Source organism: Scandinavium manionii (genome assembly GCF_024764775.1).
Taxonomy (GTDB): domain Bacteria; phylum Pseudomonadota; class Gammaproteobacteria; order Enterobacterales; family Enterobacteriaceae; genus Scandinavium; species Scandinavium manionii.
Genome location: NZ_JALIGC010000035.1, coordinates 57,496 through 115,166, shown reverse-complemented (window position 1 = coordinate 115,166; position 57,671 = coordinate 57,496). Strand labels below are relative to the sequence as shown.

The following is a 57,671-nucleotide window of genomic DNA, read 5'->3' as shown; positions in this document are numbered from 1 at the left end:
CATCGCCATTGCCAGCGCGCTGTCGGTGCCCTGTTTTGGCGCCAGCCACTGGTCGCTGAGTTTGGCCACTTCCGAGAAATCTGGGGTGATGGCGATGGTTTTGGTGCCTTTGTAGCGCACTTCGGTAAAGAAGTGCGCATCCGGCGTGCGCGTCTGCGGCACGTTTGAGCCCCAGGCGATGATGTACGAGGAGTTATACCAGTCGGCGGATTCCGGCACGTCGGTTTGTTCGCCCCAGGTCATCGGCGAGGCGGGCGGCAAATCGCAATACCAGTCGTAAAAGCTGAGGCAGGTGCCGCCAAGCAGCGACAGATAGCGCGTGCCTGCGGCGTAAGAGACCATCGACATCGCCGGAATGGGCGAGAAACCTGCAACCCGGTCAGGCCCATACTCTTTAATGGTCCAGACGTTGGCTGCCGCAATCAGGGTATTCAGTTCGTTCCAGTTGGAGCGCACAAACCCGCCGTGGCCGCGAGCCTGTTTGTACCTCAGGCATTTGGCCGGGTCCTGCATTATCGAATTCCAGGCGTGAACCGGGTCAGCGTGCTGTTCCAGCGCCTCACGCCACAGGGAGATCAGGCTTTTGCGGATCAGCGGATATTTCAGGCGGTTAGCGCTGTAAAGGTACCAGGAATAGCTGGCTCCGCGTGGGCAGCCGCGCGGTTCGTGGTTGGGTAAATCGGGGCGGGTGCGCGGATAATCGGTTTGCTGAGTTTCCCAGGTCACCAGCCCGTTTTTTACGTAGATCTTCCAGCTACAGGAACCGGTGCAGTTCACACCGTGCGTTGAGCGCACGATTTTGTCGAACTGCCAGCGCTGGCGATAACTGTCTTCCCAGTCGCGGTTGGTGTTGTACACCTGGCCGTGACCGTTCGCGAAGGTTTCCTCTTTTTGCTTAAAGTAGCGAAACCTGTCCAGTAGCTTACTCATGACATTTCTCCTGACGGGGCCAGGGCTGGCCCGTGGTTAGGGGGCTCACATTGTTATGATTATTTAGCGGAAGGCTGGCGGCGACCGTAGACCAGCCACGTCACCACCACGCAAACGATGTAGAACACCAAAAAGATTTTCATCGCGCCGACCGGAGAACCGGTCATCGCCAGTGACGTACCAAAGGCTTTCGGGATGAAGAATCCACCGACCGCACCGATGGCGGAGATAAAGCCCAGCGCGGCGGCGGTATCGGTTACCGCTTCCTGCTGCGCCTGTTCGTCGCTGCCGCCTTTGGCTTTCACACGGTCGATGGTAATTTTGCGGAAAATCACCGCAATCATCTGGAAGGTTGAGCCGCTCCCGAGTCCGGCGGTCAGGAACAGGCCCATGAACACGAGGTAAAAGGTGAGGAAGTTGCCGGGAGAGCTGCCACCTGGCAGAGTGAGGAAAATCAGGGCGCTGAAGATAGCCATGAAAATGAAATTAATCAGCGTCACGCGCACGCCGCCGAGTTTGTCGGAAATGACCCCGCCAAAGGAACGCGCCAGCGCGCCGAGGAACGGCCCGAAGAACGCCAGTTTAAGGATGTTCACATCGGGAAACTGCGTTTTCGCAAGCATAGCGAAACCAGCCGAAAAACCGATAAACGAGCCGAACGTTGCCAGATACAGCAGGGCGAGGATCCAGGTGTGCAGCCGTCCCAGTACCGGCAGTTGTTCGGCGATCGACGCTTTAGAACTGGCGATATCGTTCATCCCGAACCAGGCGGCGAGTGTGGCAATCAGCAGTAGCGGAGCCCAAATCCAGGCGGCGTTAGTCAGCCACATCGTTGAACCGTCTTCTTGCGTTACGCCGTGCACGCCGAGGAAGGTGAACATCGGCAGGAAAATCACCAGCGGCGCGGCGAGTTGCATCACGCTGACGCCGAGATTGCCCAGTCCACCGTTAATGCCGAGCGCGCTGCCTTGCCGGGCTTTCGGGAAGAAGAAACTGATATTTCCCATGCTCGAGGCGAAATTCGCACCAGCAAATCCACACAGTAAGGCAATAACAATAAATACCCAATATGGAGTGGCGATGTTTTGAATGGCAATTCCGAGCCAGACGCAGGGAATAATCAGAATAACGGTGCTTAATACCGTCCAGTATCGACCACCAAATAGAGGTACCATAAAGGAGTAGGGGACGCGTAATATTGCTCCGGAAAGGGATGGCAGGGCGGTTAATAAAAATAACTGGTCGGTAGTGAAATTAAATCCGACTTTATTAAGATTGACGCTGACGGCACTGAATAACATCCATACGCAGAAGGCCAATAGCAGACAGGCCACGGAAATCCAGAGGTTCCGTCGGGCGATACCTTTACCTTTGTTCTCCCAAAACAGCGGATTTTCAGGCTTCCAGTTTTTTAAAAGGTAATGATTATTCTTCTCATCTTGTTGTGACATATCGCCCTCGTCTGCACCAGTACGTTATGAAAAATAAGCAAAAAGAGACCGACGGAACGTAATGTTCCGCGAAAAGTAAGGATTTTTAGGGTTATGTGAAAGAAGGATAGATAAAAAAGCGCAACCCCGCGAATGGGCCTGGAATATAGCTGCGCTTAAGTGTTACTAATTGTAAATAAAACTAGGCTAATTCGAGTTCAAGGGCACGGTGTAAATGACGATTAAATGCGGCATCGTCGACGTCCGGCATCCCCAATACATATATGCCGTCGAGCCCGCAGACTAATGAAATTAAACGCCAGGCAATGTCTTTGGCATTGTCATGCAGGGTAAATTCACCGGCTTTTTCACCGGCCACGATCAGCCTGACGGCCTCTTCGTGCCACATCGACATGGTCAGCAGATACGCCGCTTTAATGTCTGGGTCGCTATCTGCCAACAGCTGCGCCTGGCGCCACAGGCGAATATACGGCTCCAGTCGTCGATCTTCACTGCCAAGTAGCGCAAACAGGCGTTCGCGCCAGCTGGCATTTTCCTCGACCAGCGGGAGTTCCATCATTTCGCGGATCACCCGTACAAAGGCCTGCGATTTTAGTTCGCCCGATGACGTGAAGTGATGGTGGACCTGGCCCGCAGCAATCCCCGCGCGGCTGGCGATGTTACGGACGGTCATGGCAGTGAAACCTTCTTCCAGCGCCACGCGAATGGCGGCCTGCATGATGGATTCCCGACGGTCTTCCCGATTCAAATAGCTCATAGTTTCAGTCCCTGGCGGCAGTATGGTCATGATAACAAAAAGCTGGACAAGCGTTCAACTCTCAAGCAGGATCGCAATCTGGACAAGTGTCCAGTTTGTTTTTGAAGAGGGAAAGATTATGTTTCGTCAATGGTTAACGTTGGTTGCTATCGTACTGGTGTATATCCCGGTAGCGATTGATGCCACGGTATTGCACGTCGCCGCGCCGACGCTGAGCGTTTCGCTCGGTGCCAGCGGCAACGAGCTGCTGTGGATCATTGATATCTACTCGCTGGTAATGGCGGGTATGGTGCTGCCGATGGGCGCGCTGGGCGACCGCATCGGCTTTAAACGACTGCTGCTTATCGGCAGCGGACTGTTTGGTCTGGCGTCGCTGTGTGCGGCGTTTGCGACCACCGCAGAATGGCTAATTGCCGCGCGTGCGGTGCTGGCCATCGGTGCGGCGATGATCGTTCCGGCGACGCTCGCTGGGATCCGCAACACCTTCAGCGAAGCCCGCCACCGTAATATGGCGCTGGGTATGTGGGCCGCGGTGGGATCGGGCGGCGCGGCGTTTGGGCCGCTGATCGGCGGTATCGTGCTCGAGCACTTCTGGTGGGGCGCAGTATTCCTGATCAACGTCCCGATCGTACTGTTTGTGATGGCGCTGAGCGCACGCGTGGTTCCACGTCAGGCCGGACGCCGTGAGCAGCCGCTGAATTTCAGCCACGCACTGATGCTGATTGTCGCTATTCTGCTGCTGGTGTGGAGTGCGAAAACGGCAATGAAAGGCGTGATGGCGCTGTGGGTTGTCGGCCTTGTGCTGCTGTTTGGTGCAACTCTGCTCACCGCCTTCGTGCGTATTCAGCTCAATGCCCGCACGCCGATGATCGATATGCGCCTGTTCACGCACCGCATTATTCTCAGCGGCGTCATGATGGCGGTCACGGCGATGATCACGCTGGTGGGGTTCGAACTGCTGATGGCGCAAGAACTGCAATTTGTGCACGGTAAAACGCCGTTTGAAGCCGGACTGTTTATGCTGCCGTTAATGCTGGCCAGCGGCTTTAGCGGCCCGCTTGCCGGGGTTATGGTGTCGCGTCTGGGGCTGCGTCAGGTGGCAACCGGTGGTATGGCGCTGAGCGCATTCAGCTTCCTCGGCTTGTCGATGACCGACTTCAGCACTCAGCAATGGCAGGCGTGGGGCCTGATGACGCTGTTAGGTTTTAGCGCCGCCAGCGCCTTACTGGCCTCGACGGCTGCGATTATGGCGGCAGCACCGAAGGAAAAAGCGGCCGCAGCCGGGGCTATCGAAACCATGGCCTACGAGCTGGGTGCCGGTCTGGGGATTGCGCTGTTTGGCCTGATTCTGACCCGGAGCTATACGTCGTCGATTATCCTGCCGGAAGGGCTGAATGCTGACGCTGCCAGCCGGGCGGGGTCGTCGATCGGGGAAGCGATGCAGCTGGCTCAGACGCTGACGCCGACGCTGGAGGATTCGGTTGCCGAGGCGGCGAAAAGCGCCTTTATTACCTCGCACAGCGTGGCGTTGTTCAGTGCAGGCAGCATGATGCTGATTCTGGCGGTCGGGATTTGGTTTGGCCTGGCGAAAGCGCGCCAGACCGTGTAACTAGTTTCGCGTTGCGTACCAGCACAACAAGGAGCCTGCACACACCATGCAGGCTCCTTGCCAGAAGGCCCAGGAGAGCGGGGCGCTGAGCAGAACGGACGCCAGCGCAGAAGAAAGTACCGGGGTAAAATAAGAGCCAACCGCCAGCAAACTGACACTGCCGTGCAAAATCCCGATATTCCACGCCGCATAGGCAAATCCTAACGACAGCGCACACAGAATGAGCTTAATCACTACTGGCCAGCTGAAAATCATTTCAGGCTGAGGGCTGGAAAAATACTGTGCCCACAGACTAAACGCGGTCAGTAAAACAAAAAGCGTAATCCCATTTTTGCCTTTGGCGTATTTGGCGGTAACGGTGCAGTAGGTCGCCCAGATAAACGCCCCACAAAACGCCAGAATATAGCTGAGTGGACTGCTGGCAATATTGTGCTTTATTTCTACCAGGTTCAGACCGTTCTCACCACCTAATACCCAGCTAACACCGAGCAGTGAAATCAGAAGCCCTGGAACAACCCACCATCGGGCTTTCTGTCCGTTGAACAAAATGGCAAACGCGATAGTCAGACTTGGCCATAGGTAGTTGACCATCCCGACTTCAATCGCCTGCTGGCGTGTGGCGGCATAGCCCAGAGAGAGCGCGAGGCAGATTTCATAGGTGACAAACAGCACGCAGCCCGCCACCAGATAGCGAAAGGAAAAGGTTTTGAGTTGAGGAAAACCCACGGTAAGGAGTAACAGCAGCCCACTGCAGCTGTAAATCGCCGCCGCGCCGCCGACCGGGCCTAAGCCTTCACTGACGCCGCGAATCAGACCCACCATTGTGCTCCACAGCAGAATAGCCAGCAGCCCGATGAGCGTGGCTTTTTGTTTTGTCATGAGCGTAATCTTGTTCATCCTGAAAACGACCAAGATTACGGTATTACGACCGCAAAAGGCAAAAAATCCGGCGCAAATGTTAAGACTATGCGGTAATGTCCCCTTGACCTAATCAGAAATGTCACCCACCGTATTTGGGGAGGATATTTCATGGCAAAAGAGACAATTAGCATGAGTCACAAAGAGCTCAATCGGCTCCAGATTATTCGGTAGTCGGTCAGCCGCCACATCACTCAGGACCAGGCTGCGGAGCGAATAGGTAGTGAGTAAAAAATGGGATTTTAGTAATCATTTGATTCGCATTCTTCCAAACGAAACAGAGGGTTTTAATATGGGGCCATATCGCACTTATCTAATCACAGGTGCAACAAGAGGGATAGGAAGAGCTCTCAGTGATAAATTATCAAAACAGGGTCATCTGGTTGTCGGTATTGCTCGGAATGTCGATGCCAGCTTCCCTGGTACTTTATATACGGCCGATCTGAGTAGCTCTGCTGAAACAAATTTAATTCTAATGAAAATTGCCGAAAATCACGAAGTCCACGGCATAGTGAATAATATTGGTGTAGCCTTACCTCAACAACTTGGAGGTATTGATATTCAAACTTTCCAACATGTCATGGATATAAACGTACGCGTGGCAGTTCAAATAACACAAGCACTCATTGGCAACATGAAGAGCAGAGGCTGGGGAAGAATTGTTAATGTATGTAGCCGCGCCATTTACGGTGCGATTGACCGAACTGCTTACTCAGCAGCAAAAAGTGCTCTGGTAGGTTGTACACGGACCTGGGCATTAGAGCTTGCTCAATTCGGGATCACCTCAAACGCGATTGCTCCTGGGCCAATAGAGACAGCGCTTTTTCATAAAACACGACCCGTTGGAAGTGAAGCAGAACAACGTGTTTTATCGACAATCCCTATGGGCAGACTTGGTTCTCCTGCTGAAGTGGCTTCAGCAATAGCCTTTCTTTTATCACCAGAAGCGAGTTTTATTACTGGCGTGGTGCTGCCTGTTGATGGTGGAGGAAGCTTGGGAGGACGTTAGAAACGTTAAGAAACCCTGTGGAAATAGATAACGCCTATCCAGGGCTGGAATTTGATATTGTCGCAGTTAGTCAGATATTTTTAACCTGTCTAACCCAATAAATACACTGATGAATTTAAGCGAGATCTATGAGTGTAAAGCCGCATACAATGGTTTTAATTCCCGGGTTTATGCTGAATGAAATGCTGTGGCATGAATTTGAAACGTACCTGCCGTCAAACTGTATTGTTCATCATGCATCTGTAACTGAAGGACGAACCATTCATGATGTAGTGCAGCATCTGATTACTCTTCTGCCTGAAAAGTTTTCTTTGATAGGTTTTTCGATGGGAGGGTATATTGCCCGACAACTGGCAGCACAATTCCCTGAACGTGTTGAGTCCTTAGTGCTTATTGCCAGTTCCTTACGGGAAGATACGCCGTTAGAGGCTGAAGCAAAGCGGAAAAACGCGCAGTCATTGTCCCCCACAACGTTTAAGGGGCTGAGCAGCCATGCTATTGCCCGGTCACTCCACCCTCTAAAAACATCAAATCAGGATATGATTTCAGCTATCCAGAAAATGGGATGTTCTCTGGGATTTGAAGCCTTCATCACGCAATCATCCTTATCCAGGCAAGGTATACCTTCTGCAACGATATGTTGTCCAACGCTGGTTATCGCCAGTGAAGATGATGCCATCCGTTCGATGAAGGAGGCAGAAGAGTTGGTAGAAGCCATACCTTATGCATCCTTAAGAATCATTCGGGATTGCGGTCATATGATTCCGCTCGAGCAGCCCGGGGAGTTGGCAAGAACAATTGTTGAATGGATCCCGTTGAACTCACAGCACAAAGCGGACTCGTATCACCACTCTAACGGCTGGCATTCCTGACTTCCTGTGTGACTTACTATATGCATACGGCAATGCAATACTTGTAATGACATTTGTATTTACAAGAGGTGTGAGACATGGGGAGCATTAACCTGCGTATCGACGATGATCTTAAAGCTCGTTCTTTCGCTGCACTGGAAAAAATAGGGGTAACGCCTTCGGAAGCGCTTCGCCTCATGCTTGAATATATCGCTGACAATGAACGTTTGCCGTTCAAACAGACACTCCTGAGTGATGAAGATGCCGAACTCGTGGAGATAGTGAAAGAGCGCCTTCGTAATCCTAAGCCTGTTCGCGTGACTTTGGACGACCTCTGATGGCGTATTTTGCGTTGACAAAAATCCGGCGCAAAGGCCGGATTACGGAAATGTTTAGAATCGCGGAGAATCTACACGAATTTAGCCAGCGGGTCGGCGGCGGCAAAGGCCACGTCACGATCGGCTTCTGGCGGATAGATAAGCTCGTTAGTAATGGCGATTTTCAGCTTTTTAGCGTCTTCACGAACCAGTTTCAGCTGCTGATCCCAGCCTTCGGTGTATACCGCGCCCCACGCACCGAGATCAAGACAGGTCACATAATTCACCTGGCGATACGGTAAACCTTCCACGCCAAGCAGGCTGGCTGCGGCGTTATGACCGGCGAACTTACCGAGCTGAATGGCGTGCTGACAGGTCATCAGCGCGGTGTTGCCTATATCATCTGATTTCGCATGAGCCATATCGCCGGTTGCGAAAATATTACGGTATGACGGGATTTGCAGTTCTTCGTTCACAACAAAACGGCCCAGCGCATCGCGGTCTGCGGTGAGGTTTTCACCCAGCGGGCTGGCTTTCACCCCGGCAGTCCAGACCACAGTTGCGGCGTCGATCCGGCTGCCATCCTGCAAGGTGACACCGGTGGCATCGACCACTTCCACGCCTGCGTTCAGACGCCACTCGATCCCCAGTTCGTCAGAGGCGTTTCGGATAACTTCGCGCAGCGCCTCACTCCAGCGGCCACCAATCTCTGAACCTCTTTCTACTACGACAATTCTGGTCTGCGTATTTTCGCCGAACAGGGCTTTCAAACGAGAAGGGAGCTCCGTTGCCAATTCAATCCCGGTGAAGCCACCGCCGCACACGACGACGGTATTGCGGGCAGGGCTTTCCGGCTGGTTTGCCAGAGCGTGAAGATGATCTTCCAGACGCTGAGCGGAATCCAGCTGATCGACATCGAAGCCATGCTCAGAGATGCCTTTGATACCAAAGTGGTGCAGGTGGCTGCCGCTGGCAATAATCAGGCGATCATAGGAGATAAAGGTCGACTGCGACTCGGGTGTTTTGTACCAAACGCTATTCTCTGCGGCGTCGATACGCTCGGCGTGACCTGCAATGAAACGGATATTCAGCTCGGCAAACAGCGGCTGTAAATCAGCGGTCAGCGTCGATACATTGGCTTCATAAAAACGCGGTCTGACGCGCAGTTCAGGCTGTGGCGCCAGCACGGCGATTTCCAAAGAATCGTTGCCCTGCAGATGCGCCAGACGTGCCGCACTGACTGCAGACCACATACCTGCAAAACCGCTACCGATGATAAGAATACGTTGTTTCATGTTTTGTCCTTCTGCATTTTTAGGCCGTTTGGCTCCAATAACTGCCACTATACTTGTCGGAGTTAACTCCGACAAGATCTTTCTGAGTATCTGAGTTATCATCACCGTGAATAAACCGAAGAGGATTATAAAATGGCGTTTTACAGTTCTGGCGTGGAGTACGGGATCCACAGCCTGATGAGCATGGTGGATGCGAATGGCGATGCGCGTGAAATGAGCGTGCGAGAGCTGGCCGAGCTGCAGAACGTGCCTTATGACTATCTGGCAAAAATCTTTACCCGTCTTTCCCGCGCCGGGCTGGTGGTGAGCACAGAAGGTAAGGGCGGTGGGTTCCGTCTGGCGAGGGCCAGTGAACTCATCAGCGTGCTGGATATAGTGCAGGCCATTGACGGTGACAAATCAATGTTCGAGTGCCGAGAGATCCGCCAGCGTCTGGCCTTATTTGACGAAGCGCCCCCATCCTGGGTTTGCGATGGTCCGTGCGGCGTGCGTTCGGTGATGGACAGCGCTCAGCAGCGGATGGAAGAAGAACTTGCTCGCCATACCGTGCTCGACCTGGCCCGTAAAATGTTCCGTAAAGCGCCGGACACCTTCACCATTGAAGTGAAACAGTGGATTAACGATCGTCGGAGCAAAGCGTGAATATGCCGTTCATCCTTCAAGCTACATCTTTGTTGGCTACGTTCACTTGCCCGAATCACTTAGCTTACTAAGCTCATCGAGACCCATTCTCTTGCCGCCGCGATGCAACTCAAATTATTTTGGGTATATAGCGGTCTAAAAACGGCGCCTTTTGGCGCCGTTTGTCGTTTAAGGCCGGATTAATGACGCAGGTCGATAACCATACGGCCGCGAATCTGCCCTTGTTCCATTTCTTTGAAAATGGCGTTGATGTCGCCAATCGGACGCATTGTCACTTTTGGCACCACTTTGCCTTCGGCGGCAAACTGGAACGCTTCAATCAGGTCCTGACGCGTACCCACCAGCGAACCGACTACCTGAATACCGTCCAGCACCAGGCGCGGAATATCAAGGCTCATGGATTCTGGCGGCAGGCCAACGGCAACCACACGGCCACCGGCACGAACCGCATCGACCGCGGAATTAAACGCTGCTTTTGCTACGGCAGTAACGACGGCCGCGTGCGCGCCGCCGGTTTTTTCCTGCACGATTTTCGCCGCGTCTTCACTCCGGGAGTTGATAATCAAATCAGCGCCCATTTCTTCCGCCAGTTTCAGCTGCGCGTCGTTGACGTCCAGGGCGATAACTTTGGCATTGAACACGTTTTTCGCGTACTGCAGCGCGAGGTTACCCAAACCGCCAAGACCGTAGATGGCAATCCACTGGCCCGGTTTGATTCCGGACATTTTGACCGCTTTATAGGTGGTGACGCCCGCACAGGTGATGCTGCTGGCCGCCGCGGATTCCAGACCGTCCGGCACTTTTACGGAATAATCGGCGGTGACGATGCACTCTTCGGCCATACCGCCGTCGACGCTGTAACCGGCATTTTTCACCGAGCGGCAGAGCGTTTCGTTGCCGCTGTTACAGTATTCACAGTGGCCGCAGCCTTCAAAGAACCACGCCACGCTTGCGCGATCGCCGGGTTTCAAAGAGGTCACGCCTGGGCCGACTTCTTTCACAACCCCAATACCTTCGTGACCCAGAATGACGCCCGTTTTATCGCCGAAATCGCCATTCTTCACGTGGAGGTCGGTGTGGCAAACGCCGCAGCATTCCATCTTCAGCAGCGCTTCGCCATGCTTCAACGGACGAAGCGTTTTTTCAGTCACATTGACCTGATGGTCTTGAGTTACAACAGCAGCCTTCATGTATGTCTCCTTTTTGGATGAAAATCTGCAATGCAGGTACGGCGCCAGTGAAGCACGTCGTTACTCCTTTAGAGTTAAAGCATTCCGTTGTTTTAGCAAGCCCATCGCAACATAACGTAATAATTTTACGATAATTAGTAGTGTTTAAAATCACAAAAACTATAAATTAAGGTTATGAATCTCTGTGTGTTAAGACAAAAAACAGGCACCCGAAGGTGCCTGGGAAGGGAATTACAGCGATTCCAGACGCGCAGTAAGCACCTCAATTTCACGCTGCCATTGGGCCTGAAGCTGAGGTTTCTGATGCTTCGGTTTACGTGCCAGGTCGTCAGCCAGCTGCGTTTCGAGAGCGAGCAGGGTTTCCAGCAAATCGTCTACGGCGTCTGATGTCGTTTCCGGTGCGACAGCGGGCTTCGAATCTGGCGCAGCCGGGAGCGGTTCGCGCAACCGTTCCCACGCCGCATCGGCATCGTGCCACTCCTCCAGCACGCCATTTTCAATCAGCCAAAAACGATTACAGCTCCGTTGCATCAGTTGCCTGTCGTGGCTCACCAGCAGCACACCTCCGGCGAAGGTTTGCAGCGTTTCCGCCAGCGCCTCTTTGCCTTCCATATCGAGATGATTAGTAGGCTCATCGAGCATCAGCAGGCTATAACGCGCCAGAGTCAGGCCGACAAACAACAGCCGGGAACGCTCGCCGCCGCTCAGTGAATCGACGCGCTGGCCATGTCTCGCCCATGCAAAACCCGCGCTGATTAACGCCATTTTTCGTGTTTCCGGTGCGGGCGCGAACGGCTCCAGCGCGTCAAACAGCGTGGCGCTATCCGCTAACTGGTGTAGCGTTTGATCGTAATAACCCAGCGCCACACGCGGGTGGATAGATAATCCCTCCGCCATTACGCTGGCCTGATATTGCTGCCAGATAAGTCGCAGCAGCGACGATTTTCCGCAGCCGTTACGGCCAAATACGGCCACCCGATCACCGCTTTTCAACCGGGCAATCGGTACACTAAACAGCGGCGCGACTCCGGCCGCCGGTGAAACGGACAGCTTTTCCAGCTCCAGCAGACGGTCAGCCCGCAGCAGGTCGCCATGCAACTGTAATCGCCACTGACTGCCTGCGGTAACGTCGGTCTGGCTTGCCTTCAGCCGTTCAACCTGTTTCTCCATTTGCTTGGCTTTTCGCGACAAATCTTCGTTGTCATACACGTGGCCCCAGACAGCCAGCCGTTTGGCACTGGCTGCCACCCGGTTGATCTCTTTCTGTTCAGCTTTGAAGCGCAGGGCATCGCTTTCATCCTGTTCCATCAACGCCTGACGGGCGGCACTACAAGGCAGGGAAAAGCTGTGCAGTCGATGATCACGCAGGATCCAGCTGGTGTTGGTCACGTTATCCAGCAGCTGTTGGTCATGGGAAACGACGATAAAACTGCCGTTCCAGCCGTTGAGGAAACGCTCCAGCCACAGCAGCGTCGGCAGGTCGAGGTGATTACCCGGTTCGTCCAGTAGCAGCAGATCCGGAGAGGTTATCAATGCCCGTGCCAGCAGCAGGCGAGTATGCTGCCCACCGCTAAGTGTGGCGGCCGTTAATGCCTGGTCTTCGCTACTGAAACCCATTTCCGCCAATAACGCTTCGGCACGCCAGCGTTGGATTTCCCGCTCAGCGTGAGGAATGTTATCCAGCACCGCATCAAGCATCGTCAGCGGCCCGAGGGATTCAGGTAAATGTTGCTCCACGCGTGCCAGCAGGCAGTGGTTGGCAATGGAAACGTAGCCGGATGATGGCGCTTGTGAACCATCCAACAGTTTTAGCAGGGTACTTTTACCGCAGCCGTTATAGCCAATCAGCCCGACGCGATCGCCTTTTTTCAGCGTAAAGGAGAGGTCAGTGAACAGGGGGCCGAAGGCCGTTTCGCTGCACAGCGAGTGGGTACTTAATAATGTGGTCATAGAACTTACTCAAGTGTTACTGGCGTAAGAACGCCTCGTCAGTTAACGCCGACGATAACCCGGTAAGCCGAGGAAGGAATTCAGTCTTGGTTTTCTTCGCTCAAGCAGAAGTTATCGCAGCACGATACGGATAACGCTTGAGCAGGTGCGATCGCCAAAAGTACGTGAAAAAGTAAACTTTTCACAATACAGCATGGGATCCTCCTTTTATATTTTCAGCAGATTAATGGGTGGAAAGAGTGTAGCGGGGATTGTTGATTGGCGCTACGTCTGCAAGACCTACGATTTCTTGTAGGCGCAGCGCCACAGGCACAAATGTTAAATCGAGGTACGACGGTAGCTGCGGTATTCCGGCTGCCAGAAGTTGTCATCAATCGCCTGTTGCAGGGCTTCGGCCGACGTTTTCACCGCGACGCCTTGCTGCTGGGCCATTTTGCCAATCGCAAACGCAATCGCCCGCGAGACGGTATGAATATCCTTCAGCTCTGGCAACACCATGCCTTCACCGTTGTTTGCCAGCGGCGAATGCCTGGCCAGCGTTTCGCTCGCTGACATCAGCATTTCGTCGGTGATGCGCGACGCGCCGGAGGCAATCACGCCCAGACCAATGCCCGGGAAGATGTACGAGTTGTTGCACTGGGCAATCGGATACGTTTTATCTTTCCACGTGACCGGTGCGAATGGGCTGCCGGTGGCCACCAGCGCACAGCCTTCGGTCCAGGTGATGATGTCCTGCGGCGTCGCTTCTACGCGAGAGGTCGGGTTAGACAGCGGCATCACGATTGGGCGCGGGCAGTGCTTGTGCATTTCACGAATGATTTCTTCGGTGAATAGCCCGGTCTGGCCGGAGACGCCAATCAGAATGTCAGGCTTCACGTTGCGCACCACGTCCAGCAGGGAGAGCACGTCTTCTGCGGTGTCCCACTCTTTCAGATTGTCGCGCTTTTGCACCAGCTTGTTCTGGAACGCCAGCAGGTTTGGCATCTGATCGGTCAGCAGGCCGAAGCGGTCAACCATAAACACGCGGGCGCGTGCCTGTTCTTCGGTCAGGCCTTCGCGCTGGATCTGGGCGATAATTTGTTCGGCAATCCCGCAACCGGCAGAGCCTGCGCCGAGGAAGACGATTTTTTGCTCGCTGAGCTGGCTGCCCGCAGCGTGGCTGGCGGCAATCAGCGTGCCGACGGTAACCGATGCGGTGCCCTGAATGTCATCATTGAATGAGCAAATCTCGTCACGATAGCGGTTCAGCAAGGGCATGGCATTCTTCTGCGCGAAATCTTCGAACTGCAGCAGCACGTTCGGCCAGCGCTGTTTCACCGCCTGAATGAAATCATCCACAAACTGATAATACTCGTCGTCGGTGATACGCGGCTGGCGCGACCCCATGTACAGCGGATCATTCAGCAACTGCTGATTATTGGTACCGACATCAAGCACCACCGGCAGAGTGTACGCCGGGCTTATCCCGCCACAGGCGGTGTACAGCGACAGTTTGCCGATAGGAATACCCATTCCGCCAATGCCCTGATCGCCGAGGCCGAGAATGCGCTCGCCGTCGGTGACCACAATCACTTTGATGTTGTGGTTTGGCACGTTTTGTAGAATGTCATCCATGTTGTGACGGTTTTCGTAAGAGATGAACACGCCGCGGGAACGACGATAAATCTCGGAGAAACGCTCACAGGCGGCGCCGACGGTCGGGGTGTAGATAACCGGCATCATCTCGTCGAGGTGGTTTTCGACCAGGCGGTAGAAGAGGGTTTCGTTCGTGTCCTGGATATTGCGCAGGTAAATATGTTTGTCGATTTCGGTCTTGAAGCCCTGGTACTGGATCCAGGCGCGTTCGGCCTGTTCTTCGATGGTTTCCACGACTGCGGGCAACAGGCCTAAGAGGTTAAAGTTGCGACGCTCCTCCTGGCTAAACGCGCTGCCTTTGTTGAGGAGTGGAAACTCCAGTAATACGGGGCCTGCATAGGGGATATAAAGAGAACGGTTGTTTTTATGGTTGCTTAACATCTTACTGATCCTTTGTCATCACGGCCGGCCCAGTCAGGCGAATCGAGAGGGCTGGCGGGTACTTCGGCGCGGCAAAGTATAAAGCAAGTGTTAATAAAAAGGGTAAACGCTGCGGTTCAGAAACTAAAAAAAACACCATCTTATGTAAACGATGGTGCCGGTCTTTATCGATGAAAGGGCTGAAAAAGCCGTGGTATTAGTCGGTGCGACGTTTACGGCCGGTGGCATGAGTGTGGTTTTGCTGGGTTTCCGCATCGCCTTCGATAAGGACTTTTTTCTGGTTTGAAAGCTTGTAGTTCAAGCCGAGGATATGACGTGCCTGACGGTTCGATTTCATGCTGACTCCTTAATCCTGTGAATGGTTTCAAGGTCAATCCCGGAGGTGCCGGGCGAAATTTACCCTTAAGCGCAGACAATGTATTTGCCTGCGAGATTGATAGTTGACCATTCTGCTCGAAATAGCAACACCAGCTGGCGCTTTCAGGAACTCTCTGAGATTTAACCCTTTGTGCGACGGGCGTCACACTGTCATATACCTGAACTATGCTTTTTGATTCGCGCTGAGATTTCCCCATTTTGTTCATCGTGAGGTCATTCCATGAAAGTTTTAGGATATGCAGCACAAAATCCCACCACGCCGCTGGCTCCGTTCTCCTTTGACCGCCGCGAACCGCGCCCGGACGATGTGACCATTGAGGTTTTGTACTGCGGCGTTTGCCACTCAGACTTACACCAGGCCCGCAACGACTGGGGGTTCAGCACCTATCCCATTGTTCCTGGACATGAAATTGTTGGCCGGGTGACGGCTATCGGTGACAGCGTCACTAAATTTAAACCCGGTGACCTGGCAGCCATCGGTTGTATGGTCGATTCCTGTCGCCGCTGTTCACCTTGTAAAGACGGACTGGAGCAGTATTGCGAAGAAGGCAATACACAGACCTACAACGGACAGGATCGTCACGATCACCAGACCACCTACGGCGGCTATTCACAGACCATCCTTGCGAGTCAGGATTTCGTCCTGCGAATTCCCGATGGGCTGGATTTGAAAGGGGCCGCGCCGCTGCTCTGCGCCGGGATCACCACCTGGTCGCCGCTGCGTCACTGGAAGATTGATGCCAACAGCAAAGTGGCGGTGATTGGTCTTGGCGGGCTCGGGCATATGGGCCTGAAACTGGCGCACGCGCTGGGCGCGGAAGTGACGCTGTTTACCCGTTCGCCGGGGAAAGAGGCGGATGCGCGTCGTCTGGGCGCGAGCCATGTGGTGCTCTCTACCGACCCGGAACAATTGAACGCAGTGAAAAATCAGTTTGATCTGATTATCGATACCGTCCCGTACACGCATGATGTAAATGCGTATATGCCAACGCTGACCCTCGACGGCACATTGGTGTTTGTCGGTCTGCTCGGCGATTTGCCGGAAGTGAACACCATTCCGATGCTGATTAACCGTCGCTCGGTGGCGGGTTCGGCGATTGGTGGCATTGCAGAAACGCAGGAGATGCTCGATTTCTGCGCGGAAAAAGGTATCGCGGCAGACGTTGAGGTCATCAGAATTCAGGATATCAATGAGGCCTACGAGCGCCTGCTGAAAAGCGACGTGAAGTACCGTTTCGTGATTGATATGGCATCTCTTAACGCCTACGGCTAACGGCCAGAAAGGCGTGTTCTATACTTAGTCCCCCTAACGGATAAAAGGAGTGAACGATGACGATCCACAAGAAAGGCCAGGCACACTGGGAAGGCGATCTGAAACGTGGCAAAGGCACCGTCTCGACCGAGAGCGGCGTTCTGAACCAGCAACCGTACGGGTTTAACACCCGCTTTGAAGGTGCGAAGGGCACCAACCCTGAGGAACTGATTGCGGCTGCACATGCCTCCTGTTTCTCGATGGCACTTTCGCTGATGCTGAGCGAAGCCGGGTTTACGGCGACCTCAATTGATACCGAAGCGACGGTCTCACTGGATCAGGTCAGCGGCGGATTCTCGATAACCAAAGTGGCGCTGCAAAGTAAAATCGCGGTACCGGATATCGATGCCAGCACCTTCGATGGCATCATCCAGAAAGCAAAAGCTGGCTGCCCGGTGTCCCAGGTTCTTAAAGCTGAAATCACCCTCGATTATCAGCTCAACTAACGAGAAAATGCCCGGCGGCGCGAGCGCCATCGAGCGAGATAGCCCGCTGATTGCGGGCTTTTGTTTTCAACAATCATAAATGAGCGCTATGAGTGAGATTAAAACCCTGAGTTCGCAGGAAATTTATTGCAATCAATGGATGCGTCTGAAAGAAGACAGAATTGAACGTGCCGACGGTTCGCACGGTGTGTATTCGGTGATTGAGAAGCCCGATTTCGCGGTGATTGTCCCGGTATCGCACGGTTTTATCTGGGTGGTGGAGCAGTATCGCTATCCGCTTGGCGTGCGCACGATTGAATTGCCGCAGGGATCGTGGGAGCTGGACCCGAATGCCGATCCGATCGCCGTCGCCCGGGGTGAACTAGCGGAAGAGACCGGCCTGCTGGCGCAAAAAATGGAGCAGATTGGGTATCAGAAACTGGCCCAGGGCTATTCCAGTCAGGGCTATCACATCTGGCTGGCGACGGATTTTGTCTCCAGCACCCAACAGCTCGATGCCGAAGAAGTGGGGCTGACCTGCCGCCAGATGCCGGTCACTGAGTTTGAAACTCTGATTGCAGAGGGCAAAATCAGCGATGCGACCTCGGTGACGGCATTTTTACTGGCTAAGCTAAAAGGCGTCGTGTGACGTTGTCACTTATACCTGCGCTTTTTGAGGCTGTTTACGGCGCAGGCGGCTCAAACTGAATGCAATGGCCAGCCCGGATGTGGCAACCGCCACCCATAAACTCATCTTCACCGCCTGTGCTTCCAGCACGAGTTGTGAACTCGAAGCCATCACCGCCAGCAGCACGCCCACTAACGCCGCGCCGAGACATTGCCCGAAGGTGCGCATTATCGCCAGCACGCCTGAGGCGTATCCGCTGTATTCCCGCGCCACGTTAGACAACATTTCACGATTGTTCGGACTCTGAAAACAGCCAAATCCCATCCCGCACACCAGGCTACGCAGCCCGATATCCCACGCTGCGGCGTGATCGGGCAACGTCGCCAGTAGCGCTAAACCGAGAACAAACCCCAGCAAACCCATGGTCGAGATTATCGACGGCGAGTATTTATCCGCCAGGCGTCCGGCATGGGGTGCAACCAGCACAATGCCCACCGGCCACGGCGTAAACAGCAGCGCAGAAGTCAATGCGCTGTAGCCATACACGCTCTGGAACAGGAATGGCAGGGCAACAAAGGTAATGCCCTGGCTGATAAACGAAGCCAGTGAGGTCAGCGCCGCCAGTGAAAAACGCACGGAGGTAAAGATAACCGGCGGCAGCAACGGTTTTGCCGCCCGGCGAATATGCCAGACAAACGCCGTCCCGCTGACCAGCGCCAGCATACTCCAGCCCATCACGGTGTTGCTGAGCGAGTGATCGCCAGCATGCAGGTCGGCAAAACCGTTGGCCGCCATGATCAATGCTCCGAGCATCGTCGCAGACAGAACGGCCCCCATTACATCAAACCGCTGATCGCTTATTGCCGGTTTACGTGGAATGGCTTTGATAGCCAGCAACATCGCCACCATGCCGGGCAGCACGTTGATGGCAAACAGCCACTGCCAGCTCAGCGCACCCAGCAGCGTGCCGCCTAATACTGGGGCGACGGCGGTGCTGGCGGCAATTAACAGTGCATTCAGCCCCAGAATGCGCCCGAGCAACCGGCCAGGAAACACCGAGCGTAATATTGCGGGGGCAATACTGAGCGTGGCCGCGCCGCCGACGCCCTGAAGGACGCGCATTACGATAAGCATCTCTGCCGAGTCAGACATCGCACAGCCGAGCGATGTGAGGGTGAACAGGCTCAAACCAAAGATAAAGATCGGGCGAAAACCAAAGCGGGTGGCGAGCGCGGCAAAGATGGCGAGCGTCATGGCGGCGGAGAGCAAATAGCCATTGGCGAACCATACCGCAAGCGGGGCGGCCACCTGTAAAGATTGCGCCATCTGCGGTAAGGCGATATTCACCATCGAACCGTCAAACACGGCCATCAGGGTTGAGGTCATGACCGCCGCCATCGCAAACGCCCGTTCGCGGCCTGGCAGGCCTTCATCGCCGGGTTGATCAGAAAAGAGTTCCATCACACTATTCTCATGGGTAAGTTTTTTGATGAGGAAAGTCTATGCCCTGGCTAAAGAAGGCGGAAGACACAGCATTGGTACTGTATAGTTGCATCAAGCGCCTTATCTAAAGTCGAAGGAATATTTTGATGACCGATCCAGATTTTAATCTGCTGATTGCACTGGATGCGCTGCTGACCGAAGCGAGCGTGGCTGGGGCGGCCCGGCGTCTGAATTTGAGCACCTCAGCCATGAGTCGAACGCTCAGCCGTTTGCGTGACGTCACTGGTGACCCGTTGCTGGTGCGTGCAGGGCGAAATATGGTGCTGACGCCTTACGCCGAGGCCAGCCGCGATCGGGCGCGTAACGCCGTGCTCGAGGCCAGGGCGGTGCTGCAACCGTCTACCTCGGAGCTGAATATCGCGCAGCTGGAGCGCGTGTTTACATTGCGCGTGAACGACGGTTTTATCGAAGCCTTTGGTCCGCCACTGATTGCGGCGGTGGCAGCCATGGCGCCAGACGTATGCCTGCGTTTTTCACCGAAACCCGAGAAAAATTCACGCTTTTTGCGCGAAGGACTGGTGGACCTGGAAATTGGCGTGCTGAGTAATATGGGCCCGGAAATACGCGTGCAGGCGCTGTATCGGGACCGTTTCGTTGGCGTCGTTCGTCATGGACATCCGCTGGCCGGGAAAGCGCAGGTGGGTGTGGAGGAGTACATTGCGTGGGGACATGTGGTTGCCTCTCGGCGGGGGCTGCCGTCAGGCCCGGTCGATGAAGCGCTGGCAGAGTTGGGGCTGGCGCGCAAAATTGTCAGCGTGGTGCCGGGTTTCCCGTCGGCGCTGGCGGTGGCGAAGGCGTCAGATTTGATTGCGCTGGTTCCGGCTTCTTTTTTATCTCTGACGGAAAATCAGTCCCGGTTACAGGCTTTCGAACTGCCGTTTAAAACGCGGACGATCACCATTTCGCAGCTGTGGCATCCCAGAATGGAAGCTGATCCGGCGCATCGCTGGCTGAGACAAGCAGTTCTGGCGGTGTGTCAGAAGCAATGTCCTGACCAACGTGGGGGAATTTCAGGTTAAGACGACGCAACGTGATTTATGCGAGGTGCCGCAGGGGATTCAATGAGCCTGATTCGCAAAGTAATTAACGTTGTGCCAGACTTTTCCTCATCATGGGCGCAGCGCTCTGTTTAACACATCCAGGAACAGTAAATGCTCGAGTTTATTGCACATATGCTGGTCGGTACGCCGATATGGGTGTACGTGCTGTTTGTGTTTCTGGTGATTCGTGGAGTTAAAGCCCGTCAACCCGCCACGGTGACGCTGGAGCGCTTGTCCATTATTCCGCTGATATTTTTGGTATGGGATCTGTATGATCTTGTTCTTTATCGGGATCTGTCATTGGGCGTAATGATGCTGTGGATTGCGGTGCTGATTATCGGCGCAGCACTGGGTTTCTGGCTGATTAAGCCTGAAAGGTTGAGTCACGGGAGTGCTCCGCGCACGATTAACCGTCCGGCGGATTATTCTGCATTGCCGCTAATGATGGCGGCATTCGCCATTAAATATGTGTTCGGCGTGATGGCGGCGGTGTCGCCGCAGACCATGCAACAACCGGGGATGAGCGCGGCGGCCGTGGTGGTCGGCGGGCTGTTTGCGGGCAGTTTTATCGGCAAATTTATCCGTTATCTGCAATGTTACTTTGGCCCAACGCAAAAGACGAATTAAGACGATCCTGTGTTAAAAAAAATAGGTTTTATCAGCCGGGACGTCTACATTAATGGGTTGATAAATTTACGCTTTCTCTGGTCATTTGTGCTGCATTTTTGCCACGAATGAAGGCCAACAGCACGTTCAGGAATGAAAATGACACTAAACCGCAACGCCGCGGCTGCGCTTAGCGCGCTCTGGCTGTTCAGTACTTGTGCCGCTGCCGAAGTGGATCTTGGCTCGCTGGATATTCTGGCGAGAGATAACCCGAAAAGCCCTGTACCAAAGGGTTTTGTGGTCGGTGCCGCGACGTTAAGCGGCCAGGCGCGTTATAAAGATCAGGATAACAGTACCTACTTTATTCCAGGCGGCCTCTATTTTGGCGACAACCTGATGTATCTCGGGGATCGCGCTCGCTACTATTTCCGTCTGGATGATAACGTGGCGCTGTATGGCTACGGCCGTTACCGTTTTGGAAACCTTGACCCGTCGGACGCCGATTCCCTGCATGGCATGGATAAGCGAAAAGGGGAGTTTGAAGCCGGGATCGGCGGGACAATCATTACGCCATATGCGCTGCTGACCGCCCGATTCGCCAGCGATGTGACCGGGCGCAGTAACGGCCAGGAACTCCTCTTGTGGGCGGATTTCCCGATCGTCAGAGACAATCTGCTGGTGATGCCAGGGATGGGGATGATGATCCGCAGTCACAATATGGCGAACTACTATTTCGGCGGCGTTTCGAAAGAAGAGGCCACGCCGCAGCGTAAAGCCTGGGATACCGGCACGACATTCTCGCCGATGGCGGCAGTGGTGACATCCTACCGTTTCAGCCAGCACTGGATGGGTTTGTTTGCCGCGAACTATGAGCTTTACGACAAAGACATCGCTGACAGCCCGATTGTGCAGCACAGCGGTGAGTTTTATGTGATTGCCGGGGTCGGATATACCTGGTAACGATTAACAGCGCGTTCGAGGGTTGAACGGCAGCGGGAGGTGTGAACACGAATGAGCATACTGTTCCCGGGCATTCGGCTACTGCTGCTCACCGCCTGTCTTCCGGCAACGCTAAGTTATGCCGCCGACGGCAATCGGATTCGACAACGCGCTAATGCGGTTCTTTCGCTGATGAGCTATACGGTCGTACCGGACGTCACCGCCAGCGACCTGAACATCGGCAGCGGTGGCCGCGACGGCGACAACAATGAGCTCGATATTACCCAGTTCGGCGGTGGGGCGACGCTCAGTGAAAGCGTGCCCCTTTATGTCGAAGGCACCATGGGCTACAGCCGCTTCGATCCGCATTTCGTGTTATCTGACGGCACACGCACCCGTAAAATCCCGACCAAATGGAACAGCCTGACCGCCACCGGCGGCATCGGCTGGGATTTCCCACTGTATACCGACCGCTGGGGCGGCAAACTGGTCATCCGCCCGATTGCTAACGTCATGCTGGGCACGATGGCGAGTGATGTGCGCATCGGCGGCTTTGTGCTGGAACGGCGTCGGGATGTTGATTTCAAGTTCCTCGACGGTGGCCGACTGAATGCGTACGGGCTGGGCGGCTCGCTGATGTTCGACTACGAGTTGGTGTCGAAACCGCAGGATATCGACGTGGAATTACGTTATTCCAGTATGAATTTGCAAACCTTCGGCAGCACCTCGGACGCGGTACAGGGCGAGGCTACCGCGCAAAACCTGGGCCTTTATCTCCGACGCCGGGCGCCGATTTTCGACTGGACGCTACTCAAAAGCCCGGTGCGTTATGTACTTGAAGGTGCTCACACCGAATACCTGGGATCTCAGCGCGGCGAACTGGGCTTCAACAGCCTGAGTTCTCTGGGTTTAGGCATCGAACTGGACAGCAGCAAATACCCTGTTTTTATTACCCGCACCCGGCTGGTGGCCCGTTATATGTTTGGTGAAAACACCACTGGCTATGGCGTTGGCCTGGCGATGAGTTTTTAACGCTTTTCGTTTTTTTCATTTTTTTAGCAATATTTTTCCCCCTCATACGTCTACCTCAGCATGAACACGATTTAATTTCTAAGGTGAGGTAATTCTAATGAGAGATTTTGATATGCATGAACATCAACGTGGCCGTGGTTTTGGCGGCCATCGGATGGCGAAACCGCTGATCATGGGCGCGGTGATTTTTGTCGTACTGGGCCTGTTGGTGATGTCGCTGTGGAATGCACTGTTGCCCGCTATCATCGGCGTGAAAGCGATTGGCTTCTGGCAGGCATTAGGGCTGCTGGTACTATGCCGCATTCTGTTTGGCGGCCTTGGTTTCCGTCCTGGCATGTTTGGCGGGATGCGTCGTCGGATGCACGAACGCTGGATGCAAATGACCCCGGAACAGCGTGAAGCCTTTATGCAACAGCGTCGCGAGGGCTTTGGTCGCCGTGGGCATTGTCATCATCGCGGCTGGCACGAACGCCGTGACGAAAGGGCAGACATGCGCCAACAGCCTGAAGAGTCTGTGGTGAAAACGCCGGAAGGCGAGTAATTCGGATGAAAGCCGCAATGGCGAAGGATTCCCTACTGCTTTCGGCCCTTAACGCCTGCCGTTCGCGGCTCACTATGTTTATTCGTGGCCGCACGGCGGTGCGCGAAGATGCCGATGACGTATTACAGGAAATTACCTGGCAGCTCATGAAAGTGGAACAACCGGTGGAAAATATCGCCGCCTGGCTGTTCCGTGCCGCCCGGAACGAACTCACCGACAGAGCGCGTAAAAAGCATGAATTACCGCTGTCGGCGTTCTCCTCGGCTGACGAAGACGGTGATTTTCCGGAAGACGAATTGGCGGAAACGTTATTTGGTGTGGCACAAACGCCAGAAGACGATTACCTGAAGGCGCTGCTGTGGGAAGAACTGAACGATGCGCTGGCGGCTCTTCCGCCCGCACAGCGTGAGGTGTTTGAACGCACGGAGCTGGAAGGGCTGAGTTATAAAGAGCTGTCCGAGGAAACCGGCGATAGCGTGCCGGCGTTGTTGTCGCGCAAACACAAAGCGGTGTTGTACCTGAGAACCCGGTTACGCAGCGTTTACGATGATTTGACGGAGTAAAGGAATTTGCCCGATGGCGCTAGCGCTTATCGGGCCTATAAACTGAATCTTATATAGGCCCGATTAACGAAGTCTCACAGGGCAAATCAAATCAGCTTCCCCAGCGACTGCGCAGGTAATTCACCGCCTGCTGAGTCTGTGGCTGATTGAGGTTGTTTTCACGGAACAGAATGGTGCCCTGAATTTCCGGCAGCGCATCGTTCAAATCGAGCTGTTTTTTCAGCTCCGGCACGCCGCCCTGCACGTTCCAGTCTGGCTCATTCTTTAACGGTTCCCCGACCTTATACAGCGCCACACCGATATACAAACGGGTGTGCGTCGGTTTCACCACATCAGCCCACCATTTTGCCAGCACATCGTAACGCGCCGCATCGCGGGCGAACGGCCAGTAAACCTGCGGCGCAATGTAATCCAGTAATCCTTTTTGGACCCACAAACGGGTGTCGGCATACGATTCGTCATACGCCGCCGCGCCACGGGTATCAGACCCCGCCGGATCGTGCGAGCGGTTGCGCCACACGCCAGCCGGACTCACGCCAAACTGTACGTTTGGATTCAGCTGTTTGATGGTTCGCGATACCTGGGTTATCAGCAATTCGGTGTTGTGTCGGCGCCAGTCGGCCTTCGAGGCATAACCCTGGCCGTAAGTGCGGAACGTCTGGCTGTCATTCAGCGCAGAACCGGCGGTTTCGGTATAGAAGTAATCATCGAACTGCACGCCGTCAACCGGATAGCGCGACACCACTTCAGCCACGATGCTGGTTATCCAGTCACGCGCTTCGGGAATGCCCGGGTCGATAACATAGCGATCGCCGGAAGTACGGATCCAGTCGCGATGTGCCACAAACACGCTGGACGGGTGCATTGACAGCGTGCGATTCAGTTCCGCCACGGTGCCAGGTTTGGTATTGGTCGAGACGCGATACGGGTTAAACCACGCGTGGACTTTCATTCCGCGTTTGTGTGCTTCATCGAGCATAAACTGCAGCGGATCGTAACCCGGATCCTGGCCCACTTTGCCGGTCAGCATATCGGACCACGGCAAAATCTGGGACGGCCAGAGGGCAGTGCCATCGGGTTTAATCTGGAAGAAGACGGTATTAATGCCGAGGCTTTGTAGCTTGTCCAGCTTATCGGTCAGCGCTTTCTTTTGCAGAGTGGCGCGAGCCGCTGCATCGCTGACGTTGACCGATGACACCGGCGGCCAGTCGAGACGCGAAACGGTGGTCAGCCACACGCCGCGCACAGGTTGGTTATCGGCGGGCCTGTCGGGCAGCGGATGTTTGGCTACCGGAGGCAGTGGCGTCACCAGCGATTTCGGTTTTTCTGACGTGCAATTAGCAAGCAGAAGTGCACTGGCAATCAGCGCCCCGGTAATAGTGACTCGTGCAATTATGGAGAGTTTACGTGAGCTGATAATCATATCCCTGTTTTATTCAGGCCTTCACATGAGCGAAACTCATTCTCGTATGATTCGATTTGTGGAGCAACCGGGAAAGTTTGTGAACACATCAAAACGCATTCTGCGCTCAAGCTTTTTCCGACCGCTCAACGGCCAAACAAAGATATGCCAGCCGTAGGGAACGGGCAGGTGCAATTTTTGGTCGTGATTTAGGCTATTGCGCAGAATTGTTTTGGATAGCCTGAAGTAGCGTATCCAGTAAACCGGGGAAACGTGCATCTAAATCATCGCGGCGCAGGGAAATCATATTCTCCCGGCCCTGAGGGCGTTGCCAGATAACGCCGCTGTCACGCAAAACGCGCCAGTGATGCGTCATGGTCGACTTCGCCACGTCCTGTCGGAGCGTACCGCAGCTCAGTTCACTGCCATCAGCCAGCGCTTTGACTATCTCCAGACGCAATGCATTCCCCAACGCAAAAAGGACATTTTCCAGGCGAATCTGTTCACGTTCCGGATGATTGGCGATCATACTGTTCCTTTATTTACCGGTGAATGTGCGGGAGCGAGAGGGCGCTAATATACCGAAAGCCCTCGCTGAACGCCACGCACCGCGTCGGCGTTTCACCGATTGCTGTTATAGCTAATATAGTTCGAATATACTCGTACAATTGTACTATTATAGATGTCGTTACATCACCCGCGGTCAATTCCGGCCGCGGATTGACAGTCAACAGACTTAAGGATGCATCATGCCTCGACCCATCCCCCTCGAACGCTACCGTAACATCGGCATCTCCGCGCATATCGATGCCGGTAAAACCACCACCACCGAGCGCATTCTGTTTTACACCGGAATGAGCCACAAACTGGGTGAAGTGCACGATGGCGCGGCAACGACGGACTGGATGGCGCAGGAGCAGGAGCGCGGCATTACCATCACCTCTGCCGCCGTGAGTGCTTTCTGGCCCGGAATGGATCGTAATTTTGAGCCGCATCGGATCAACATAATCGACACCCCTGGCCACGTGGATTTCACTATTGAAGTTGAACGTTCCATGCGTGTGCTCGACGGCGCGGTGATGGTGTATGACTCGGTCGGTGGTGTGCAGCCGCAGTCCGAAACCGTGTGGCGGCAGGCCAACAAATACCACGTGCCGAGGCTGGCCTTCGTCAACAAGATGGACCGACAGGGCGCTGACTTTTTCCGCGTCGTGCAGATGATGAAAGACCGCCTGAAAGCGAATCCGGTACCGATTGTCATTCCGGTTGGTGCGGAAGAACATTTTTCCGGCGTGGTTGATCTCATCAAAATGCGGGCGATCCACTGGGATGACGAAACTCAGGGCATGACCTTCAGCTACGGCCCGGTTCCAGCGGATTTACTGGAAACCGCGCAGGAATGGCGCGAGAAAATGGTGTCCGCAGCCGCAGAGGCCAACGATGCGCTGATGGATAAGTATCTGGAAACGGGCAGCCTCGACGAAGCCGATATTATCGCCGGGCTGCGCCAGCGTACGATTGCCGGTGAAATTCAGCCGATGCTGTGCGGCAGCGCCTTTAAAAACAAAGGGGTGCAGCGGATGCTCGATGCGGTGGTGGAGTTTATGCCGTCGCCGCTGGACGTTCCTGCCATTGACGGGATTGATGAGAAGGGCCAACCGGCGGAACGTCACCCGAACGATGATGAGCCGTTCTCGGCGCTGGCGTTTAAGCTGATGACCGATCCGTACGTCGGTCAGCTGACCTTTATTCGCGTTTATTCGGGCGTATTGAAAAAAGGCGACGCCGTGTATAACCCGGTTAAAGGCAAGAAAGAGCGTATTGGCCGTATCGTGTTGATGCATGCGAATGACCGACACGAAGTGGATGAACTGCGCGCCGGGGATATCGCCGCCTGTGTGGGGCTGAAAGATGTGACCACCGGCGACACGCTGACGGACCCGAACCACGTCATCACGCTGGAACGAATGGAGTTTCCGGAGCCGGTGATTTCTCTGGCGATTGAACCGAAAACCAAGGCCGACCAGGAGAAAATGGGCATCGCGCTGCAGCGTCTGGCGGCGGAAGATCCGTCATTCCGTTTGCACACGGATGAAGAATCCGGGCAGACGATTATTTCCGGCATGGGGGAATTGCATCTGGAGATCATCGTCGACCGTATGAAACGCGAGTTTAGCGTGGACGCGAATATCGGGCGGCCACAGGTTACGTACCGGGAAACGATCCGCAAACCGGTGAAGGACATCGAAGGCAAATTTGTGCGCCAGTCTGGAGGGAAAGGTCAGTACGGTCATGTGGTGCTGAGCCTTGAACCGAAAGAGCCTGGGAGCGGATTCAAATTCGAAGATGCGACCAAAGGCGGCGTGGTTCCGCGCGAATACATTCCTTCGGTGGAGAAAGGCCTGCGCGAAGCGATGAACAGCGGTGTGCTGGCCGGGTATCCGGTGGTGGATGTGAAAGCGACGCTGACGTTTGGCTCATATCATGACGTCGACTCGTCAGAACTGGCGTTCCGCATGGCGGCAATCTTTGGTTTTAAAGAGGGCTTTCGTAAAGCGGACCCGGCAATTCTGGAGCCCATAATGCACGTGGAAGTGGAGACGCCGGAAGACTATGCCGGGAATATCATGGGCGATTTGTCTTCGCGTCGGGGGATGGTGCAGGGTATGGAGGAACGATTCGGCAGCCAAATCATTCGCGCCGATGTGCCGCTGGCGGAGATGTTCGGTTACTCCACCACGCTGCGATCGATGTCTCAGGGCCGTGCCACGTACAGCATGGAGTTTCATCATTATGCCGAAGCGCCGCGCAACGTCGCCGATGACATCATCGCCCAACGTGCCAAAGCATAAAAAGTAATAACCTGGCGGGAGCGCTTCTCATCGAGCATTCCCGCTTTTTTCGACCTGAAGCGGGTGCCGCGCCCCCCGTAGGTTGCACATGGCTTTTGGAGCCAGTATGGTGTGCGCAATTTCACAGGAATCGCAGGAAACAGAATGACTAACCCGTCCTCCAAAGATCCGCTGCACGGCGTCACACTTGAAGCACTACTCACCACGCTGGTGAATAAATACGGCTGGCCTGAACTGGCGAAACGCATCAAAATTAACTGTTTCAAAAGCGACCCGAGCATTAAATCGAGCCTGAAATTCCTGCGTCGTACACCGTGGGCACGCAAAGAAGTTGAAGACTTGTACATTGATTATCTTCACGACCAGCAAGAGAACATCGATGATGAAAGCCCATGGGCAAACTGGCAGAGTAAAAAGCCGCAGGATTAGTGCGACTCCGCATCTCCAATGCCGGTAATTTTATCGCGACCTGTTTTTTTCGATTGATAGAGCGCCTGGTCGGCATCAGACATCATTCTGTCCTGGTCAGCAGGTAAGCCTTTTGCCACGCCAAAACTGGCGGTTAAACGTATGACCTCGCCATTATCGGTCATGACGCGCAAATTCCTGCAGGCCATTTGCAGCCTGCGGACAGAGTTCAGAACATCCTGTTGGCTATCCGAACTGAACATTACGGCAAACTCCTCTCCGCCGATTCGGGCAACCATCCAATTGGGCAGGGCGACATGATTTAAGGTATCGCCCAGGCTGGCCAAAACCTTATCCCCCGCGGGATGGCCCCAGGTATCGTTGATCCGTTTGAAATGATCAATATCGATTAACACCAGCCAGACCGGCGTGTCAGCGCTGACCGTTGAGAGCAGTTTTTCCCGTTGTAGTTCGAACCCGCGACGATTTAACACCCCGGTAAGCGCATCAATTTCAGTGAGTTTTTTGAGCTCATCGCTGAGTATTCTGTTTTCATCGATATGTTCTTCGAGCTTATCAAGGCTGGACTGCAGCGCTTTTATCTCGCAGACTTCCTGATAAGCGGGGGATGACACGTCATCTTCGCCCATAGATTTCGCCCTGACATTCAGTTTCAATAAGGGTTTCACCACGTTGAAATGGATATACAGAATACCGATTATCGCCAGTGAATAGATAGTAAAAAGGATAATAAGCGTCAGGACAAAATGCTCCAGCGCCTGATTTTTCACTTTGCCATAATACTGATGGACGTTAAATAAATACATTTGAAGCATGTCATTAAATGTATTAAGGCTGTCCTGATAACGGACGGTAAATTCGCTGACCGAGACAGAATAAAATTCTCTGTTTTCACTTTGAGTCTGGAGGTGGCGTATCAGCGCTGCACCTTTATTCTGAAAGTCATGCCGGGTTTTCAGCATTAACGTGCGAAACGAGTCCGTGTCAGAACTGTAGCTGGTCGGAATACCCAACAACCACCATTGAGTTTCAATTTGTTGCCAGGCTCTGGATATTTTCTCCAGCTGGGATTCAGACAACGGCGTTCCAGTGTTCAGGTAATACAAAAAATAAGACCCCAGTTTTCCTGTTGAATTTCTCAACTCCCCTAGGGCCTGACCTTGCAAAATGGCGCTGAAGGCAGTTGGCTCCATTTTGATGAAGGATTCGGTTTTAACAAACAGCACATTGTGAAAATACTCCGTCGACTCCATCATCATATCAACGGCTTTCCTGGCTTCATGCGGGTCTGTTCTGGGGCCTGCCGCATAGATATCAACCTCTTCACGGCCTCGAATCAGATGTGAAAGCGTGTTCTGTAACAGAGTGCTGGAGAGGATATCCTGAGGGACTTTTGTTAGCGCTTCATCGGTTTCCATCTGGCTTTTAATGAAGGCCGCTTTAGCATGGGCCATGCTTCCAACCGTCGCGAATATCAGCTGATTCGCATACCCACGTTCTTCAGCGAGTTTGTTAGAGACATCCAGCACCCGATAAAAGTCAGAAAATTGCTCAATGTTATTTTGTGCCTGACTATAATGTTCATAAGCATCTTTAATTAACCCCCATGACAACACAGACGCCAGACAAACGATTAAAAAGGAGAATGTCGCAATTTTTTTAATCAGCGGTGAGTTTATTGCCAGTAATGTTTTCATTGTCTGTTCCAGCCGGGATATCAGAGAACTACACTAAGTGGCATAACCCTGTTTCTCAAGCCCAATAAAACGAAGCGTGAGCCTGACACCATTTTTTCTGTTTATAAAAAAATATCCGGATCCTGATTTAAGTAATGGACGTGTTTTGTCGCCTTATGCCAAATATGAGCCAGTCATCATGAAGCGTGTTTTATTTGACGCAAAGAAATGGGATTGAAAATGAAAACAGAACACCAGGCTGGTGTTCTGAATGCGGTTCGAAAGTTTAGCGTGACGCGATAAACAGGGATTTGCATCCCGGACACAGCATTGCCTGTTTGAGTCGTATTTTTGAGGCAGCCTGCGTTGATTTAACACCACAATTGGGGCAGGTGACCGTCGTCGTCGACGCACCACCAATGAGCTTCATTGCGTAGTCGAGAAAAGACATAATGATTAACTCTTCAATGAACGGGCCTCACCATAGCACGAAGGGGCAAAAGAGTATGTGTATTCCGTCGGGAATCATGGATACGCTGAAGTCGATTCACTCGCGCTTCGATGAAACAGGGACGCATGCACGCCCCTGTTCTGGCTTACTCAAATAATCTACGGTGTAGCGTCACAATCGCGTCGTCGGCAGTATTCTCCGGCAGCAGGAAACAAAGATTGTCATTGGATGCGCCATGAAAAATCATTCGCACGCAATACTCCTCTGATTCCATAAAGGCATCCCGGCATACGCCTGGACTACGAGGGAGTTGATTGCCAATCACTGTGATCAATGCCAACCCGGTTTCAATCTCGACCTGACAATGAGCAGAGAGGGCGGTCAACAGCGCGGTGGTTAATGTGTCACCGTCTCCTGATGTGCAACCCGTGCCGTTCAGGGCCATCGCGATGCCTCGCTCGGTGGTGGTGACCAGATCCACATCAACCTGATGCTCTGCCATAATCGTAAAAATGTCGGCAAAAAATGCATATGCTGGTCGCTGGTGCAGGCTGTGTAATCTCAGTAGGGTCTGTTTGCGGCGAACGGCAATGGCGCGATATTGCGGCGGATTTTCTGTCTCGCGGCGAACCAGCGTTCCACCAGCTGCGGTATTTTTGCTGGAACCGACAAAGACCGGGATGTTTTTCCGCATTGCCGGTAACAGGGTCGCCGGATGAAGTACCTTCGCACCAAAAGTGGCCATATTACTGGCTTCTGAAAAGGAGATATGGTCGATACGGCGGGCCTGCGCCACAATGCGCGGATCGGTGGTGTAGATCCCAGCCACATCAGTCCAGATATCGACCCGTGCGGCGTGCAATGCTTCCCCAAGCAGGGAGGCGGTGTAGTCGCTGCCGCCCCGTCCAAGCGTCGTAGTCTGCTCATTTTCATCACTGCCAATAAATCCCTGAGTGATAACAATCGTCTGTTCAAGACGTGGGCGAAGATGGGTCTCGACCTGTGTTTCCACAAGGCTGAGATGGGGTTCTGCGCAGCCGTAGAGGGAGTTTGTTCGGATGACTTTACGCGCATCAAACCATTCTGCCCTGGCTTCCCGTTCCCGAAGAACCTCAGTGAATAACAGGCTAGACATCAGTTCACCATGGCTGACCAGTTCATCACTCAGTGCAGTGGACGGCGTAGCCGATGCCGTTTCGGCAAGATGGGCAATATTTTCAAGTAGTTGGTCGATTTGCCTGGCAACGATCGACGGCGATTTTAAACGGGAAATAATGTTGTGCTGGATAGCGCGAAGGGTATCAATTTTATCCATCCGATCGTGACTTTCCAGACCTTTAGAAAGTTCGACTAATAGATTGGTAACACCTGCGGAGGCAGATAAAACGACCAGACGAACGTGGTCATCTGCAAGAACAATACCGGCACTACGATTCATAGAGTCGAAGTCAGCAACGCTGGTACCGCCAAATTTGGCAATGACGAATTGTGGATAAACGCGTGTCATAACACTCTCATCTCAGGGCGCCATAAAAGATGGCAAGAAACTTTCATTCTCGGCATAAGGGAAGCTCGCTTCACCTTACGAAATGTCCGCCCGCGAACATTTCTGTTTATACCCGTCATCCTTCAAGCTGCATCTTTGTTGGCTACGCTCACTGGCCCGAATCACTTAGGTTACTAAGCTCATCGAGACTCATTCTCTTGCCGCCGCGATGCAACTCGAATTATTTTGGGTATAGTTCTTTATTTACGGATGCCATAAATAAGCGCGACATAGTAAGTGATTTATCTTTAGGGATCGATGTTTTTATTTCCCTAAGAAATAAACCAATAAAAATAATGTGTTATGGGATGATTCTTGCATCATTTGGGAAAAATTTGCGACAGGGAAATGTAAACCATAAGAAAATGATGTGTTTCATGACATTGCAAACAGTCATAAATGCCAGTTAAAAATCAAATAAACACCATTAATCATTGATTTTAATGATAAAAGTTAAAATTAAAAAAATGATTGAGTCCTTTTTTAAAAAAACATATATTAGCCGCGTTTTTTACAGGCAATCCTTTTAACCTTTAACTCAATCCGGTGTTATTAATACCCGTGGTTGTAGGAGTGATATGATGACGGATAAAGTCCGTATTGATACTTTAAGTGCTCATTCATTACCTCAAAGCAATGATACCTTCCTCGCAAGACAAGCCGAGTTTGAATCTAACGTCAGAAGCTACCCACGTAAGCTGCCCTTGGCGATTGCCAAAGCACAGGGCGTATGGATAACCGACGTTGAAAATAATCAATATCTTGATTGTCTGGCAGGCGCCGGAACGTTGGCGCTGGGTCATAATCATCCTGACGTGCTTCAAAGCATTCAAAGTGTCATCAGCAGCGGCTTACCGTTACATACGCTGGATTTGACCACGCCTCTGAAAGATGAATTTTCATCTTATTTACTCTCTTTATTACCGGGTCAGGGCAAAGAATATTGCCTGCAATTCACCGGTCCGTCAGGCGCGGATGCGGTTGAAGCGGCACTTAAACTGGCGAAAAAAGTCACTGGCCGTTCAGGCATTATCAGCTTCTCCGGCGCCTACCACGGGATGACGCACGGTGCGCTCTCCGTAACCGGTAACCTGTCACCAAAAGAAGCCGTCAGCAACATGATGCCGGAAGTGCAGTTTATGCCTTATCCGCATCTGTACCGCTGCCCGCTGGGTATTGGCGGTGACGCTGGCGTTAAAGCGCTGACCTACTATTTCGAAAACCTGATCAACGACGTTGAAAGCGGCGTTCGCAAACCAGCGGCGGTGATCCTTGAAGCGGTTCAGGGTGAGGGCGGGGTGAACCCGGCCCCGGTTGAGTGGCTGCAGCGCATCCGTAAAGTCACGCAGGAGCATGGCATTCTGCTGATCCTCGATGAAGTCCAGGCTGGTTTCTGCCGCACCGGCAAACTGTTCGCCTTTGAGCACGCCGGTATCGAGCCCGACATCATCGTCATGTCTAAAGCTGTTGGTGGCGGTCTGCCGCTGGCTGTACTGGGCATCAAAAAACAGTTCGACGCATGGGCGCCAGGCCACCATACCGGGACATTCCGCGGTAACCAGCTGGCAATGGCCACCGGCTTGACCACGCTTAAAATCCTTAAAGATGAGTCCGTTGCCGATAAAGTTGCCGTGCAGGGTGAATGGCTGAAGGGCAAACTGGCTGACCTGCAAAAACGTTACCCGGTTATCGGTCACGTACGCGGTCTGGGCCTGATGATCGGCATCGAAATCGTGAATCCGAATGAAGCACAGGATCATATGGGATGCTACCCGGCAGATGGCGAACTTTCTGCACTGTTGCAGAAAAAATGCTTCGAATCCGGACTGATTCTGGAGCGTGGTGGACGTCATGGTTGCGTCCTGCGCCTGCTGCCGTCTCTGCTGATCACCGATGAAGAGCTGGAAATTTTCCTCGATAAATTTGAAAACGCCTTGCAGGGCGCTGGCATCAAGCCAGTTTAATCGGAGCTAACTCAGTGTCAGATAACAACCCGATTTTGTCCGGTTCGGCGCAAAGTGTCGCCGCCTATCAGGATGCCATTGAGCAGAGCAGCCAGGCGGTTATCGACTGGTTAAAGCAGCCTGAAATGTATCAGGGGAAAACCGTCGACCAGCTGCGCGAACGCATCCAGTTGAACTTTACCTCAGAGGGCCTGGGCAACCAGGCCGCCATTGCGCGTGCAGTTGAGTATTTCCTCAAGGACAGTCTTTCTGTCCATCACGCCCAATGCGTGGCGCATCTGCACTGCCCAAGCCTGGTCATCAGCCAGGCCGCGGAGGTGTTGATCAACGCCACTAATCAGAGTATGGACTCCTGGGATCAAAGCCCGTCAGCGACTATCATTGAGGTAAAACTCATTCAGTGGCTGCGGGAACAGGTGGGATACAGCGTCGGTGATGCCGGCGTGTTCACCAGTGGTGGCACCCAGAGTAACCTGATGGGGCTGATGCTGGCGCGTGATGCCTTCTTCGCGCGTCAGGGGCATTCCGTCCAGTTGCAGGGATTAACGGGCGATCTGAGCAAAATCAAAGTGTTCTGCTCTGAAAGCGCACACTTTTCTGTGCAAAAAAATATGGCGTTGATGGGGCTGGGCTATCAGTCCGTCATCCAGGTGAAAACCGATGCGTTCTCACGGATGGATCTTGCTGATCTGAAAGCCAAACTGGCGCAGGCGAAAGCCAAGGGTGAGCAGGTGATGGCGATTGTAGCCACCGCCGGCACCACGGATGCAGGTGCCATTGATCCGTTAGTCGAGATAACAACGCTTGCCACGCAAGAAAATATCTGGGTTCACGTCGATGCTGCATGGGGCGGAGCACTGCTGCTTTCTGAGAAGTATCGCCATTACCTGAACGGCCTGGAATGCGCAGATTCTGTCACCCTGGATTTCCACAAGCAATTCTTCCAGACCATCAGCTGTGGTGCATTCCTGTTGAAAGACGCACGTCATTTCGAGTTGATGCGTTATCAGGCGGCGTACCTGAACTCTGATTTTGACGAAGAGCAGGGCGTGCCGAACCTCGTGTCAAAATCACTGCAAACCACGCGTCGGTTTGATGCCCTGAAACTGTGGATGGGCCTTGAAGCGTTAGGCAAAAAGCAGTACGCCGACATCATTGATAACGGTGTAACGCTGTCGCAAGACGTGGCTGAATATGTTTCAGCACAGCCGCATCTGGAACTGGTTATGCAGCCTCAACTGGCAAGCGTATTGTTCCGGTTCCGCCCGGAAAGTGGCGATAGCGCATTTGTCGCCTTGTTAAACCAGCGTATCGGCGACGTTTTGCTGGCATCCGGGAGCGCCAACGTTGGGGTAACCGAAGCTGACGGCATAACGTGCCTCAAGATGACGCTGTTGAACCCAACGGTGTGTCTGGAGGATGTAAAAATCCTGCTGGCAAGCGTGAAGGATACGGCTGAAACATTGCTCAATGCAGAGTTCCAGTCCTAAACGCTTAGAGTCGAAGTGAAGTCAGCCATGCGCTGCGTGAAATCTGCAATTTGCTGTAGGCAACTTGAGGTCAGGTTTCACGTAGCGCAAGGACATATCCCACCGATGCAGGCAATTTAGCCCAATAATTGGATTGATTCCGCACAGGAAGTTTACATAAATATTAAATCGATATCGTTCAGCTCAACCTTTAAAGAACGATGGTGATGAATGTAACATTCAAACTTCAAATTTAGTTCATTTGGCAGCGGGAATGGCTTTAATGGAAATATTTTTTGCAGGGCACCAATGAACACATCAGGAACAATCATGACTGAATCCCCTCTGGAGCATAAATAAGCCATGGTCAGTAAATTAGGGCTTTCCCATAAAATCTCGCGATTAATGATAAGTTCATTTTCTGTATCTATTCCATCAATCATGCTGGTAATACTACCAAGATCCCGGCGCCAGCGAAGATGGCTATTATTACGCCAGTCAGAGAGAGTGAAATTGTCATCTATCGTCGAGTGATTCTCACTGACAAGAATCTTCATATCAGATTGCAGAAATTTTTTAGACACAAGGGCGACATCATCCGGAAGTTTTCCCCCGATATCAATATCAACTTCGCGCTGTTTGAGTTTGCTCAGTCGCTCCTCTTCGCTTGCATCCATAGTAATAAAATGGAACAGGGTCGAATCATCGCGGGATTGAATTGACTCGGTCAGCAAAAGCTCAATTAAAGAGTATGTTGCAATAAAATATTCTTTTCGCGATGTGTTTAGCGCATTCAGTTCTCGATAACGCGCCTGCAACGCCAATGCAGTATCATTTGGTTTTAATCCAAAACGGGTTCGGATAAAAATATCAGTGCCAAGCTTCTCTTTCAGACTCTTAATGGTGTAGCTAATCGTTGACGGTGAGATTTTCAGACGTGAGGCAGCTTTCATCGCATTCTCACACTCGATGACTTCATTGATTATCTTTAGTTTTTGTAGGCTTATCGTATGCATTATTCTTCCAGCGGTGACAAAGCTAGGGTGACTGACAGGTAAATGTTGTTCTCACAGAGTGAATGATGTCATCAATCAGACGCGTCATCATGGGATTTTCTGTCATTTTATTATTAAAATGGATATAGCAATCATGTTTCATTCTCAGTTCCGCTGGCAGTTGAAGACGTTTAACAGCGAATGCCTGAGTAAATAATGGAATGAAAATATCAGGTAACAACATGATGTAATTACTGCGGGCGCAAAGCTCCACCATGTTAATGATGCTACCAGAAACCACCGCCACATCTCTCTCCTGGATGTATTTTTTTACTTCCCCAGAGACTTGCATATTTTCACAGTAATAATCGCCGAGGGATGACCATATGGCGTGTTTCGCCTGATATAAATCAGCACAACTCACTTCTGCCGGAATTTCTGTGTTATGAACACTGGCGAGTATTGAAATGTTTGAGGTAAACAGTTTAACTTTGCTGACCGCTTTGTCCTGTGGCAGTTCGGCGCCAATATCGATATACGCATTTTTATTGACCAGGTTGTCCAGTCGTTCATTAACGTTAATGGTGTACGGTAAAAAGATATAACGATACTTATCGGGCTGGTGGGCTAAACTGGCAATTGACTCTGAAAGTAACATTTCAATGGGCGAATAGCTCAGAATGGTCAGGCTGTTCTCATTCTGCTGATTTTCATCACGGCTAATGTCGACATCAGTCGCGAAATACTTTTGATAGCGTTGGCTGAGTTCATAAGCCGTCGCATTTGGTTTCATTCCGGTTCTGGTTCGAATGAACAGATGCTCCCCGGTAATATCCCTGAGTTTTTTTAACGAGTAACTAATTGCAGCAGGGCTTAAGTTAAGCAACTTTGCCGTTGTTTTAACGCTACCACACACAACGAGCGTATTAATAATTTTTAGTAGCTTTAACTCTATTGTCTGTGACATGCCATAAACTCCACTCAGCCAGCGTATACTTCATAAAATATATATAAAGTAAGTGTTGATGATGTTGTACTTATTAACCGAATACCATGTCAGATGAAATGTAGTGTCAAATCGAAATGCAAACAATACATAAAAACACATAAGTTAGATTGCATATGTGTAACACTTCAGTCTCGCTAGCTAACTCGTTGTTTTTGCATGGATTTAATGATTATTTAACTAAGTTAAAAAGTAAAATAAAAGATACTAAAAATGGAGGGGTAGAGCGTAGTAATGACTTACATTATTAATCATTGTGCTCCACTGTCAAATTGATATTAAGAACTGAGAATAAACGGCAGAAAATAAACCTGTATAACACAGTAATGGATGATTACTGCAGAATTTATTTTTCCCGCATGGGGGGCTGACTCAGAGAACCTACACATTCAACTTCTGCACTAATAAGCGGGAGGATGAGGGGCCTGTTTGCTGCTATCATGGCTATATTGTTGATGGCCACAGTATCGGTGTGGCGTAGGATTATGTGAAATGAATGAAGAACTGGATATCAAAGTCCTCCGAGCCATTTATACCCTCAGTACCGCAGGTAGCGTTACCAAAGCGGCAGAAATGTTACAAGTCACTCCAGCAGCAGTCACCTATCTGATTAATAAAGCACGAAAAACAACAGGATCCGCACTGTTTTTCCGCACCCGGGAAGGGATGAAACCGAATACACTGGCGACGGAACTTAGCCAACGTTATCAGGGGATGATGCAGGATTATTTCCCCGAAGAGAGCATGTCATCCAGCCTCAGCCGGGCGTTTACCATCAGTACCTATTCACTTTTAGAGTTCATGCTGGCGCTTGAGTGGGGGAACTCCGTACAAAAAGGGGCAGAGCTCAGTTTTGTTCCCACTGAAGTGAACGATACTCGCCGTCTGGCGGCGCTGCGTAATAAAGAGGTTGATATCGATATTGGTTCCCGCTTGCCGGTGGACAGCGCTATCGTGCAAATGAAACTGTTTTCAAGCGATGTCGGGATCATTGCCAGAAAAGGGCATCCGACAATCAGTGACCGATTCACGACTGCGGACTGGCATGAAAATGGTCATGTGCTGTGGTCCCGTGGTATGCATTTTATCAGCGATGATATCGAGCAGACGCGTAACTTCCGTAATCTGTTCGATCAACAAAACAAGGTGTGGACATCGAGCAGTACACTGAATGTGACGTTACTGTGCGCGTATTCCGATGCGATAACCCGCATGCCTGTGCGCCTTGGGCACAAACTTGAGTCTGTGTTGCCAGTGACGTTGTTCAACTTACCGGATAATTTGCAGATGACCTATGAATGTTACCTTCATTATCATCACTCCCTGTCAAATGATCAGATCTTTCAGCAAGTGATAGCCAAAATCCAACAGACGTTATGACGTACATTTCCCCCAAAATGCGCCCTTTATAAGGCGGAACTATCGACCCGGGTTAGCGATACGCTGCTCGGGCAGTACCCGGCCAAAATCATTAATACCTTGCCAGCTTACCGGACATTGCGCGGCCTGCACGCATCCATCGATATTGCGCTGGCTGAAGGGCGCTACCATCCCGGCATTACGCACTTCACGACCATTCACATGCAAATTGAATAGCGTCACGTAGTAAGGCGTGGGGTTCTCCACCCGTAATTGCTTGCCCACTCGTGTCCAGCGTAGTTTTTGACTCGCGTCTTGAGCGGAACCTTGCAAACCGACAGGACGGTAAAACAGTTTTAACTGTGAACGAATGGCAACCTGCACGCTGTTATCTTGCGGTGACCCGGAGGGGATCGTTGCAATACTGAGCGTAAATACGCTTTCACGATCACGGGCAAGTGAGCCGCCGGTATAAATTATTCGTAGCGTGCTTTCTCGCCCGGCTTTCAGGGCAAAAAGCGGAGGCGTTATCACAAACGGGGCTTTTTTTGCCGAAAACGTGCTCCCGGGCCAACTGCCGCCGGTCGAAACTTTGCTGTTAATCAGCCACGTAGTCTGACTGTTATTGCGCAAAGGCAGGGCGACGCTGCTCTTTTTTTCGCCATATACCACGCGCGTGCCACCAATCACCACCCCGGCCCGTGCACAGGGAATGGCGAGGAGGGTTATCAGCAGGGAGCAGAATAAATTACGCATAATTCAGCATAAATGTTGCAGATGAATTAGCCGGGCCAGCGGTGACCGTCTCACCGTTCGCCAGGTAGCGGGCATAAAAAGTCATCGTCACAGTGGTCTGATTCGGCGTGAGTTCGGTACTCCCCCCAGGCTGACCCAGCGGGATAAGCGTTTTGTTATTGTCATAGATGGCAATCGCCACCCCCTTTGCTACACCCGCATCGGCGGTCAGTGCCAGTAATTCAGAGTTACTGCTGTCAGCATTACCCGTAAATGTGACCGTGACATTGTTTGCACTCCCCCCGCATTTCTCCAGCGAGATGGTGAAAGGTTCATATCGACCGCCGTTACCGGAATCGGCAAAGAGTTGACTGCTGACCGAGCCAAATTTGACCAGCAAAGCTGTTGAATCCGCTGAGACGAAACAGGTATTGCCGTCAATCGAACCGGTAATATTAATTGTTCCGGCCTGTGCAACAGGGTTTGCTGTCCACAAGGCGAACAGGGAGAGTGCGGTAATACCGCGAAAAACAGGGCGTATCATTGGCAACTCCTCATTGATACTGCAAATCGAAATACATCACCGCCGCGGCATTACCCGGGACAACGACATCCTGCGTCGATTTATACCTCAGGGCGAAAGCCAGGGTGTTCTCCGCGCCAGGTGTCAGCGAATAGGCGGGAACGCCATCCTGGTTAATCGGTATCAATAACCGTGTCTTGTTGTCGAGTATCTCTATGCCGACCCCTTTGGCCACATTGTCGCCATCAGAAAGTGCCAGCAGGCGTGGATTGTCGTTATCAGCGGTGCCCGAAAAGCGGATAACCACGCCGCTAACAGAGGAGTCACAGCCAGTGAGCCTGATATCAAACTCTTTTTCCGCGCTGACGCTATCAACTGCCGTAAAATCTGACGCCGAAAACTTGCCGATATCGACCGTTTGCGTCTCATTTTCCACCTCACAGGTTCGGGAAAGGATGGTGCCAGTCATTTGCAGGTTATAGGTTTCTGCCCTCAGATTTGCCGACACCGCCAGCAAACTGATAAGCAGGGATGCGCTTAAAAATGTCGATTTCATGAATGGCACTCTCGGGTTAATTTGTTGATGGCATTACGGGTGGCATCGTCTGGCAGACGATATGTCACCACACACTGGCGGGCATCACCGTCCCCCCAGCGTACCGTCAGCGTGCCTTTCTGCGCCAGACCGGACAGATACACTTGTCCGTCATCGCCGACAATACTGTTACTGCCTTGCTCTGTGGTGACGATTGCGCCAAAAGGAACCACGTTGCCGTTATGGGTCAGATTCAGCAGGGCGCGGGCGCCAACATGGGTGTCAAAACTGGCGCGAACCAACGCGCCGCGGGTCGGCACGACGTTGACCACGGTATCGTCCAGATCGACGTTTTCTGGCAGGGTGGTGGTATCCAGTGCCATACGGTTGCGGCGATAGGTGGTGGCATAAGGAACAACGGCATAGCCTCGCCAGTCGGTACGCAACCCGGCGTTACCTTCCACTTTCACATCATCGGCACCAGGCGCTGCGATCAGGACGTTGGTTTCACCCAATGGCTGTGACAGTGTTACGCCATTGCGGTGCGCAACAATGGAGCCGCTCAGCCCATAGTTGACCTGCTGATAGTTACCGTTATCGCTGTAGTTATAGCCTGCATTGGCGCTTCCCCAGGAACCATCATAATTGGTGCTGATCGAACCACTGGCACCGCCGCCCTGGTTCTGATAACCCTGTTGAATGCTGTAATTCAGATTGTCGTCTTCCAGCAGCGTGCCGCTCAAACCAGCATTCTGGGTGGTGTGTCCACGCGTATCGTTACTGATGCTATAAGTCGCATAGGCATTATGTTGCTGATGCGTAATATCACCCGACGGGGTCAGCCACTGGCCAAGCGGGATTGAAATACCCAGCGCGACGCGGTTATCCGCCTCGCGCAGACCCGGGACTTTGTTGTAGCTGTAGTTGAGCGTCCATGAAACACCGTACAGGTTGCCGCTATAGCCGGTTTGTACCAGCGTGTTGACAGCGCCCGTTCGCCAGTAGGTCTGGCGACTGCCGTTGATGTAGATCGAGCCATTGCTGCCAAGTTGTTGTGAAATGTTGAGCTGGATTTTGTCGCGCTTGTTATTGCGCAGATCGTAATAGTCACTGGGGGCGACCTGGGATTGGGGATCGTCGCTTTGTGGATTACGGGCATAGCCATTCATGCGCTCCCGGGTACTCTCTTCAAGGGTATAAAACCCTTCTGTCGAGTAACGATAGCCGACCAGCTGAAAGTTAGTCCCGGTGCTGTTGAGTGATTTACCGTACAAAAAGCGTAGCGAGGCGCCGCTGTGTTTGCTGTCATCGGCCAGAATACTGTTAGCCTGGGTCACATCCAGCGACAATGCGCCAAAGGTACCAATGTTGACGCCCAATCCGAGAGCAAAGGCATTGTAATTTTTCGCGACCTGCGTGCCGCCATAGGCCGTAAATCCGGCGGGCAAACCCCACAACAGCGTAGACTGAGCAAAATTGACCTCATCCTGCTGTTCTGAATTACTGCGATACTTGCCCGCGGTGACGGCATATTTGATATGACCTTCGCGTTGCAGTACCGGTACAGAGGCATAAGGCACGGAATAAACGTTAACGCTGCCGTCAGTCTCTTTGACTTCGACAATCAAATCACCACTGGATGAGGTCGGAAACAGGTCATTAATTTCGAACGCGCCAGGCGGGACGTAACTTTGATAGATAGTGTAACCATTCTGACGAATGGTGACTTGCGCATGGGTACGCGCGATACCGCGAATGGTAGGGGCAAAGCCACGCAGACTATCTGGCAGCATATTGTCATCGGATGCCAATTGCACACCACGAAAACCCAGGCTGTCGAAGACATCTGACGGCGTAGTGCTGTCACCGATGACCAGTTCACTGCGCAATGGAATAATCGCCCGCTCAATCCAGGTATTGATATGTTGCCAGTCGCTGTTGCTGTTATGGCTACTGCTACTGTAGTTCCAGGTCGAATAATCACGCAGGCGCCATGGGCCGAGATTCAGGCCGCTGTGCAAGCCCAAAAAATAGTTATTGCTGGCGCCGCTTTGTTTGTCGTCGTTATTCGAGCCGCTAAAATTGTAGTTCAACATCAGTGCGTTGATACCCTCATCCCACTGTGAGGGCGGGATATAGCCACGGGCAGAATTGTTCATCATCGCCTGCGGAACGCTGATATCCAGTCGCAACTGCTCAAAGTTAAATTGGGTGGTTGCCCCTTCAATGGCGGTAGCAATATCCAGACATTTATCCGGGTCAGCATCGGCGAGCGCGGGTTTTCCCTCGATGTTAACACCCATGGCGCTTAACTGAGCCGGAGTCAGGCACGGGGTCAGGCCGGTCTCATCGGCTCCCGCAGAGGGAAGGGCGTTAGCCGCCTGGAATTGAATATCCTTTCGCGACTGAAACGTATCGTTGAGATAAATATCAACGCGATAAGTGCCGGGTGCTTGTGTGCCGCCTTCAAAACGAGACAGATCGGCGACCGCAGAAGGATCGTCAGATAAAAATGCCGGATTAAAGTATTCATCGGCATATCCATTCGCAGATGCCATCGCAATCGCAACAGCCAGAGGCGCTATTTTATAAGATTTATTTTGCACTGGCATAGTATCCCTTTCCTTCCTGCACACCTATGGCCGGCGTTCTGCCGACGCTTTAGCATTCCTTTTTAGTTAGGTTGTGGGGCCTCACGCGCCGCAAGACTGCGTGGCGGTATTGGCGCCGTAGTCATTGACCGTCTGAAAACTCACCGCGCCGTTTTTATGACCGGGAACGTCAACCGTCAGTGAACCCATTGGCGAGACCATGGAATTTGGTAATTTTTGACCGCCCACGGTGAACTGGACCAGGGTGACAAAATATGGGGACGGATTTTTAACCGTCACGCGGCCACCCTCGACCCGACAAGTCAGATATTTTGGCGCGTCAACGGAGTTCGACGAGAGATGCTTCGGGCGTACAAATAATTTGATGACGCTCTGGGTGGCAATCTGCAAGGTATTGCCTTTCAGGCTATTTTTATCGACAGAAGGAATCGCTTTGCTGTTCAGGTAGAACACGCTTTCCCGATCGCTGGGCAGTGCCGGGCCGTTGTACATGATCCGCAGCGTATTCTCTTTTTTCGGTTTCATGGTGAACAGGGGGGGCGTCAGCACAAAATCGGCTGATTTGCTGCCGTCAACATTGGTTATCCACGACTGAATCAGATAGACATTCCCGGTGGAGGTGTTGCTCAGTGACAGCGAGGCTTCTTTTGCACCCTGTGGATAAATAATCCGTGTTGCTCCCAGCGCAATCCCCCCGGTGCTGGCACTGGCGGTGCCAGCCATCGCCATTGACAACAGCCCGGCGCTACACAGAGCGGTTATCGCGTTGCGGTGATTTATGGTGTTTCTTTTCTTCATAACTGTGTTCCCTTTTATACCTGTTACCTGACTCCAGCCCTTCCGTTAGCAGAGCCAACAGCAGCCTCCGTGCACGCACGGAGGTATGCAATCAATCAGGAGTAATTGATGTTAAATGTCGCTGTCGCCGCCACGCTACCGGCCGTTGCCGCTGCATCAGTCGCGATATAGTCCACTTTGAACGGAATGGCCGTGTCGGCACCGTCCTGTACGCTAATAGTTGAGGAGTCGCTGCCTAGCGCTAAAATTTGGTCATCCGGGCCGTACAGTTGCAGCGCAACGTGGGTTGCGGCCCCAGCGCTGGCGGTATTCTTCAGTGCGTTAGGCAGGGTGTCGTCCCCGGTACCATTAAAGGTAATACCGACATTTTTGAGCACGGTGGAGCTGCAATTCTGCAGAGTAATGCTGAAGTCTTTTTGCTGGCCGGCAGGTTGGCCTGGGTCTGCCAGCAGCGTGCTTGACACAGGATCCAGTGTGACAGTCGGGGTGCTGGCGACGGCGGAACAAGCCGGGTCAACAACCTCGCCAGTAAAATCGACGGTGCCACCTTCTACGGTTATCGCTCCAGCATGGGCTGCACCCGCGGCGAATAACGCAGCAGTTAATGTGGTGTAGGCAATGTTTTTAAACTTCATAATGAGTCCTTAAATATCAGTAGATTTAACATCCGGGTTATTATGTTAGGTGCATAAAAAATGCATCTAATAGAGGTGCGGTAACGTAGATGGTAACAACATAAATAGCTAACTCGGCTGGCACCCACAGGCGAGATACTACGAAATACGACTTAATTGATGCAAACATCAAAAAAAACGACACGATTCAATACACTGAAAATTATTGTTAACTTTATGATATCAATGAAAATTTAAACTCTTTGGTTATGTAATTCAATGTTCTAAAAAACAAATAATGGATAGGCTTAAACGCATGGTTGAAATGCATAGGGCAGGACTCTAAACCCTGCTTTAGGGTTTATCGCTGACATCGCAAATAAATTACCCATCGTTAAGTATTTCAAATAAGCAATCGACATTCATGTTAACTGATAACTATTTTTATTTGTTGCCGGGTGGTATCTATTCTGCGCGCAACGTCATTAGGCAAAATCAATCCGTAAATAAGCCAGTGTGGTAAATGTACCCACTGCAGGTGTATTGCCCGTGGTGCCCACAGGATAAGCATGTAATGTGATATTCGAACTGTTATTGGCATCTAACTGAAAAGGGATCTTACTGGTCATATCGTTAGGCACCAATGAATGACCACTTTCATCTGTCACAATCACGCCTACATCACTGTTGTCTGATTGCAAAGCGTCAGGGACATCAACAGAAGCATTACCTTCAATACGCAACGTCAGATTTGCCGTGGCACTCATGTCATTGCAGGTGATCGGCACAGTAAAGGCTTTTGGGGTGTAGTTATCGGGTTTTTGCCCGACAGTTTTAAAATCACTGCTGTAAAAGTCGCCTAATGGAACACTCAGTTGTGTTCCTGCGTGAATCACACAGTTTTGCGGTACAGTGACCGTACCGGTGAAATAATATTCAGCCGTGGGTGGCGTAGAAGCATCACAGAGACCATCATTGGCTAAACAGGCATATATAGCCGCAACTTTCATCTGTGGTAAATTGATTACACCGACCATTGATTTCCGTACTCTTAGTGAAATATAGCCATTGGTGCCGGATGCATTAGGCCATGTTTTGGCACCTGAGTAACATTTTGTCGATGAGGCTACCAGGTTTTCAAAAGGAACATCTCGAGTCCCAATCCCACCAATATTAGTGATTGTCAGCTTCATATCGAGGTAATCGTTATAGTTATACCAACCGCTTCCGGCATCAGGGAGTAGCATAAAGGAGGTTAATACCCAGTTTCCATTAGCCGAACAGGCACATGAAAAGGTGGTAGTGTAACCACTCCAGCTATATGCCTGGTCCATGACATAACCCGCTGTATTATTAGCAGGGTCAGTAATTTCCCGATTTCCAGTGTCTATCGTGATTTGGTTCGGCCCGTTGGTATTTGTACAGTTGCCATTGGCCATTGCAGGCACTGAGACAAACACAACCCCGAGCAAGGCAATTAACTTAGCTAAGGAAAATAGGAATTTTGCTTTCTTCACTTTAATTTCTCATTATCTTTAGTAAGATATAAAATATTGCCACCCTGAAATTTAATGATTTCATTGCATATTCAGGTAACACCTCTATAAATAGCGTTTTATCTGGCACCTTCAAGTGAAGATAGTATGAAATTAGACCCTGTTGATGCAAATTTGAAAATGCTGATTTGCCGTTAGGTTTTATTCCTTAATTACATAATACACTGAATTTAAAGTACTATATTTAGAGTTTTAATTTCCTGGTTATGAAATTTAACGAAATAGAAAAGAGTATTATGTTTTGCCTGTCCATTCAGCAGTACATGACTGAGGGGCTGTGGAACCTGATTGCTGGCCGCATCTTGGTGATGGAGCAGGGCGCTGGAGCCATGATGTACTGGATAACCTGGGTTATCCTACATTACGAAGATGACACATCACAAAACAGCTGATAGATTGTTTATTCATTGAGATATTCATCTATCTATTCATTGAGTGATTCATCACGATGACAAACCGATGTGACACGATACGCCAACGACTACGCCAGGGGCCGATGACTGTGAGGCAACTGACTGATATTTTGGGTATTAGTCAGCCAACCGTTTCCCGAGATTTAAAAGCACTCGGTGATGATGTTGTTCGAATTGGTTCAGGACCATCTATTCAATATGCTATGCGCGATGCTTTTCGCGGGTTTCGTTTTGCCCCTATTTACCGCATTACCGAAGCTGGACAAGTCAAACCACTGGGGCAACTCATCCCCGTTCATCCAGAGGGATTTGTCATGGAGCAGACGGATAGCGTCTGTCTCCATAGTGACGGGCTGCCATGGTGGCTATTTGACATGCGGCCGCAGGGATATCTTGGGCGCGCGTATGCCTCAGCATATTCAGCCGAGCTTGGCCTGTCGACTAATCCAGAAGCCTGGACAGACACGGACGTTATTAGAGCTTTACTCGCATATGGGCACGATGCCGTGGGGAATATATTAGTAGGGGAACAGGCAAGAAACTTGTTTCTCGAGATGCCGTTACCTGTTCCCGTTGAACGTGCCAGTACCTACCCAAGGCTGGCATTGGCTGTGAGTTCCGGTGAGGTACCAGGTTCATCTGCTGGCGGAGAACAACCAAAATTTTGCACCTATACAGAACGTGGTCATGTGTTGGTGAAATTTACGGCTCTGGACGATAACCCTGTAAGTGAACGCTGGCGCGATCTGCTTCAGGCCGAACATCTTGCGTTAAAAGTGCTTGGCGTAGAAACAGAGGTGTTTGATTTTGGCGGGCAGCGCTTCCTTGAGATCCCCAGGTTCGATCGCATAGGGCCATTAGGCCGGATAGGTATCTTTTCTTTGCGGGCGCTGGAAGCAGAGTTTGTTGGCCGGGCGAGGGACTCCTGGCCTGTTCTGGTTAATGAACTGGTAAAGCAGGGGTGTGTTCATTCTGATGCCGCCATTGGCACGGCGCGGCTTTGGGCGTTTGGGATGCTGATTGGCAATACTGATATGCACCATGGAAACTTGTCGTTCATCAGCGGCCATGGTCGTCCATACCGGCTTGCACCAGCCTACGATATTCTGCCAATGGGTTTTGCCCCGAAATCAGGTGGCGAAAGAGTGAATACATTACGACCGGTGACGCTATCTGAAGTGATTAGCGGGGAAATCTGGCAAGAAGCTCTGGCGCTGGCTGAAGACTTTTTCGCTCTGGCCAGTGAGAGCCGTCGCTTTTCCGCCAATTTTGGTCCATGCCTTGTGGCGTTGCGTAGCCACCTTGATGAGATGACATCGCGTTTATCGCGTTTGGGATAATAGCCGAAGGTCACGTAACAGGGTGGCCCATTAACAATGCAAGAAGAATGGCTGACTGCGAAGACTTATCGAGCAAGAGTCCGTTAGATGTAATTTAACATAATATACATTATGCGCACCAAGATGGAATCAGGCAGAATCCGGTGTTTTGTGGGCATCGGTTGGCCTGGTCGCTGATGGCGTCTGAAAGCGCTATCTCCAGCGCAGATACCATCATACACGCCATCTTATAGTTAGACTGCCCACCACGATTGGCTTTCAAGGCATCACGTTCGCGGCGTACTCGCTCCAGATCGTACTCAATTTTTTTCGACTGTTCGTGTCATTCTTTTCCTCGAATATCATCGATCGTCCGGTAAACATCACAATCGCAGTTTGTGAGTGATTATGCTGCGCGGATGGCCACGCCGACACCTCACCAGTTGAAACCTGGCAAATACATCTGCAATGAATAAGACCTTTTATCTCATGGACCCAGCAGAATAAAATAGCCGCCTTGCCAGCGAATTCAGTCGTCGGGCGATTGGTAAATACATCGATGTCTGGCATTACCCTGAGGGACATAAAGAGCTCCGGCTAAATGGTGTATCACTTCCCTACTCCACCTATGACAAACTCTGAAATCGACCAGGGTGCCATTGTGGACAACGAACACGGTCCTTCACGCAGGCGTAAAACCCCCACAACGAAGAAATCCCAGCGATCCTTGGATCAGGACGATATTCTTAATGCTCTGGTGAAACTTCAGTGACGTTCAGAAGAAATATTTGGAAAAAACAGGTTTAAATAGCCCGGACTTTAACTCGGGCTAGTTTTCTTGAAATGCGCCAGGAACCTAAATTGTAATCCCGCCATCAACACTGAGTGTGGTGCCCGTAATAAACCCTGCACCTGGAGAACATAAATAAATAACCGCACCGGCAATTTCTTCTGGATTTCCAGTGCGCTTCATCGGTTGCAGGTTATTGAGAAAATCACGACCGCTTTCTTCTGTCCGCATCTCCTCGTTCATGGGCGTATCAATGACGCCCGGACACACCGCATTGATCCGAACTCCCTGTGAAGCAAACTCCACTGCCGCAGATTTGGTCAGCCCGATAACGGCAGACTTACTGGCGTTATATATCGCCGACCCCGGAAAGGCCCTGAGCCCCAGGAAGGAGGCGGTATTGACGATACCACCACCCCCGCTTGTCATTATCGCAGGGATTTGATATTTCATACAAAGTGCGGTGCCACGCACATTAACCGTCAAAATGCGGTCAATGGCATCAGCTGAGGTTTCAGTAATGGGGGCTGGTGTGAGGAAAATACCTGCATTGTTGAATGCAAAATGAAGGGCACCAAATACTTCAATAGTTCGCGTAACTGAGAAAGCAATCGCTTCCTCGTCTGAAATATCCGTCTGTATAAAGAGACCTTTCCCACCTACCTTCTCGATGAGAGCGACAGTTTCTTTTCCCTCAACTTCCCGTCGTCCCAGAACGACAACATTGGCCCCCTCTCTGGCAAAGGCAAGAGCAGTTACCTGGCCAATCCCAGAAGTCCCCCCGGTAATCAGTACCACTTTATCAGCGAAAGTTTTCATGATGAATTTACCCCTTGATATTTATGATGTTGTCGTAATGTGAATAAATAACCTGAACGGCTAAAACCTAACTCATTTTCTTAAGGCTGATTGACCAACTATAAGATGCTTTATTGGTTAAAATAAGCCATGCTATATCACATGAACTAATGGCTCACATTCATTAATGGGATAACTGCATGCGCACCAATGAGCTGGGAGAACTGACGGCATTTGTTGCTGTTGCCGAAGAGCGAAGTTTCCGCCGAGCCGCAGCGCGACTTAATCTGACTTCCTCCACTCTTAGCCATTCCTTAAGATCGTTGGAAGAAAGACTCGGTGTCAGACTGCTTAATCGTACTACCCGTACCGTTTCACCTACCGCAGCAGGAATGGCATTGCTGGAAAAAATTGCTCCTGCATTTTCGACTATTGAGGAGGCTGTCGAAGATGTAAACGCCTTCCGCAAGCTTCCCCACGGCAGACTACGGATCAACTCTTCTCGCATTGCGTATCAGATGGTCCTGGAACCTATTTTTCAGGATTTCTGTCGTAACTTTCCTGATATAACTCTGGAGATTTCGCTCAATGATAGCTTTGTAGATATTATTAAAGAGGGTTTTGATGCCGGTATCAGATTACACTCTGATATACCTCAGGATATGAATGTGGTACGGGTTACTCATGACCTCACTGCCGCTGTGTATGGTTCGCCCGATTATTTTCGCCGTGTTCCTCTACCGAAGACGCCACAAGATTTACAACAGCATTTATGTATTGGCAGACGTCAAATCGCCAGTGGTAATCAGTATCGATGGGAATTTGTCAAAGAAGGTAGACACATTGCGATACCGGTACACGGTCCGCTGGTATTTGATACGGTCGATTTGATGACTGATATTGCGCTACAAGGGATTGGGTTGGTGTATGCCCTCGACAGCGAAAAAAATAGACAATATGTTGCAGCTGGCAGACTGGTACGCGTACTGTCTGACTGGTCACCGACTGTACCCGGTTTCTGCCTCTATTTTTCCGGTCACCGGCAAATGCCAGCAGCACTGAAAGCATTAATTTCAGCAATTCGTGTTAATACTTAATTCGTTGCGAGCGGATACAGATTGACGGCTGCGACAATCACTGGTTTGAGGCCCTGTACTGCTCTGGTCTATGTTGACGATACCACCAGTCGGCTGATGCACCCTGGAGCAAGATAGACTCAAATCTTCACCTTCATTTATTCTTCTATATTTTAAGAAAATCCCTATATTCCACGATGGGGAAATCAATGCTACGTTTAAGCGTATATTCCTGTGCTAACTATTTACCCACGATTTAATTATTAATTGCATTGTGAATTACATTTTTCACAGAGGATTATACTTATGAATGGTGTAGCTTATCCCCTACAACAAAGATAGTGCTAAAGGTAATAAATGCGATGATCATGAATCAATATATAAAAAACAATTTGCGTTCTTTTAAGCGCACGATTAAAAACATGCATAAAAAATGGAAGAACAAAGACAATCTCAAAGCTGATACGCTTTGGGTTTCTATGGGTGAGAACTGTCTTCCCGATGATATCTTACGCAGGCACAACAGAAAATCTTTTAGTACGGTTTTTTCCGCAGGACGTTCCAATATTGAGTATATTCTTCAAATGGAACATGATAATTATAAAAATCTGCTGAAAACAGATTGCCTGGTACAATGCCCGGATGGCACCAACTCTGTTATTCGCTCCGCGTATTATAAAAAATGCAATGACAAGTACAGTCCCCGACACATGCTCGGGTTCGAATTTACACATCATAACCCACTCCAAGTGAGAGAGGATAATAGGGCATTTAAACGACGAGTTTCACGGCAAATAAAATTGCGGGGAACAAAGGATTTTGTTTTTTTATATCATCACAGAATTACCGACAACTCAAATCTTTCATCACTACGATCTCACCTTAACGAGCTATTATCATTATACAATATACAATATACAAAATCGGAATTGTAAAGTGGTACTTTTTTACCAAAATATTATTGACAGAAGTGTTGAGAAATTCATGGATTTTAATTTCCATAAGTCAGGTTTACTTGAGTTTGTGTGTCATACCCATGATATTTGGGGTGGAGATGATTTAGACACATTCTGGGCAAAAAAAGATGACAGGCTTTTTGCAGAAATGTTCAGTAAAGTTGATGGTATCAGCAAACAGGATTTGATCTCATAGCGTAAACACATGCGGACGCGCCTCCGGCCTGTCCAACCAAAATTTCCAGTAATTACCTAGCATAGATTTTGCCGCGTGTGGTTAATATAAGCCTGTACCGCAGCACTGGGTTCATCTTTACGACTGACCATCATCAGATTCGCTGACAGCTCTTTCGAATCCAGCACTCGATAAACGATGCCCGGGATCGCCACCCGCGCTAACGGCGCGGGAACCAGCGCGATACCCAATCCAGCCCCTGCCATGGCGAGCACGCTCAGTGAACTGGAAATTCGCAAGGCGATATTTAATGATTCACCCAGCAGCGTTTGTAACTGTGAATCAAGTTCAGAATCCGCGTCATTGATGGAGTACATGATCAACGGCTCATTGGCCAGCATATCCACGGTCAGACTCTCTTTATCGGCAAGAGGATGCTCGCTGGACATCACCACTACCCTTCCCCATTTCCCTACAGACTCATAAATCATAGCCGGGTCATGTTCCGGATAGTAATCAGGCATATAGCCGACATCCAGCGTACCGTTCTGGATTGCATCGTTTTGTAGCTGCGGGGCCAGTTCCTGGCAAATAATCTCAGCATCCGGATACGTCTGATGAAATGAGCGCACGTCCTGCATCAGCCTGCCGCTAAAGACAGCATTGCCAGCAAACCCGACCCGTATGCGACCCGTTTCACCACGAATTGAACGTTCGACCGCAAGACGCGTATGTTCCATATGCTCCAGCGTGCGCATGGCTTCAGCCTGCAAAAGCTTACCGGCGTCGGTCAGTTCGACCCGACGGCTGGTGCGGATCAGCAAAGGGCCGCCCAGCTCAGCTTCTAGCGCTTTTATCTGCATGCTCAATGCAGGCTGAACGATGTTGAGCCGCTCTGCCGCCCGGCCAAAATGCCGTTCTTCTGCAACTGCCAGAAAGTATTTCAGGTGTCGTAAATCCATAACTCCCCATGCATCAATACAAATGATGAATCAGTCAAATCTATATTTTTTAGTTTAATTGCTTTCGGGGCCAAACTGAAGATAGCGGCCTGGTTACCGCACTGATTTAGCGAGTAAACGTCAGCTCCGGCACCAAAGCATCATCGTCCTGCATGCATTTCTTCCAGGCGCTACCTTCTGAACCGTTGTCCAGAATGGTGGAGGTTCGGTACTCAACGGAGCGACTCTGTTCTTTGCCCGCAGAATCTTTGGTGACGTAGTTTGCCGTCGTCCAGCGTGTGCGTGTCGGTGCACCATTGGCAACCAGCGCGATGGTTTTCTCTCTGACCTCTTCTGCGCAGCTGTGAGCTGCCGTCATTACGCGTTGATATTGCGCTTCCTCTGGCGAGGTGGATTTTTGGGAAGTACAACCGGACACCATCAACCCTGCAAACGCGATGCTGCAGACCATTTTTATCATTATTAATGCCTCAATTATTGCTGACGGGTTTTTCAGGTTTTTTCTGTGGGACAGGCACCGCTTTTTCCAGTCTAGCCTTACTTGTAGATTGCTCCACCGCTTTCTGTTTGCGGGCCAGTTCATCAATAACCAGTCGATAGGCAATGTAGTATTTATAAATATTGCTGACGTAGGTAACGGTTTCAGCGCCAATTTTCTCGGCGGCCAAATTCTCAACGTTACCAAACCAGACATTGGGGTCGAAGCCGCGCTTTTGAGTTTCTGTGCGTAAGCGTGCGATCCGGGCAGGACCGGCATTATACGAGGCAAACGAGAACAGCACTTTATCCAGCGGGGTCATTGGCTCATCGCCGTAGTACTGGTCTATCATCCAGCGCATATATTTGACCCCGGCGTTAATGTTGGGGTCCAGATTGCGAATATCGCCGACGTTCAGCTCTTTCCCGGTCTTCGGCATCACCTGCATCACACCAATCGCCCCGACCGGGCTGCGTACTTTCTGATTCAACCGGGATTCCTGATACCCTTGGGCAATCATCAGCAGCCAGTCCACGTTGTAGCGTTCACCGTATTTTCGGAAGATATCTACCAAGGTTAAAAACTTCCGCCGTTCCGCTTCGGATGTCGCACTCTTCACGTATTTAGCGTTCTTTAAGTATCGTATTAACAGTATATTTCCGAATGTGCTCCCTACTTTATTTTCACGCACAAAGCCATTTAATACAGCCAGCAGTTGAGGATTACTCTTACGCACGCTCCAGGCAATATTAGCGTGATCGCGAAGGCCGATATTTTCATGTACCTCAATGTTAGGGAAAATATTTTTCCAGAAAAGTGCTTTATGCCTGTCGACGACAATCAGCGGGATCAACCCGGCATTGAGCATTTCAATCAGGTCTTCATCCTCAAGGGCTTCAGGAGCGGGTTGTAGCGTGACCGGGGGTAAGGATTGTTTTGCGAAGTGTGCATTCAGCGTTTTCAGGCTTTCATAATAGCTTGATGAATAACGGACAAAAACGGTTTTGCCTGACAGCTGTTCAAGGTTTTCTACCTTAGGTGAATCCGGCCCGGACAGCAGCAGCTCTTTGACGTTGGCATAAACCGGATCAGTGAAGGAGGCAAGCTTCATGCGATCGGGAGTAATGGTCAGATTCGCGGCGACGATATCCCCTTTCCCCTCATTCAGGGCGCTAAAGAGCTGCTCGCGGGTCACCGGCACAAAGATAATGCGCACCTTCAGGTGGCGATGTTTGAGCCGTTTATCTTTCATCAACTTGTTGTTCAGGTCGCGCTCGAACGCCATAAATGCATCGTGGGTCACGCCGCGTTGGGTGCCTTTGTCGATGAAGTAAAAGGTTTTGCTGTAGGTTGTCAGCACGCGGATCACCCGCCTATCGTACATGCCCTGCAAATCACCGACCCAGGGCTTCTGTATGTCCTCCATGCTGACGCTCAGGGCTTTATCGTGGCCATCTTTTACAGGCGTCGTAAACGCAGCGGTGACGAACAATAATGCGGCAAGGCCAATCAAATTGGCGGCAGTAAAGGGATGTGAAAATGATGCATTCATGGAGCGGCACTCCGCGCGGTGCATCACTCTATTTTAGTCAATTTACCGACGACAGGCGTAAGAATAAAGGGTGAACATCCCGCGCGGTGCCGTCCGTGGCGAGGGTATTTCAGTCGCTTGCGCCCTACTCTTTGACCAGCACTGGCGTGGTTTGCCACAGCGTCGGGAAGTCAGCTTTCAACTGCTGGACTTTAGGAATGTCGTTAATCGCGATGTAGGGATAATCAGGATTGTCGTTGAGAAAGTTTTGGTGATATTTCTCCGCTGGATAGAACTGCGCTTTATCTTCGACAGTGGTCACCACCGGGTCACTGAAAGTATGTGCGGCGTTCAACTGGGCGATGTACGCCTTCGCCACTTTTTCCTGACTGGCACTTTGCACAAACAACGCGCTGCGGTACTGCGTGCCGTAATCCGGGCCCTGTTTGTTGAGTTCAGTTGGATCATGCGCCACTGAGAAGAAAACCTGTAACAGCTTACCGTAAGTGATTTTTTGCGGATCGAAGGTCACACTCACCGACTCCGCATGGCCGGTCATTCCACTGCTCACCGTCGGGTAATTTGCGGTTCTGGCCTTGCCGCCCGCATACCCGGAAACCGCGCTGGTCACGCCTTTGATATGCTGGAAAACGCCCTGCACGCCCCAAAAACAGCCGCCCGCAAAAACGGCCGTTTCAAGTCCCTGACCTGAGGGTGCTTCATCCTGAGCAGGTGGCGGCACGTTTATGGATTGAGCCCAGCCAGTGCCTGACAAAAACAGCGTGGCGGTCAGGGCGGCGGCGATCCGGAGACACGTAAATTTACTCATCATCTTTCCCCTCTTAGCCAAACGTGAAGGCGTATGCTGTCGCGCCTGGTTGTTCAAATTCAATGCTGACTGTATGCTCACCGGCCCCGTCTTTCTGGCGAATCAGCTGGTATAAACGCTGATCGGTCACAGTCCCAGAGCCATCAGCAGCAATATCGCTGCCGTGCATTGCGCCGGGTGGCTGCCCGTCGAGAGACACCTTAAACCGCACGGGCTTGCCGTTGTCTGCGGGGCCTAGCACCAGATGCACGTCGCGCGCGCGGAACTGATACACAATGCGGCCTTTGTCGCCCGCCAGCGTGATGTGCTCGCCGCCGACATTCCAGCGCCCCACCAAACCCCAGGCGTTAAGCGGCAGCGCCGTCGGTTGAGGGTAATCAGCCACGTCATCGTTATTCAGGCTGCCGGAAGCAAAATTCTCGGCGCGCTGATAACCCAGATAGGTTTCCGGTGAAATATCGTTCATGCCGCTGGCCGATTGCTCAACGCCCTTGCCTGTCACGTTCGCCAGCTTGTCATTGACGTTTTGGGCGCCAGCCTGGCGTAACAGTTCCTGAATCACGCGTTCGGATTCGGCGTAATTCCCCTCTCCAAAATGCATGTAGCGGATGTGACCTTTGGCATCGATGAAATAGTGCGCGGGCCAGTACTGGTTATTGAACGCCTGCCAGATACTGAAATTGTTATCGATGGCGATCGGATAAGTGACGCCGAGTTTTTTGGCTTCTTTGGTGACGTTATTGATATCTCTTTCGAAGGCGAACTCAGGGGCATGCACGCCAATCACCACCAGGCCCTGGTCGCGGTATTTTTCCGCCCAGGCTTTAACGTACGGCAGCGTGCGCAGGCAATTGATGCAGGAGTACGTCCAGAAATCGACCAGCACCACTTTTCCGCGCAGTGATTCAGCGGTAAGCGGCGGCGAGTTCAGCCATCGCACCGCGCCGTTCAACGAAGGCATCATTCCAGCATCAACCAGCGCAGGCACATTTTCATTGGTAGCGGATGCCAGCGTCGCAGACGGTTTCCTCGCGGAAAGCGCACTCTCAGGTTTCAATTTTTGAACTAACGTCTGCTCGATCCCGCCGGTGGAAACGGTCGACAAACGCGCCAGTACGCCGGTATCGAGGCCCAGTGAAATAGCGGCGACGCCCAAAAGCATTGCCGCACCCAGCCCACGGCGGATCCATTCCCCCACGCCGAGCGAACGTTTCATGGCGCTAAAAACTTTGCCGCCAATTAATAACGCCAGCGCCAGCGAGGTCACCGCCCCGGCAGCGTAGGCCAACAGAAGTAGCGTTGAACCTGCGTTCGCGCCCTGCAAAGCCGCACCTGTTAAGACCAGGCCAAGAATGGGCCCGGCACACGGCGCCCATAACAACCCGGTCGCCACACCTAATAGCAACGAACTGCCCGGCCCGGCCGAGCGGCCAGAAGTGATTTTTTCGGAAAGCGTATTCCCGGCATTAACCAGCGGATGCATCAGGCGTTCGCCGATCTGCGGGAACAGCAAGGTAATGCCAAATACCGCCATCAGCACTAACGCGGCAATGCGCCCGTACTGATTCGCGGCCACCACCCAACCGCCGCCGACCGCCGCCAGGGTAGCAAACAGCGTAAACGTCAGCGCCATGCCGAGCAGTAACGGTAGCCCCGAGCGAGTAAAAGGTTGGTCTGAGCGGGCGAAAACAAACGGCAGAACCGGGAGAATACAAGGGCTGGCAATGGTCAGCAGACCGCCAAGATAAGCAAGAGTAATGACCAGCATAGTTGAAGCCTCAGCAAGGACAACGTGGAGGTGATGTCCTGACTGTAGCGGGGTATTGGTTACGGGATCCTCGCGGAATATTTACATTTTTGTGATAACTGCGGGAAGCGCCCTCCGCGAAGGAGAGCGCTGGAAGGTGTTATAGATTCCCT

Annotated in this window: 55 protein-coding genes and 1 pseudogene (2 of these 56 only partly in view); 25 read left to right on the top strand and 31 right to left on the bottom strand. The window is 51.7% G+C overall.

Annotated features, from left to right (window positions below):
• From MUU51_RS06805 to MUU51_RS06795, 3 genes are all read right to left on the bottom strand, one after another.
• Positions 1–930 carry the beginning of a nitrate reductase subunit alpha gene (locus MUU51_RS06805; protein WP_258967428.1) on the bottom strand. 2,811 nt of this gene lie to the left of the window's left edge, so only the first 930 of its 3,741 coding nucleotides appear in the window; it begins with the start codon at positions 928–930; the stop codon falls past the left edge of the window.
• A 59-nt stretch (positions 931–989) separates the two neighbouring features.
• Entirely contained in the window at positions 990–2,381 is a 1,392-nt protein-coding gene (locus MUU51_RS06800) for a NarK family nitrate/nitrite MFS transporter (protein WP_258967427.1), read from the bottom strand.
• Positions 2,382–2,562: 181 nt separating this feature from the next.
• Complete coding sequence (locus MUU51_RS06795) at positions 2,563–3,138, bottom strand: TetR family transcriptional regulator (protein ID WP_159768579.1); 576 nt, start codon at positions 3,136–3,138, stop codon at positions 2,563–2,565.
• Positions 3,139–3,256: 118 nt separating this feature from the next.
• Between MUU51_RS06795 and MUU51_RS06790 the strand changes: the two genes are divergently transcribed.
• A complete protein-coding gene (locus MUU51_RS06790) occupies positions 3,257–4,747 on the top strand; it encodes an MFS transporter (protein WP_258967426.1) in 1,491 nt (496 codons plus the stop codon).
• Here MUU51_RS06790 and yddG read toward each other — a convergent pair whose 3' ends face one another.
• A complete protein-coding gene (gene yddG / locus MUU51_RS06785; RefSeq protein ID WP_159768573.1) occupies positions 4,748–5,626 on the bottom strand; it encodes an aromatic amino acid DMT transporter YddG in 879 nt (292 codons plus the stop codon).
• A gap of 262 nt (positions 5,627–5,888) precedes the next feature.
• Here yddG and MUU51_RS06780 point away from each other — a divergent pair, with 262 nt between their 5' ends.
• The 3 genes from MUU51_RS06780 (at position 5,889) to relB (ending at position 7,863) form a co-directional block, all read left to right on the top strand.
• The gene (locus MUU51_RS06780; RefSeq protein ID WP_258967425.1) at positions 5,889–6,674 is read left to right on the top strand and encodes an SDR family oxidoreductase; all 786 of its coding nucleotides are present in this window, start codon (positions 5,889–5,891) and stop codon (positions 6,672–6,674) included.
• Positions 6,675–6,802: 128 nt separating this feature from the next.
• Positions 6,803–7,546, top strand: a complete 744-nt coding sequence (locus MUU51_RS06775; protein WP_159768549.1) for an alpha/beta fold hydrolase — start codon at positions 6,803–6,805, stop codon at positions 7,544–7,546.
• A 77-nt stretch (positions 7,547–7,623) separates the two neighbouring features.
• A complete protein-coding gene (relB, locus tag MUU51_RS06770) occupies positions 7,624–7,863 on the top strand; it encodes a type II toxin-antitoxin system antitoxin RelB (RefSeq protein ID WP_159768546.1) in 240 nt (79 codons plus the stop codon).
• A gap of 71 nt (positions 7,864–7,934) precedes the next feature.
• Here relB and MUU51_RS06765 read toward each other — a convergent pair whose 3' ends face one another.
• Positions 7,935–9,137 carry an NAD(P)/FAD-dependent oxidoreductase gene (locus tag MUU51_RS06765; RefSeq protein ID WP_159768543.1) on the bottom strand — a complete coding sequence of 401 codons (1,203 nt, stop codon included), beginning with the start codon at positions 9,135–9,137 and terminating at the stop codon, positions 7,935–7,937.
• A gap of 132 nt (positions 9,138–9,269) precedes the next feature.
• Here MUU51_RS06765 and MUU51_RS06760 point away from each other — a divergent pair, with 132 nt between their 5' ends.
• Positions 9,270–9,779, top strand: coding sequence for an RrF2 family transcriptional regulator (locus MUU51_RS06760; protein ID WP_159768540.1), 510 nt, complete (start codon positions 9,270–9,272; stop codon positions 9,777–9,779).
• A gap of 179 nt (positions 9,780–9,958) precedes the next feature.
• Here MUU51_RS06760 and adhP read toward each other — a convergent pair whose 3' ends face one another.
• The 4 genes from adhP to sra form a co-directional block, all read right to left on the bottom strand.
• A complete protein-coding gene (gene adhP, locus MUU51_RS06755) occupies positions 9,959–10,969 on the bottom strand; it encodes an alcohol dehydrogenase AdhP (protein ID WP_159768537.1) in 1,011 nt (336 codons plus the stop codon).
• A 231-nt stretch (positions 10,970–11,200) separates the two neighbouring features.
• The gene (locus MUU51_RS06750) at positions 11,201–12,919 is read right to left on the bottom strand and encodes an ABC-F family ATP-binding cassette domain-containing protein (protein ID WP_258967424.1); all 1,719 of its coding nucleotides are present in this window, start codon (positions 12,917–12,919) and stop codon (positions 11,201–11,203) included.
• A gap of 318 nt (positions 12,920–13,237) precedes the next feature.
• Positions 13,238–14,935, bottom strand: a complete 1,698-nt coding sequence (locus tag MUU51_RS06745) for an NAD-dependent malic enzyme (RefSeq protein ID WP_159768531.1) — start codon at positions 14,933–14,935, stop codon at positions 13,238–13,240.
• A 196-nt stretch (positions 14,936–15,131) separates the two neighbouring features.
• A complete protein-coding gene (gene sra, locus MUU51_RS06740) occupies positions 15,132–15,272 on the bottom strand; it encodes a stationary-phase-induced ribosome-associated protein (protein WP_159768528.1) in 141 nt (46 codons plus the stop codon).
• A 261-nt stretch (positions 15,273–15,533) separates the two neighbouring features.
• Between sra and MUU51_RS06735 the strand changes: the two genes are divergently transcribed.
• The 3 genes from MUU51_RS06735 to MUU51_RS06725 all read left to right on the top strand — a co-directional run bounded on the left by MUU51_RS06735 (position 15,534) and on the right by MUU51_RS06725 (position 17,699).
• Positions 15,534–16,586: an NAD(P)-dependent alcohol dehydrogenase gene (locus MUU51_RS06735; RefSeq protein WP_258967423.1), complete on the top strand. Its 1,053-nt coding sequence runs from the start codon at positions 15,534–15,536 to the stop codon at positions 16,584–16,586.
• Positions 16,587–16,642: 56 nt separating this feature from the next.
• The gene (locus MUU51_RS06730) at positions 16,643–17,071 is read left to right on the top strand and encodes an OsmC family protein (RefSeq protein ID WP_258967422.1); all 429 of its coding nucleotides are present in this window, start codon (positions 16,643–16,645) and stop codon (positions 17,069–17,071) included.
• Between the two features lie 88 nt (positions 17,072–17,159).
• On the top strand, positions 17,160–17,699 hold the full coding sequence (locus tag MUU51_RS06725) for an NUDIX hydrolase (protein WP_258967421.1): 540 nt from the start codon (positions 17,160–17,162) through the stop codon (positions 17,697–17,699).
• A 9-nt stretch (positions 17,700–17,708) separates the two neighbouring features.
• On the opposite strand, the gene MUU51_RS06720 is transcribed toward MUU51_RS06725, so the two are convergent.
• The gene (locus MUU51_RS06720; RefSeq protein WP_258967420.1) at positions 17,709–19,139 is read right to left on the bottom strand and encodes an MFS transporter; all 1,431 of its coding nucleotides are present in this window, start codon (positions 19,137–19,139) and stop codon (positions 17,709–17,711) included.
• Between the two features lie 128 nt (positions 19,140–19,267).
• Here MUU51_RS06720 and MUU51_RS06715 point away from each other — a divergent pair, with 128 nt between their 5' ends.
• The 6 genes from MUU51_RS06715 (at position 19,268) to MUU51_RS06690 (ending at position 23,902) form a co-directional block, all read left to right on the top strand.
• The gene (locus tag MUU51_RS06715) at positions 19,268–20,200 is read left to right on the top strand and encodes a LysR family transcriptional regulator (RefSeq protein ID WP_258967419.1); all 933 of its coding nucleotides are present in this window, start codon (positions 19,268–19,270) and stop codon (positions 20,198–20,200) included.
• A gap of 132 nt (positions 20,201–20,332) precedes the next feature.
• Entirely contained in the window at positions 20,333–20,848 is a 516-nt protein-coding gene (locus tag MUU51_RS06710) for a DUF6622 family protein (protein ID WP_159768511.1), read from the top strand.
• A gap of 138 nt (positions 20,849–20,986) precedes the next feature.
• Positions 20,987–21,787 carry a MipA/OmpV family protein gene (locus MUU51_RS06705; RefSeq protein WP_159768508.1) on the top strand — a complete coding sequence of 267 codons (801 nt, stop codon included), beginning with the start codon at positions 20,987–20,989 and terminating at the stop codon, positions 21,785–21,787.
• 51 nt (positions 21,788–21,838) lie between these two features.
• Positions 21,839–22,798, top strand: a complete 960-nt coding sequence (locus MUU51_RS06700) for an autotransporter domain-containing protein (protein ID WP_159768505.1) — start codon at positions 21,839–21,841, stop codon at positions 22,796–22,798.
• A 97-nt stretch (positions 22,799–22,895) separates the two neighbouring features.
• The gene (locus MUU51_RS06695; protein ID WP_159768502.1) at positions 22,896–23,339 is read left to right on the top strand and encodes a hypothetical protein; all 444 of its coding nucleotides are present in this window, start codon (positions 22,896–22,898) and stop codon (positions 23,337–23,339) included.
• Between the two features lie 5 nt (positions 23,340–23,344).
• Positions 23,345–23,902: an RNA polymerase sigma factor gene (locus MUU51_RS06690; protein ID WP_258967418.1), complete on the top strand. Its 558-nt coding sequence runs from the start codon at positions 23,345–23,347 to the stop codon at positions 23,900–23,902.
• A 91-nt stretch (positions 23,903–23,993) separates the two neighbouring features.
• Here the strand turns inward: MUU51_RS06690 and MUU51_RS06685 are convergent, their stop codons facing one another.
• The gene (locus MUU51_RS06685; RefSeq protein ID WP_258967417.1) at positions 23,994–25,325 is read right to left on the bottom strand and encodes a glycoside hydrolase family 10-like protein; all 1,332 of its coding nucleotides are present in this window, start codon (positions 25,323–25,325) and stop codon (positions 23,994–23,996) included.
• Positions 25,326–25,518: 193 nt separating this feature from the next.
• Positions 25,519–25,833: an ArsR/SmtB family transcription factor gene (locus MUU51_RS06680; RefSeq protein ID WP_258967416.1), complete on the bottom strand. Its 315-nt coding sequence runs from the start codon at positions 25,831–25,833 to the stop codon at positions 25,519–25,521.
• Between the two features lie 220 nt (positions 25,834–26,053).
• On the opposite strand from MUU51_RS06680, the gene fusA reads away from it, so the two are divergent.
• Positions 26,054–28,156 (top strand): elongation factor G, encoded by a 2,103-nt coding sequence (fusA, locus tag MUU51_RS06675; protein ID WP_258967415.1) that lies wholly within the window; start codon positions 26,054–26,056, stop codon positions 28,154–28,156.
• A gap of 144 nt (positions 28,157–28,300) precedes the next feature.
• A complete protein-coding gene (locus tag MUU51_RS06670) occupies positions 28,301–28,585 on the top strand; it encodes a VF530 family protein (protein ID WP_258967414.1) in 285 nt (94 codons plus the stop codon).
• Here the strand turns inward: MUU51_RS06670 and MUU51_RS06665 are convergent.
• The 3 genes from MUU51_RS06665 to lysC form a co-directional block, all read right to left on the bottom strand.
• Positions 28,582–30,282 carry a GGDEF domain-containing protein gene (locus tag MUU51_RS06665; RefSeq protein WP_258967413.1) on the bottom strand — a complete coding sequence of 567 codons (1,701 nt, stop codon included), beginning with the start codon at positions 30,280–30,282 and terminating at the stop codon, positions 28,582–28,584. The two genes, MUU51_RS06670 and MUU51_RS06665, sit on opposite strands and share 4 nt — an antisense overlap.
• A gap of 265 nt (positions 30,283–30,547) precedes the next feature.
• Positions 30,548–30,712 (bottom strand): YnfU family zinc-binding protein, encoded by a 165-nt coding sequence (locus MUU51_RS06660; RefSeq protein WP_258967412.1) that lies wholly within the window; start codon positions 30,710–30,712, stop codon positions 30,548–30,550.
• Between the two features lie 145 nt (positions 30,713–30,857).
• A complete protein-coding gene (lysC, locus tag MUU51_RS06655; RefSeq protein ID WP_258967411.1) occupies positions 30,858–32,219 on the bottom strand; it encodes a lysine-sensitive aspartokinase 3 in 1,362 nt (453 codons plus the stop codon).
• Between the two features lie 617 nt (positions 32,220–32,836).
• Between lysC and MUU51_RS06650 the strand changes: the two genes are divergently transcribed.
• Both MUU51_RS06650 and MUU51_RS06645 read left to right on the top strand, forming a co-directional pair.
• Positions 32,837–34,222, top strand: coding sequence for a diaminobutyrate--2-oxoglutarate transaminase (locus tag MUU51_RS06650; RefSeq protein WP_159768475.1), 1,386 nt, complete (start codon positions 32,837–32,839; stop codon positions 34,220–34,222).
• 14 nt (positions 34,223–34,236) lie between these two features.
• Positions 34,237–35,712 (top strand): pyridoxal phosphate-dependent decarboxylase family protein, encoded by a 1,476-nt coding sequence (locus MUU51_RS06645; RefSeq protein WP_258967410.1) that lies wholly within the window; start codon positions 34,237–34,239, stop codon positions 35,710–35,712.
• Positions 35,713–35,864: 152 nt separating this feature from the next.
• Here MUU51_RS06645 and MUU51_RS06640 read toward each other — a convergent pair whose 3' ends face one another.
• Entirely contained in the window at positions 35,865–36,707 is an 843-nt protein-coding gene (locus MUU51_RS06640; protein ID WP_258967409.1) for a LysR family transcriptional regulator, read from the bottom strand.
• Positions 36,708–36,729: 22 nt separating this feature from the next.
• Positions 36,730–37,653 (bottom strand): LysR family transcriptional regulator, encoded by a 924-nt coding sequence (locus tag MUU51_RS06635; RefSeq protein WP_258967408.1) that lies wholly within the window; start codon positions 37,651–37,653, stop codon positions 36,730–36,732.
• Between the two features lie 531 nt (positions 37,654–38,184).
• Between MUU51_RS06635 and MUU51_RS06630 the strand changes: the two genes are divergently transcribed.
• A complete protein-coding gene (locus tag MUU51_RS06630) occupies positions 38,185–39,072 on the top strand; it encodes a LysR family transcriptional regulator (protein ID WP_258967407.1) in 888 nt (295 codons plus the stop codon).
• Between the two features lie 39 nt (positions 39,073–39,111).
• Here MUU51_RS06630 and MUU51_RS06625 read toward each other — a convergent pair whose 3' ends face one another.
• The 7 genes from MUU51_RS06625 to MUU51_RS06595 form a co-directional block, all read right to left on the bottom strand.
• Positions 39,112–39,807: a fimbria/pilus periplasmic chaperone gene (locus MUU51_RS06625; protein ID WP_258967406.1), complete on the bottom strand. Its 696-nt coding sequence runs from the start codon at positions 39,805–39,807 to the stop codon at positions 39,112–39,114.
• Complete coding sequence (locus MUU51_RS06620; protein WP_258967405.1) at positions 39,800–40,330, bottom strand: fimbrial protein; 531 nt, start codon at positions 40,328–40,330, stop codon at positions 39,800–39,802. The genes MUU51_RS06625 and MUU51_RS06620 overlap by 8 nt, the downstream gene beginning before the upstream one ends.
• 10 nt (positions 40,331–40,340) lie before the next feature.
• Positions 40,341–40,865, bottom strand: coding sequence for a fimbrial protein (locus MUU51_RS06615; protein ID WP_258967404.1), 525 nt, complete (start codon positions 40,863–40,865; stop codon positions 40,341–40,343).
• Positions 40,862–43,456: a fimbrial biogenesis usher protein gene (locus MUU51_RS06610; RefSeq protein WP_258967403.1), complete on the bottom strand. Its 2,595-nt coding sequence runs from the start codon at positions 43,454–43,456 to the stop codon at positions 40,862–40,864. The genes MUU51_RS06615 and MUU51_RS06610 overlap by 4 nt, the downstream gene beginning before the upstream one ends.
• 81 nt (positions 43,457–43,537) lie before the next feature.
• On the bottom strand, positions 43,538–44,254 hold the full coding sequence (locus MUU51_RS06605) for a fimbria/pilus periplasmic chaperone (protein ID WP_159768448.1): 717 nt from the start codon (positions 44,252–44,254) through the stop codon (positions 43,538–43,540).
• 95 nt (positions 44,255–44,349) lie between these two features.
• A complete protein-coding gene (locus MUU51_RS06600; RefSeq protein WP_159768445.1) occupies positions 44,350–44,889 on the bottom strand; it encodes a fimbrial protein in 540 nt (179 codons plus the stop codon).
• A gap of 464 nt (positions 44,890–45,353) precedes the next feature.
• A complete protein-coding gene (locus MUU51_RS06595) occupies positions 45,354–46,385 on the bottom strand; it encodes a fimbrial protein (RefSeq protein WP_159768442.1) in 1,032 nt (343 codons plus the stop codon).
• 275 nt (positions 46,386–46,660) lie between these two features.
• Here MUU51_RS06595 and MUU51_RS06590 point away from each other — a divergent pair, with 275 nt between their 5' ends.
• From MUU51_RS06590 to MUU51_RS06580, 3 genes and pseudogenes are all read left to right on the top strand, one after another.
• Positions 46,661–46,816, top strand: coding sequence for a hypothetical protein (locus tag MUU51_RS06590; protein ID WP_159768439.1), 156 nt, complete (start codon positions 46,661–46,663; stop codon positions 46,814–46,816).
• A gap of 56 nt (positions 46,817–46,872) precedes the next feature.
• Positions 46,873–48,177, top strand: a complete 1,305-nt coding sequence (gene yjjJ / locus MUU51_RS06585) for a type II toxin-antitoxin system HipA family toxin YjjJ (protein ID WP_159768436.1) — start codon at positions 46,873–46,875, stop codon at positions 48,175–48,177.
• Between the two features lie 501 nt (positions 48,178–48,678).
• Positions 48,679–48,928 (top strand): annotated as a pseudogene (locus MUU51_RS06580) (ISNCY family transposase); the annotation flags it as partial.
• 84 nt (positions 48,929–49,012) lie between these two features.
• Here the strand turns inward: MUU51_RS06580 and MUU51_RS06575 are convergent.
• Positions 49,013–49,765, bottom strand: coding sequence for a glucose 1-dehydrogenase (locus tag MUU51_RS06575; protein ID WP_258967402.1), 753 nt, complete (start codon positions 49,763–49,765; stop codon positions 49,013–49,015).
• 179 nt (positions 49,766–49,944) lie between these two features.
• Here MUU51_RS06575 and MUU51_RS06570 point away from each other — a divergent pair, with 179 nt between their 5' ends.
• The 3 genes from MUU51_RS06570 to MUU51_RS06560 all read left to right on the top strand — a co-directional run bounded on the left by MUU51_RS06570 (position 49,945) and on the right by MUU51_RS06560 (position 51,972).
• The gene (locus MUU51_RS06570; RefSeq protein ID WP_258967401.1) at positions 49,945–50,841 is read left to right on the top strand and encodes a LysR family transcriptional regulator; all 897 of its coding nucleotides are present in this window, start codon (positions 49,945–49,947) and stop codon (positions 50,839–50,841) included.
• A 341-nt stretch (positions 50,842–51,182) separates the two neighbouring features.
• Positions 51,183–51,755, top strand: coding sequence for a DUF1796 family putative cysteine peptidase (locus MUU51_RS06565; protein WP_309582917.1), 573 nt, complete (start codon positions 51,183–51,185; stop codon positions 51,753–51,755).
• A gap of 49 nt (positions 51,756–51,804) precedes the next feature.
• Positions 51,805–51,972, top strand: coding sequence for a hypothetical protein (locus tag MUU51_RS06560; protein WP_258967400.1), 168 nt, complete (start codon positions 51,805–51,807; stop codon positions 51,970–51,972).
• Between the two features lie 56 nt (positions 51,973–52,028).
• Here MUU51_RS06560 and MUU51_RS06555 read toward each other — a convergent pair whose 3' ends face one another.
• The 6 genes from MUU51_RS06555 to MUU51_RS06530 form a co-directional block, all read right to left on the bottom strand.
• Complete coding sequence (locus MUU51_RS06555; protein ID WP_258967399.1) at positions 52,029–52,913, bottom strand: LysR substrate-binding domain-containing protein; 885 nt, start codon at positions 52,911–52,913, stop codon at positions 52,029–52,031.
• 106 nt (positions 52,914–53,019) lie between these two features.
• Positions 53,020–53,373: a hypothetical protein gene (locus MUU51_RS06550; protein WP_159768427.1), complete on the bottom strand. Its 354-nt coding sequence runs from the start codon at positions 53,371–53,373 to the stop codon at positions 53,020–53,022.
• A gap of 10 nt (positions 53,374–53,383) precedes the next feature.
• Entirely contained in the window at positions 53,384–54,943 is a 1,560-nt protein-coding gene (locus MUU51_RS06545; protein ID WP_258967398.1) for an MltF family protein, read from the bottom strand.
• 124 nt (positions 54,944–55,067) lie between these two features.
• Entirely contained in the window at positions 55,068–55,751 is a 684-nt protein-coding gene (gene msrA, locus MUU51_RS06540; RefSeq protein WP_258967397.1) for a peptide-methionine (S)-S-oxide reductase MsrA, read from the bottom strand.
• A gap of 13 nt (positions 55,752–55,764) precedes the next feature.
• Positions 55,765–57,519: a cytochrome c biogenesis protein DipZ gene (locus MUU51_RS06535; RefSeq protein WP_258967396.1), complete on the bottom strand. Its 1,755-nt coding sequence runs from the start codon at positions 57,517–57,519 to the stop codon at positions 55,765–55,767.
• A 139-nt stretch (positions 57,520–57,658) separates the two neighbouring features.
• On the bottom strand, positions 57,659–57,671 hold the 3' portion of the coding sequence (locus MUU51_RS06530; RefSeq protein ID WP_159768418.1) for an SDR family oxidoreductase. The gene runs 734 nt beyond the window's last position; 13 of the gene's 747 nt are visible here — the last part of the coding sequence; the start codon falls outside the window, past its right edge; the stop codon is at positions 57,659–57,661.

Bases quoted from the DNA above. Each gene is read 5' to 3' on its own strand.
- MUU51_RS06625 (WP_258967406.1), bottom strand. From the start codon at position 39,807: ATGCGTAATTTATTCTGCTCCCTGCTGATAACCCTCCTCGCCATTCCC.
- yddG (WP_159768573.1), bottom strand. From the start codon at position 5,626: ATGACAAAACAAAAAGCCACGCTCATCGGGCTGCTGGCTATTCTGCTG.
- MUU51_RS06715 (WP_258967419.1), top strand. From the start codon at position 19,268: ATGACCGATCCAGATTTTAATCTGCTGATTGCACTGGATGCGCTGCTG.
- MUU51_RS06685 (WP_258967417.1), bottom strand. From the start codon at position 25,325: ATGATTATCAGCTCACGTAAACTCTCCATAATTGCACGAGTCACTATT.
- MUU51_RS06790 (WP_258967426.1), top strand. From the start codon at position 3,257: ATGTTTCGTCAATGGTTAACGTTGGTTGCTATCGTACTGGTGTATATC.
- MUU51_RS06700 (WP_159768505.1), top strand. From the start codon at position 21,839: ATGAGCATACTGTTCCCGGGCATTCGGCTACTGCTGCTCACCGCCTGT.
- MUU51_RS06745 (WP_159768531.1), bottom strand. From the start codon at position 14,935: ATGTTAAGCAACCATAAAAACAACCGTTCTCTTTATATCCCCTATGCA.
- MUU51_RS06695 (WP_159768502.1), top strand. From the start codon at position 22,896: ATGAGAGATTTTGATATGCATGAACATCAACGTGGCCGTGGTTTTGGC.
- MUU51_RS06575 (WP_258967402.1), bottom strand. From the start codon at position 49,765: ATGAAAACTTTCGCTGATAAAGTGGTACTGATTACCGGGGGGACTTCT.
- MUU51_RS06620 (WP_258967405.1), bottom strand. From the start codon at position 40,330: ATGATACGCCCTGTTTTTCGCGGTATTACCGCACTCTCCCTGTTCGCC.
- MUU51_RS06660 (WP_258967412.1), bottom strand. From the start codon at position 30,712: ATGTCTTTTCTCGACTACGCAATGAAGCTCATTGGTGGTGCGTCGACG.
- MUU51_RS06615 (WP_258967404.1), bottom strand. From the start codon at position 40,865: ATGAAATCGACATTTTTAAGCGCATCCCTGCTTATCAGTTTGCTGGCG.
- MUU51_RS06705 (WP_159768508.1), top strand. From the start codon at position 20,987: ATGACACTAAACCGCAACGCCGCGGCTGCGCTTAGCGCGCTCTGGCTG.
- MUU51_RS06605 (WP_159768448.1), bottom strand. From the start codon at position 44,254: ATGAAGAAAAGAAACACCATAAATCACCGCAACGCGATAACCGCTCTG.
- MUU51_RS06650 (WP_159768475.1), top strand. From the start codon at position 32,837: ATGATGACGGATAAAGTCCGTATTGATACTTTAAGTGCTCATTCATTA.
- MUU51_RS06720 (WP_258967420.1), bottom strand. From the start codon at position 19,139: ATGGAACTCTTTTCTGATCAACCCGGCGATGAAGGCCTGCCAGGCCGC.
- yjjJ (WP_159768436.1), top strand. From the start codon at position 46,873: ATGACAAACCGATGTGACACGATACGCCAACGACTACGCCAGGGGCCG.
- MUU51_RS06680 (WP_258967416.1), bottom strand. From the start codon at position 25,833: ATGATCGCCAATCATCCGGAACGTGAACAGATTCGCCTGGAAAATGTC.
- MUU51_RS06610 (WP_258967403.1), bottom strand. From the start codon at position 43,456: ATGCCAGTGCAAAATAAATCTTATAAAATAGCGCCTCTGGCTGTTGCG.
- MUU51_RS06570 (WP_258967401.1), top strand. From the start codon at position 49,945: ATGCGCACCAATGAGCTGGGAGAACTGACGGCATTTGTTGCTGTTGCC.
- MUU51_RS06750 (WP_258967424.1), bottom strand. From the start codon at position 12,919: ATGACCACATTATTAAGTACCCACTCGCTGTGCAGCGAAACGGCCTTC.
- MUU51_RS06670 (WP_258967414.1), top strand. From the start codon at position 28,301: ATGACTAACCCGTCCTCCAAAGATCCGCTGCACGGCGTCACACTTGAA.
- MUU51_RS06560 (WP_258967400.1), top strand. From the start codon at position 51,805: ATGGATTTTAATTTCCATAAGTCAGGTTTACTTGAGTTTGTGTGTCAT.
- msrA (WP_258967397.1), bottom strand. From the start codon at position 55,751: ATGAGTAAATTTACGTGTCTCCGGATCGCCGCCGCCCTGACCGCCACG.
- adhP (WP_159768537.1), bottom strand. From the start codon at position 10,969: ATGAAGGCTGCTGTTGTAACTCAAGACCATCAGGTCAATGTGACTGAA.
- MUU51_RS06795 (WP_159768579.1), bottom strand. From the start codon at position 3,138: ATGAGCTATTTGAATCGGGAAGACCGTCGGGAATCCATCATGCAGGCC.
- MUU51_RS06555 (WP_258967399.1), bottom strand. From the start codon at position 52,913: ATGGATTTACGACACCTGAAATACTTTCTGGCAGTTGCAGAAGAACGG.
- relB (WP_159768546.1), top strand. From the start codon at position 7,624: ATGGGGAGCATTAACCTGCGTATCGACGATGATCTTAAAGCTCGTTCT.
- MUU51_RS06665 (WP_258967413.1), bottom strand. From the start codon at position 30,282: ATGAAAACATTACTGGCAATAAACTCACCGCTGATTAAAAAAATTGCG.
- MUU51_RS06775 (WP_159768549.1), top strand. From the start codon at position 6,803: ATGAGTGTAAAGCCGCATACAATGGTTTTAATTCCCGGGTTTATGCTG.
- MUU51_RS06590 (WP_159768439.1), top strand. From the start codon at position 46,661: ATGTTTTGCCTGTCCATTCAGCAGTACATGACTGAGGGGCTGTGGAAC.
- MUU51_RS06725 (WP_258967421.1), top strand. From the start codon at position 17,160: ATGAGTGAGATTAAAACCCTGAGTTCGCAGGAAATTTATTGCAATCAA.
- sra (WP_159768528.1), bottom strand. From the start codon at position 15,272: ATGAAATCGAACCGTCAGGCACGTCATATCCTCGGCTTGAACTACAAG.
- MUU51_RS06765 (WP_159768543.1), bottom strand. From the start codon at position 9,137: ATGAAACAACGTATTCTTATCATCGGTAGCGGTTTTGCAGGTATGTGG.
- MUU51_RS06730 (WP_258967422.1), top strand. From the start codon at position 16,643: ATGACGATCCACAAGAAAGGCCAGGCACACTGGGAAGGCGATCTGAAA.
- MUU51_RS06800 (WP_258967427.1), bottom strand. From the start codon at position 2,381: ATGTCACAACAAGATGAGAAGAATAATCATTACCTTTTAAAAAACTGG.
- MUU51_RS06710 (WP_159768511.1), top strand. From the start codon at position 20,333: ATGCTCGAGTTTATTGCACATATGCTGGTCGGTACGCCGATATGGGTG.
- MUU51_RS06565 (WP_309582917.1), top strand. From the start codon at position 51,183: ATGATCATGAATCAATATATAAAAAACAATTTGCGTTCTTTTAAGCGC.
- MUU51_RS06635 (WP_258967408.1), bottom strand. From the start codon at position 37,653: ATGTCACAGACAATAGAGTTAAAGCTACTAAAAATTATTAATACGCTC.
- MUU51_RS06690 (WP_258967418.1), top strand. From the start codon at position 23,345: ATGAAAGCCGCAATGGCGAAGGATTCCCTACTGCTTTCGGCCCTTAAC.
- MUU51_RS06600 (WP_159768445.1), bottom strand. From the start codon at position 44,889: ATGAAGTTTAAAAACATTGCCTACACCACATTAACTGCTGCGTTATTC.
- MUU51_RS06630 (WP_258967407.1), top strand. From the start codon at position 38,185: ATGAATGAAGAACTGGATATCAAAGTCCTCCGAGCCATTTATACCCTC.
- MUU51_RS06760 (WP_159768540.1), top strand. From the start codon at position 9,270: ATGGCGTTTTACAGTTCTGGCGTGGAGTACGGGATCCACAGCCTGATG.
- MUU51_RS06535 (WP_258967396.1), bottom strand. From the start codon at position 57,519: ATGCTGGTCATTACTCTTGCTTATCTTGGCGGTCTGCTGACCATTGCC.
- lysC (WP_258967411.1), bottom strand. From the start codon at position 32,219: ATGACACGCGTTTATCCACAATTCGTCATTGCCAAATTTGGCGGTACC.
- MUU51_RS06735 (WP_258967423.1), top strand. From the start codon at position 15,534: ATGAAAGTTTTAGGATATGCAGCACAAAATCCCACCACGCCGCTGGCT.
- MUU51_RS06640 (WP_258967409.1), bottom strand. From the start codon at position 36,707: ATGCATACGATAAGCCTACAAAAACTAAAGATAATCAATGAAGTCATC.
- MUU51_RS06545 (WP_258967398.1), bottom strand. From the start codon at position 54,943: ATGAATGCATCATTTTCACATCCCTTTACTGCCGCCAATTTGATTGGC.
- MUU51_RS06550 (WP_159768427.1), bottom strand. From the start codon at position 53,373: ATGATAAAAATGGTCTGCAGCATCGCGTTTGCAGGGTTGATGGTGTCC.
- fusA (WP_258967415.1), top strand. From the start codon at position 26,054: ATGCCTCGACCCATCCCCCTCGAACGCTACCGTAACATCGGCATCTCC.